This is a genomic window from Frigidibacter albus (assembly GCF_009908165.1).
Lineage (GTDB): Bacteria > Pseudomonadota > Alphaproteobacteria > Rhodobacterales > Rhodobacteraceae > Frigidibacter > Frigidibacter albus.
The window spans coordinates 1-55,345 of the sequence record NZ_JAAAUC010000001.1 but is presented as its reverse complement, the minus strand read 5'-3'; the positions used below and the strand labels follow the sequence as shown (position 1 = coordinate 55,345).

Annotated in this window: 51 protein-coding genes and 2 pseudogenes; 19 read left to right on the top strand and 34 right to left on the bottom strand. The window is 67.2% G+C overall.

Annotated features, from left to right (window positions below):
• Positions 1-106 precede the first annotated feature (106 nt).
• Positions 107-331 (bottom strand): hypothetical protein, encoded by a 225-nt coding sequence (locus GVY41_RS00260; protein WP_161342246.1) that lies wholly within the window; start codon positions 329-331, stop codon positions 107-109.
• A gap of 437 nt (positions 332-768) precedes the next feature.
• On the opposite strand from GVY41_RS00260, the gene GVY41_RS00255 reads away from it, so the two are divergent.
• On the top strand, positions 769-2,856 hold the full coding sequence (locus GVY41_RS00255) for an acetate--CoA ligase family protein (RefSeq protein WP_161342245.1): 2,088 nt from the start codon (positions 769-771) through the stop codon (positions 2,854-2,856).
• Positions 2,857-3,039: 183 nt separating this feature from the next.
• On the opposite strand, the gene GVY41_RS00250 is transcribed toward GVY41_RS00255, so the two are convergent.
• From GVY41_RS00250 to GVY41_RS00235, 4 genes are all read right to left on the bottom strand, one after another.
• Entirely contained in the window at positions 3,040-3,855 is an 816-nt protein-coding gene (locus GVY41_RS00250) for an enoyl-CoA hydratase/isomerase family protein (protein WP_161342244.1), read from the bottom strand.
• A gap of 30 nt (positions 3,856-3,885) precedes the next feature.
• Positions 3,886-5,253, bottom strand: a complete 1,368-nt coding sequence (locus GVY41_RS00245) for an MmgE/PrpD family protein (RefSeq protein WP_161342243.1) — start codon at positions 5,251-5,253, stop codon at positions 3,886-3,888.
• A 10-nt stretch (positions 5,254-5,263) separates the two neighbouring features.
• The gene (locus tag GVY41_RS00240; protein ID WP_161342242.1) at positions 5,264-6,055 is read right to left on the bottom strand and encodes an SDR family NAD(P)-dependent oxidoreductase; all 792 of its coding nucleotides are present in this window, start codon (positions 6,053-6,055) and stop codon (positions 5,264-5,266) included.
• Positions 6,056-6,135: 80 nt separating this feature from the next.
• Complete coding sequence (locus GVY41_RS00235) at positions 6,136-7,098, bottom strand: LysR substrate-binding domain-containing protein (RefSeq protein ID WP_161342241.1); 963 nt, start codon at positions 7,096-7,098, stop codon at positions 6,136-6,138.
• Between the two features lie 228 nt (positions 7,099-7,326).
• Between GVY41_RS00235 and GVY41_RS00230 the strand changes: the two genes are divergently transcribed.
• Together GVY41_RS00230 and GVY41_RS00225 are read left to right on the top strand one after the other, a co-directional pair.
• Positions 7,327-8,436, top strand: a complete 1,110-nt coding sequence (locus tag GVY41_RS00230) for an AbrB family transcriptional regulator (RefSeq protein ID WP_161342240.1) — start codon at positions 7,327-7,329, stop codon at positions 8,434-8,436.
• On the top strand, positions 8,433-9,437 hold the full coding sequence (locus GVY41_RS00225; RefSeq protein WP_161342238.1) for a D-2-hydroxyacid dehydrogenase family protein: 1,005 nt from the start codon (positions 8,433-8,435) through the stop codon (positions 9,435-9,437). The genes GVY41_RS00230 and GVY41_RS00225 overlap by 4 nt, the downstream gene beginning before the upstream one ends.
• Before the next feature lie 99 nt (positions 9,438-9,536).
• Here GVY41_RS00225 and GVY41_RS00220 read toward each other — a convergent pair whose 3' ends face one another.
• From GVY41_RS00220 to GVY41_RS00210, 3 genes are all read right to left on the bottom strand, one after another.
• Entirely contained in the window at positions 9,537-10,496 is a 960-nt protein-coding gene (locus GVY41_RS00220; RefSeq protein ID WP_161342236.1) for a Bug family tripartite tricarboxylate transporter substrate binding protein, read from the bottom strand.
• Positions 10,497-10,597: 101 nt separating this feature from the next.
• Complete coding sequence (locus GVY41_RS00215; protein WP_161342234.1) at positions 10,598-12,130, bottom strand: tripartite tricarboxylate transporter permease; 1,533 nt, start codon at positions 12,128-12,130, stop codon at positions 10,598-10,600.
• Positions 12,130-12,579 (bottom strand): tripartite tricarboxylate transporter TctB family protein, encoded by a 450-nt coding sequence (locus GVY41_RS00210; protein WP_161342232.1) that lies wholly within the window; start codon positions 12,577-12,579, stop codon positions 12,130-12,132. The genes GVY41_RS00215 and GVY41_RS00210 overlap by 1 nt, the downstream gene beginning before the upstream one ends.
• A gap of 171 nt (positions 12,580-12,750) precedes the next feature.
• Here GVY41_RS00210 and GVY41_RS00205 point away from each other — a divergent pair, with 171 nt between their 5' ends.
• Positions 12,751-13,170: a PaaI family thioesterase gene (locus GVY41_RS00205; protein ID WP_161342230.1), complete on the top strand. Its 420-nt coding sequence runs from the start codon at positions 12,751-12,753 to the stop codon at positions 13,168-13,170.
• Positions 13,171-13,182: 12 nt separating this feature from the next.
• Here the strand turns inward: GVY41_RS00205 and GVY41_RS00200 are convergent, their stop codons facing one another.
• The 3 genes from GVY41_RS00200 to GVY41_RS00190 are packed head-to-tail and all read right to left on the bottom strand — an operon-like array spanning position 13,183 to position 18,457.
• Positions 13,183-15,228, bottom strand: coding sequence for a 3-hydroxyacyl-CoA dehydrogenase NAD-binding domain-containing protein (locus GVY41_RS00200; protein ID WP_161342228.1), 2,046 nt, complete (start codon positions 15,226-15,228; stop codon positions 13,183-13,185).
• Positions 15,225-17,303, bottom strand: a complete 2,079-nt coding sequence (locus GVY41_RS00195; protein WP_211374365.1) for an acetate--CoA ligase family protein — start codon at positions 17,301-17,303, stop codon at positions 15,225-15,227. Before GVY41_RS00195 ends, GVY41_RS00200 begins: the two co-directional genes overlap by 4 nt.
• 2 nt (positions 17,304-17,305) lie before the next feature.
• A complete protein-coding gene (locus GVY41_RS00190; RefSeq protein WP_161342224.1) occupies positions 17,306-18,457 on the bottom strand; it encodes an acyl-CoA dehydrogenase family protein in 1,152 nt (383 codons plus the stop codon).
• A gap of 261 nt (positions 18,458-18,718) precedes the next feature.
• On the opposite strand from GVY41_RS00190, the gene GVY41_RS00185 reads away from it, so the two are divergent.
• From GVY41_RS00185 to GVY41_RS00145, 9 genes are all read left to right on the top strand, one after another.
• Positions 18,719-19,657 carry a LysR family transcriptional regulator gene (locus tag GVY41_RS00185; RefSeq protein WP_161342222.1) on the top strand — a complete coding sequence of 313 codons (939 nt, stop codon included), beginning with the start codon at positions 18,719-18,721 and terminating at the stop codon, positions 19,655-19,657.
• Positions 19,658-19,766: 109 nt separating this feature from the next.
• The gene (gene dctP, locus GVY41_RS00180) at positions 19,767-20,774 is read left to right on the top strand and encodes a TRAP transporter substrate-binding protein DctP (protein WP_161342220.1); all 1,008 of its coding nucleotides are present in this window, start codon (positions 19,767-19,769) and stop codon (positions 20,772-20,774) included.
• A 61-nt stretch (positions 20,775-20,835) separates the two neighbouring features.
• Positions 20,836-21,360, top strand: coding sequence for a TRAP transporter small permease subunit (locus tag GVY41_RS00175; RefSeq protein ID WP_161342219.1), 525 nt, complete (start codon positions 20,836-20,838; stop codon positions 21,358-21,360).
• Positions 21,357-22,664 carry a TRAP transporter large permease gene (locus GVY41_RS00170; protein WP_161342217.1) on the top strand — a complete coding sequence of 436 codons (1,308 nt, stop codon included), beginning with the start codon at positions 21,357-21,359 and terminating at the stop codon, positions 22,662-22,664. Before GVY41_RS00175 ends, GVY41_RS00170 begins: the two co-directional genes overlap by 4 nt.
• A gap of 3 nt (positions 22,665-22,667) precedes the next feature.
• Positions 22,668-23,318 (top strand): glutathione S-transferase family protein, encoded by a 651-nt coding sequence (locus tag GVY41_RS00165; protein ID WP_188816002.1) that lies wholly within the window; start codon positions 22,668-22,670, stop codon positions 23,316-23,318.
• Complete coding sequence (locus tag GVY41_RS00160; protein ID WP_161342215.1) at positions 23,315-23,881, top strand: carboxymuconolactone decarboxylase family protein; 567 nt, start codon at positions 23,315-23,317, stop codon at positions 23,879-23,881. Before GVY41_RS00165 ends, GVY41_RS00160 begins: the two co-directional genes overlap by 4 nt.
• Entirely contained in the window at positions 23,874-24,755 is an 882-nt protein-coding gene (locus GVY41_RS00155; RefSeq protein WP_161342213.1) for an amidohydrolase family protein, read from the top strand. Before GVY41_RS00160 ends, GVY41_RS00155 begins: the two co-directional genes overlap by 8 nt.
• On the top strand, positions 24,752-25,552 hold the full coding sequence (locus GVY41_RS00150; RefSeq protein ID WP_161342211.1) for an SDR family NAD(P)-dependent oxidoreductase: 801 nt from the start codon (positions 24,752-24,754) through the stop codon (positions 25,550-25,552). The genes GVY41_RS00155 and GVY41_RS00150 overlap by 4 nt, the downstream gene beginning before the upstream one ends.
• A gap of 15 nt (positions 25,553-25,567) precedes the next feature.
• Positions 25,568-26,758 (top strand): CaiB/BaiF CoA transferase family protein, encoded by a 1,191-nt coding sequence (locus GVY41_RS00145; protein ID WP_161342209.1) that lies wholly within the window; start codon positions 25,568-25,570, stop codon positions 26,756-26,758.
• Between the two features lie 45 nt (positions 26,759-26,803).
• On the opposite strand, the gene pcaF is transcribed toward GVY41_RS00145, so the two are convergent.
• Genes pcaF through GVY41_RS00130 form a run of 3 tightly spaced genes read right to left on the bottom strand, consistent with a single transcriptional unit; the run spans position 26,804 to position 29,417 of the window.
• A complete protein-coding gene (pcaF, locus tag GVY41_RS00140) occupies positions 26,804-28,003 on the bottom strand; it encodes a 3-oxoadipyl-CoA thiolase (protein ID WP_161342206.1) in 1,200 nt (399 codons plus the stop codon).
• 2 nt (positions 28,004-28,005) lie between these two features.
• On the bottom strand, positions 28,006-28,686 hold the full coding sequence (locus tag GVY41_RS00135; RefSeq protein WP_161342204.1) for a 3-oxoacid CoA-transferase subunit B: 681 nt from the start codon (positions 28,684-28,686) through the stop codon (positions 28,006-28,008).
• Positions 28,683-29,417 carry a 3-oxoacid CoA-transferase subunit A gene (locus tag GVY41_RS00130; RefSeq protein WP_161342202.1) on the bottom strand — a complete coding sequence of 245 codons (735 nt, stop codon included), beginning with the start codon at positions 29,415-29,417 and terminating at the stop codon, positions 28,683-28,685. The genes GVY41_RS00135 and GVY41_RS00130 overlap by 4 nt, the downstream gene beginning before the upstream one ends.
• 109 nt (positions 29,418-29,526) lie before the next feature.
• Between GVY41_RS00130 and GVY41_RS00125 the strand changes: the two genes are divergently transcribed.
• Positions 29,527-30,288 (top strand): IclR family transcriptional regulator domain-containing protein, encoded by a 762-nt coding sequence (locus GVY41_RS00125; RefSeq protein WP_161342200.1) that lies wholly within the window; start codon positions 29,527-29,529, stop codon positions 30,286-30,288.
• A gap of 526 nt (positions 30,289-30,814) precedes the next feature.
• Here GVY41_RS00125 and GVY41_RS00120 read toward each other — a convergent pair.
• The 5 genes from GVY41_RS00120 to GVY41_RS00100 are packed head-to-tail and all read right to left on the bottom strand — an operon-like array spanning position 30,815 to position 35,760.
• Complete coding sequence (locus GVY41_RS00120) at positions 30,815-32,104, bottom strand: TRAP transporter large permease (RefSeq protein ID WP_161342198.1); 1,290 nt, start codon at positions 32,102-32,104, stop codon at positions 30,815-30,817.
• Positions 32,101-32,637 (bottom strand): TRAP transporter small permease, encoded by a 537-nt coding sequence (locus tag GVY41_RS00115; protein ID WP_161342197.1) that lies wholly within the window; start codon positions 32,635-32,637, stop codon positions 32,101-32,103. The genes GVY41_RS00120 and GVY41_RS00115 overlap by 4 nt, the downstream gene beginning before the upstream one ends.
• A 3-nt stretch (positions 32,638-32,640) precedes the next feature.
• Positions 32,641-33,627, bottom strand: coding sequence for a TRAP transporter substrate-binding protein DctP (dctP, locus tag GVY41_RS00110; protein ID WP_161342195.1), 987 nt, complete (start codon positions 33,625-33,627; stop codon positions 32,641-32,643).
• A 25-nt stretch (positions 33,628-33,652) separates the two neighbouring features.
• Positions 33,653-34,588, bottom strand: a complete 936-nt coding sequence (locus GVY41_RS00105; RefSeq protein ID WP_161342193.1) for a hydroxymethylglutaryl-CoA lyase — start codon at positions 34,586-34,588, stop codon at positions 33,653-33,655.
• On the bottom strand, positions 34,585-35,760 hold the full coding sequence (locus GVY41_RS00100; RefSeq protein WP_161342190.1) for a CaiB/BaiF CoA transferase family protein: 1,176 nt from the start codon (positions 35,758-35,760) through the stop codon (positions 34,585-34,587). Before GVY41_RS00100 ends, GVY41_RS00105 begins: the two co-directional genes overlap by 4 nt.
• A gap of 88 nt (positions 35,761-35,848) precedes the next feature.
• Between GVY41_RS00100 and GVY41_RS00095 the strand changes: the two genes are divergently transcribed.
• Positions 35,849-36,772: a LysR family transcriptional regulator gene (locus GVY41_RS00095; RefSeq protein WP_161342188.1), complete on the top strand. Its 924-nt coding sequence runs from the start codon at positions 35,849-35,851 to the stop codon at positions 36,770-36,772.
• A gap of 129 nt (positions 36,773-36,901) precedes the next feature.
• Positions 36,902-37,942, top strand: coding sequence for a recombinase zinc beta ribbon domain-containing protein (locus GVY41_RS00090; protein WP_229725904.1), 1,041 nt, complete (start codon positions 36,902-36,904; stop codon positions 37,940-37,942).
• A 586-nt stretch (positions 37,943-38,528) separates the two neighbouring features.
• Here GVY41_RS00090 and GVY41_RS00085 read toward each other — a convergent pair.
• The 4 genes from GVY41_RS00085 to GVY41_RS00070 are packed head-to-tail and all read right to left on the bottom strand — an operon-like array spanning position 38,529 to position 42,678.
• Positions 38,529-39,914: an aldehyde dehydrogenase family protein gene (locus GVY41_RS00085; protein ID WP_161342184.1), complete on the bottom strand. Its 1,386-nt coding sequence runs from the start codon at positions 39,912-39,914 to the stop codon at positions 38,529-38,531.
• Between the two features lie 22 nt (positions 39,915-39,936).
• Positions 39,937-40,128, bottom strand: a complete 192-nt coding sequence (locus tag GVY41_RS00080) for a DUF2783 domain-containing protein (RefSeq protein ID WP_161342182.1) — start codon at positions 40,126-40,128, stop codon at positions 39,937-39,939.
• Complete coding sequence (locus tag GVY41_RS00075) at positions 40,116-41,696, bottom strand: FAD-dependent oxidoreductase (protein ID WP_161342180.1); 1,581 nt, start codon at positions 41,694-41,696, stop codon at positions 40,116-40,118. Before GVY41_RS00075 ends, GVY41_RS00080 begins: the two co-directional genes overlap by 13 nt.
• A gap of 22 nt (positions 41,697-41,718) precedes the next feature.
• Positions 41,719-42,678, bottom strand: coding sequence for an MBL fold metallo-hydrolase (locus GVY41_RS00070; protein ID WP_188816004.1), 960 nt, complete (start codon positions 42,676-42,678; stop codon positions 41,719-41,721).
• Positions 42,679-42,774: 96 nt separating this feature from the next.
• On the opposite strand from GVY41_RS00070, the gene GVY41_RS00065 reads away from it, so the two are divergent.
• Positions 42,775-43,506, top strand: a complete 732-nt coding sequence (locus GVY41_RS00065) for a helix-turn-helix domain-containing protein (RefSeq protein WP_229725905.1) — start codon at positions 42,775-42,777, stop codon at positions 43,504-43,506.
• Here GVY41_RS00065 and GVY41_RS00060 read toward each other — a convergent pair whose 3' ends face one another.
• The 7 genes from GVY41_RS00060 to hmgA form a co-directional block, all read right to left on the bottom strand.
• Positions 43,507-43,959, bottom strand: coding sequence for a MarR family winged helix-turn-helix transcriptional regulator (locus tag GVY41_RS00060; RefSeq protein ID WP_161342176.1), 453 nt, complete (start codon positions 43,957-43,959; stop codon positions 43,507-43,509). It abuts the gene before it with no gap.
• Between the two features lie 108 nt (positions 43,960-44,067).
• Positions 44,068-45,378: a TRAP transporter large permease gene (locus GVY41_RS00055; RefSeq protein ID WP_161342174.1), complete on the bottom strand. Its 1,311-nt coding sequence runs from the start codon at positions 45,376-45,378 to the stop codon at positions 44,068-44,070.
• Positions 45,375-45,878 carry a TRAP transporter small permease gene (locus GVY41_RS00050; RefSeq protein ID WP_161342172.1) on the bottom strand — a complete coding sequence of 168 codons (504 nt, stop codon included), beginning with the start codon at positions 45,876-45,878 and terminating at the stop codon, positions 45,375-45,377. The genes GVY41_RS00055 and GVY41_RS00050 overlap by 4 nt, the downstream gene beginning before the upstream one ends.
• Positions 45,875-46,876: a TRAP transporter substrate-binding protein gene (locus GVY41_RS00045; protein ID WP_161342170.1), complete on the bottom strand. Its 1,002-nt coding sequence runs from the start codon at positions 46,874-46,876 to the stop codon at positions 45,875-45,877. The genes GVY41_RS00050 and GVY41_RS00045 overlap by 4 nt, the downstream gene beginning before the upstream one ends.
• Entirely contained in the window at positions 46,873-47,532 is a 660-nt protein-coding gene (gene maiA / locus GVY41_RS00040) for a maleylacetoacetate isomerase (protein ID WP_161342167.1), read from the bottom strand. The genes GVY41_RS00045 and maiA overlap by 4 nt, the downstream gene beginning before the upstream one ends.
• Before the next feature lie 10 nt (positions 47,533-47,542).
• Positions 47,543-48,754 carry a fumarylacetoacetase gene (gene fahA / locus GVY41_RS00035; RefSeq protein WP_161342166.1) on the bottom strand — a complete coding sequence of 404 codons (1,212 nt, stop codon included), beginning with the start codon at positions 48,752-48,754 and terminating at the stop codon, positions 47,543-47,545.
• A gap of 115 nt (positions 48,755-48,869) precedes the next feature.
• Positions 48,870-50,201: a homogentisate 1,2-dioxygenase gene (gene hmgA / locus GVY41_RS00030; protein ID WP_170301079.1), complete on the bottom strand. Its 1,332-nt coding sequence runs from the start codon at positions 50,199-50,201 to the stop codon at positions 48,870-48,872.
• Positions 50,202-50,344: 143 nt separating this feature from the next.
• Here hmgA and GVY41_RS00025 point away from each other — a divergent pair, with 143 nt between their 5' ends.
• Complete coding sequence (locus tag GVY41_RS00025; RefSeq protein ID WP_161342162.1) at positions 50,345-50,776, top strand: MarR family winged helix-turn-helix transcriptional regulator; 432 nt, start codon at positions 50,345-50,347, stop codon at positions 50,774-50,776.
• Positions 50,777-50,793: 17 nt separating this feature from the next.
• Here the strand turns inward: GVY41_RS00025 and GVY41_RS00020 are convergent, their stop codons facing one another.
• Together GVY41_RS00020 and GVY41_RS00015 are read right to left on the bottom strand one after the other, a co-directional pair.
• Complete coding sequence (locus GVY41_RS00020) at positions 50,794-51,504, bottom strand: prephenate dehydrogenase (protein WP_202456053.1); 711 nt, start codon at positions 51,502-51,504, stop codon at positions 50,794-50,796.
• Positions 51,505-51,687: 183 nt separating this feature from the next.
• Positions 51,688-52,725 (bottom strand): AraC family transcriptional regulator, encoded by a 1,038-nt coding sequence (locus GVY41_RS00015; RefSeq protein WP_161342158.1) that lies wholly within the window; start codon positions 52,723-52,725, stop codon positions 51,688-51,690.
• 105 nt (positions 52,726-52,830) lie between these two features.
• Here GVY41_RS00015 and GVY41_RS00010 point away from each other — a divergent pair, with 105 nt between their 5' ends.
• A complete protein-coding gene (locus GVY41_RS00010) occupies positions 52,831-54,279 on the top strand; it encodes an APC family permease (RefSeq protein ID WP_161342156.1) in 1,449 nt (482 codons plus the stop codon).
• A 207-nt stretch (positions 54,280-54,486) separates the two neighbouring features.
• Here the strand turns inward: GVY41_RS00010 and GVY41_RS20650 are convergent.
• A pseudogene (locus GVY41_RS20650) lies at positions 54,487-54,825 on the bottom strand (efflux RND transporter periplasmic adaptor subunit); the annotation flags it as partial.
• Positions 54,826-55,133: 308 nt separating this feature from the next.
• Positions 55,134-55,345, bottom strand: a pseudogene (locus GVY41_RS20155) (hypothetical protein); the annotation flags it as partial.

Here is a 55,345-nt window from a genome sequence, read left to right as displayed (position 1 = left end):
CGAAGAGGGCAAAGCCCCCGGCGCCGAGGCCGAAGTAAAGGACATCAAGCATCGCAGTCTCCTCATGTCAGATGGCGCGACACTGGAGCCGGGACGCGTAAAGGCGCTATGTCGGATCGGCCTCGGGCGCGTAAAGGACGCGTAAATGGTCCGCGAATGCCGAAGCGGAGGCGAGCGTCGCCAGCCTTCGGCTTAGATCACTTGCGTCGCCAAGCGGCTGAAACACGGCAGCTGACGATGCCTGCCAGACAGGTGCGGCGAGGGGCATGAACTGCCGGTGTTCGATTTCCGCTTGGAGGTTGGACAACGCTTCTGGTCCGAAACCTGACATGCCCCCTCCTCTGGCTCCTCCCCAGCCCCGAACGTATGCGGGGCGCAGCGAAGCATTTCGCTAGCGACAGGCACTTTCACCGGGGACTCCACTTGGGACACCAAGCCGCGACAGGCAAAAAATCGACTTGTTATCAAATATTTGTGGAAACACGATCTTGGCCGCTGGATTCCTTCGCGGAATCCACGGAAGCCACTTTGCGGAATCCACCTCGCGGGAATCCATCCACGGAAGCCACCTGTCAGAAGAACCGGGTGGCGCGTTCGCGCATCAGCTTGCCGCAGCACATCGTCGGACGGTCTCTTGGCAAAGGCATTGTCAGGCTCGGCATGTTGAATGGTCAGTTGCAGCAGCCCCCCCCCAACCCGAAAAGGGCTTAGGCCCGCCCTGCGGGTTCTTGCATGACCCGGCGGCCTGCCGGAGGGGAGGAGAATTCCATGACTGGAACGAAAGTCGAGACCGCAGTGGCACTGGGCGCCCTCTTCGCGCCAAGGACGGTCGCTGTGGTTGGCGCCTCGGCCGATGCCACCAAGACCGGGGGCCGCCCGGTCGCCTATCTGCAAAAACATGGGTTCGGCGGGGCGATCTGGCCGATCAACCCCAAAGCGTCCGAGATCGGCGGGTTGCCCTGCTATCCGTCCGTATCGGCGCTGCCCGAGGCGCCCGATGCGGCCATCGTGCTTTTGGGCGCCGACCGGGCCCATATCGCGGTGCGCGAGTTGGCCGAGCGGGGCACCAAGCTGGCGATCGTGCTGGCAAGCGGCTTTGGCGAGGCGGGCGAGGCCGGGCTGGAGCGCCAGCGGCTGCTGCGTGAGGCGGCGGGCGACATGCGCATCCTGGGGCCCAACACCATTGGCGCAATGGATCTTCACAGCCGGATCGTGCTGTCGGCCAGCGGCGCGCTGGAGGGCGAGGATTTGCCTGCGGGTGGCATTTCGCTCGCGTCGCAGAGCGGCGGCATCCTGGGCGCGCTGCTGTCGCGGGCGGCGGCGCGGGGCATCGGCTTTGCCAAGCTCGCCTCGACCGGGAACGAAACCGATATCGACCTGGCCGATCTGATCGAGTTCTACGCCCAGGATGCGGCGACGCGGGTGATCACCGTCTATGTCGAGGGCATCCGGTCCGTCGAGAAGTTCCGGGCCGCGACCCAGATAGCCCGCGCGGCGGGCAAGCCGGTGGTGGTGTTCAAGGTGGGCCGGTCCGAGTTCGGTGCCCGCGCGGCCGTGTCCCATACCGGCGCCATGGCGGGCGAGGACCGGGTGTATGACGCGCTCTTCCGGCAGTGCGGCGTGATCCGGGCCGAGACCTTCGGCGATCTGCTGGACATTCCGGCGATGCTGGTCACCGGGCGCCAGATGGCGGGCAAACGGGTGGCGATCCTGACCTCGACCGGCGGGGCCGGCAGTCTGGTGGCCGATTCCTGTGGCATGGGCGGCCTCGAGGTGCCCCTGCTCGACGATGCCACTGCAGCCCGGCTGACAGATCTTCTGAAGGCCGATGAGCCGATGACGGGCAACCCGGTCGACGTGACACTGGCCGGGGTCAAGCCCGAGATCATGACCGCCTCGACCGAAGCCCTTCTGGCCTCGGACGAGGTCGACGGGGTCGTGGTGATCGTCGGTTCCTCGGCGCTGGCGCAACCGGAAATCGCCGTGCAGGCGATCAAGTCCGGTGCTGCGCAAAGCGGCAAGCCGATCATCGCCTATGTCAGCCCGCATGCACCGCATATCGTGCGCGAACTGAACCTGCAGGGTATTCCGGCCTATGCCGCGCCTGAGACCTGCATGGTGGCATTCAGTGCGGCGATGCCGGTGAAGGCAGCTGTTGCCGATGCGCCTGTTGCGCCGCATGTGGCCCCGGCCGGCCTGCGCAAGGGCACGTTGAACGAGGTCGAAGCGCGCGAGCTGTTTGCCCATTACGGGCTGAAGGGCGCCGATCAGCGCCTTGTGCAGACCGCTGCCGAGGCCGAGGAGGTCGCGCGCACCTTTGGCGGCAAGGTCGTGCTGAAGGTCGTGTCGCAGGCTATTCCGCACAAATCGGATGTCGGCGGCGTCAAGGTCGGTTTGGTCGCGGATACCGTGGGCAAGGCGCTGGACGACATGGCAGAGCATCTAGCCGCGCAGGACCTGCCCCGGCCCGAGGGCTTTCTAGTTCAGAAGATGTTGACGGGTGGGCTGGAGTTCATCCTGGGCCTGCGCCGCGATCCGCAGCTGGGTCCGCTGATCCTGCTGGGGGCTGGCGGCGTGATGGCCGAGATCATGGACGACAGCGCGATCCGGCTGCTGCCGGTCACGGAAGAGGATGCGCGCGAGATGGTTGGTGAGCTGCGCCTGTCACGGCTTCTGACCGGCTATCGCGGCGGCGCGGCCTATGACGTGGAGGCGCTGGTGGCCGCGATCCTCGCGATGGCCCGCATGGGCGAGTCGCTGGGCGAGCGGCTGTCCGAGGCCGAGATCAATCCGCTGTTCGTGATGCCGGCCGGCGAGGGAGTTGCGGCGGCGGATGGGCTTGCCGTGATCGACTGAGTCAGGCTGAATATTGGACTGGGCAAAAGGGCCGGGGGAAACTCCGGCCCTTCTTGCCTGGCCGCCACGGGCGCATAGTCAGGCGGTGGCCCGCACAAAGTGGCGGCGCACAGAAAAAAGCCGCGCCCCACAAGCGCGGCTCTTCATGTTGTGGTGTTGCCGGGCAAGAGAGCGCCCGGGGTCTCAGCTGCTGGACTTGTTCAGGAAGGCCTCGACCGAGGCCCGGTGCTCTGCCGAGGTGTAGCAGATCGCCTGTGCCTCGCGGCCCAGCTTGAAGATGTCGGCAGCACTGCTTTCGAAGGTCTGGTTCAGGATCGACAGCGTCAGGGCGACGGCGGCGGGCGAGCCCTGGCTCAGCTCTTCGGCCCAGGCCTGGGCATCTTCGCGCAGCGTGTCCGGCGTCGACACGCGGTCGATCATCCCCATCGCCAGCGCCTCGGCCGGCTCCACGATGCGGCCGGTCAGGATCAGCTCCTTTGCCCGCGCCAGTCCGACGCGGCGGGGCAGGAAATACATGCCGCCGCCATCCGACACGAGCCCGCGCTTGATGAAGCTCATCGACATCTTGGCGCCCTCGGCGGCAATGATGAAGTCGCAGGCCAGCGCCATGTCGAGGCCAAGGCCGAAGGCGGCGCCGTTGACGGCGGCGATGACGGGCTTGGTCATGTCATAGATCACGCCGACGCCGCGGTGGGTCTGCTTCTGCCGCTTCCAGCCGTTGAAGGCGACCGAGCCGGCGGGCGCGTCCAGCCGGGCGCGCATGCCGCCGACATCGCCGCCCGAGCAAAAGCCCTTGCCCTCGCCCGTCAGGATGACCGCCCGCACGTCGCGGCTGCCATCGGCCCAGTCGAAGGCGTCGATCAGTTCGGCGCGCATGTCATCATTGATGGCGTTGCGCACGTCGGGACGGGCCAGCATGATCGTGGCGACGCCGTTCTGCACGCTGACGCGGATATACTGTGCCTCGGCAAGGGCGGCGGGCGGGGTGACTTGGTCCATGGGTCTCTTTCCTTGAGGGTCTGGGCAGCGTCAGCGGGGCGCTGGCAAGCTTCTGTCGAACGGCAGCACACCGGGCAGTGCGCCCCCGTCCAGCACCAGCGCCTTGAGCGCGGCGCGGGCGTCGGCATCCAGCACTGTCGAGGCGAGTTCGTCGAATTTCTCGATCAGTTCGGCATCGGTCAGCGGATCGTCGGGGTCGCCCTTGCGGGTCTGCTGGTAGTGGTCGAATACCCGGCCGTCGGTCAGTTCCACCCGCAGGCGGGCTTGGCGCCGCGAGGGGTAGAGCGCCGCGATCTCGGGGTCTTCGGCGATGGTGACACGGGGCATGAACGCGCGGATGCCCGGATCGGCCAGAGCTTCGGGGGTGAAGGCTGCCAGACGCACGCCGCCAAGGGTCAGCAGGGCGGCGGCACAATATTGCAGGCTGAAGCGCGCATCCCGCGGGCTGTTCACCTGCATCCGGTCACAGATCGACTTGGTGGGGCCATAGCCACGCACATGAATGGAGGCGATGTCGTCGCGGGTGAAGCCGTGCTCGGCCTGCAGCACGCGCAGCCCGTCCAGCGTCGGGAAGATATGCCCGCAGCAGCCGTGGTTCTTGAAGGTCATCTTGGTGATCGGGGTCCACTCCCCCAGACCTTCCAGCCCCTTCTCCCAGTCGCCGGTAGTATCACTGGTCGCCGCGGCATAGCCATGCGGCGCGTGCAGGCTGTTCGGCGACCCGGTGACGCCCGCCGCCGCCGCCAGCCCGGCCAGCACGCCCGCATCGGCGGCATGGCCCGCATGCATCGGCTTGGTCACGCCTTCGCCCTGCAGGTTTTCCTGATGCCCACCGGCAAAGCTGCTGGCGATGGCGATGGCATGGGCGATGGTCTCGGCCTTGCCCCCACGCAGCATGGCGGTCGAGACGGCCGCGCCGAAGGTGCCCACTGTCGCAGTGATGTGCCAGTTGCGGTAATGGCTGGGCTGCAGCGCCATGGCGATGCGGCAGCCCACCTCGAACCCGCCGATCACGGCGCGCAGGAACTGCTCCTGCGTGGCGCCGACATCCTGCGCCACGGCCAGTGCTGCCGAGATCGTCGGGCTGCCGGGGTGGTAGCCACCGTCGCGGAAGATGTCGTCGAATTCGGCAGTGTGGCTGGCTGTGCCGTTCAGCATTGACGCATGACGCGGCGCGCCAAGCCCGCCATCCACATAGCTCACGGCCCGGCCGCTGCCGCGTTCGCTGGCAAGCGCCGGGGCCAGCAGCAGGGCGGGGCCGTCGACGCAGCCGGGCAGCAGGGCGGCGAACCAGTCCAGCACGGCGCGGCGGGCATGGTGCTCCACCTCTGGAGTCAGCGGGCGCGAGATCCAGTCGGCGGCGGCCTCGGCCAGCGTGGTCAGCGGGTTCCGGGTCATCTGCATCTCCTCAACCGCGTTTCAGCAGCAGGCCGCCATCGACCGGCAGCAGCACGCCCGTGACATAGGCCGCCTCGTCCGAAGCGAGGTAGACCGCGGCATGGGCCACGTCCCAGGCGCTGCCCATCCGGCCCATCGGAACCAGCGCGTCACGCTCGGCCTTGATCTCGTCATGGCTGCGCCCCGTCTCGCGAACCCGCCGCTCGATCGCCATCGGCGTGTCGATCAGCCCCGGCACGATGACATTGGCGCGCACGCCAAAGGCCGCATTCTCGGCGGCGATGTGCTGGGTCATTGTGTTGATCGCACCCTTGGACGTCTTGTAGGCCAGCGTCGGGCGCTTCGACAGCGAGGAGGTGGACGAGATGTTGAGGATCACGCCCGACCCCTGGGCGCGCATCACCGGCAGGGCATGCTTGCACAGCATGAACATGCTTTTGAGGTTCAGGTCCATGATCCGGTCCCAGTCCTCGACCGGCAGGTCGAAGGTGGGCCGGTCGCCGGTCGAGGTGCCGATATTGTTGTGCAGGATGTCGATGCGACCGTAGCGGGCAACGGCGGCCGCGATCACCGCGCGGCAGGCGTCTTCGTCCGTGACATCGACAGCAAAGACCTCATGCTCCGCGCCGGACATCAACGCGCGGGTTTCTTCGGCCCAGGCGGGGTTTCGGTCGACCAGCAGGCAGCTCGCGCCCTCCTCCGCAAAGCGGATCGCGGTTGCCCTGCCATTGCCCATGGACTGACCGTGCTGCTGACCTGCACCGACGATGATCGCGATCTTGCCGTCAAGTCTTCCGGTCACAGCATCCCTCCCGTCGCTGGCTAGCCAAGGAGAGACTATCAGGCGGGCCGCGGCAGACAGACTGACAAAAAGTCAGTCCCCTATGCCGTGCGCTTTGCGCGCGGCGTGCGCAGGCCCGGCATCGCGGCGTCGCCCGCTTTGAAGAATTCCGGCGCTTCGCCGACCTGTTCCAGTAGCCAGTCGATAAACCGCTTGGTCTTTACGTTGACAGAAATGGCGGTGGGCCAGGCAACGTAGAAGGAGGATCCGGTCGGGACTGCATGGTTCAGCGGGCGCACGAGGCGGCCGGCGCGGATCGTATCCTCCAACAGGCCAAGCTGGCCGATCGCCATGCCGAAGCCCTGTTCGGCCGCCGAGAAGGTCAGGAGCGAAGTGTCGAACTCTGTCCGGTTGTGATGCGAGATGTCCACCCCCCTTGCCTCGGCCCAGTTGTCCCAGGCCCGGCGGCGGTAGCGGGCATGCAGCAATTCGCACCCTGTCACTTCCTCGGGCCTCGAGACGGGCCCTGCCCGCTCCAGATAGGCGGTGCTGCAGACGACATCCACTTCCTCGTCGAACAGCTTGCGCGACTTGGCCTCGCGCCAGGTGCCATTGCCCAGCTGGATCGCCACGTCCAGATGTGTGCCGCGGAAGTCCAGCGGCTCGACCCGCGTGTCGAAGCGCACGCGAATGTCGGGATAGCGGGCGGTGAAGTCTGCCAGCCGCGGCATCAGCCAGTAATGCGCGAAGGTCGGATAGACCCGCAGGTTCACCGTACTCTGCGTCTCCTGGTTGATGATCCGCTGCGTCGCCTCCTCGATATCGTCGAACAGGCCCACGATCTCTCCGCCAAAGGCGCGGCCAATCTCGGTCAGCTTTGCGGACCGCGTTCCGCGCTCGAACAGATTCACATTGAGAAAGTTTTCGAGGATGGCAATCTGACGGCTGATCGCAACCTGGCTGACCCCCAACTCACGCGCGGCGGCCGTGAACGTCTTGTGACGCGAGGCCACCGCAAAGGCGCGCAGCGGGTTCAGCGGCAGGTTCAGGCGGCGGGTTTCCATAATCTCCAGTCTCCCTAGGGCAACATTTCGGCGGTCTGGCTGCGCCAGAGTTAGGCTAGAGTGTGACTTGGAGGAGAAGGTCCGGCAATGCAAACCTTTGGCCATCGGGTCAGGGGCTTGATGCGCTGATCTTTCCATGAGGGCAGATGAGGTATTCATGGCAGGTCTCACCCGGCGGGTTGCGGGCATCGCGCGATCCGGCAAGGGCGCGCAGGGATGCGGGGCCTCATGACTGACGGGCCCCCAACTGGCAGGGCCGGTTTGCGCCTTCGGCTGATGGCATGGGCGCGGCTCGGTCTGTTTCTGGCCGCGGGCGCCTTGGGGGGATGGGCCGCGCAAGCAATCGGCACGCCCCTGCCCTGGATGATCGGGCCGCTGGTGGTCACCGCGGCGCTGTGCCTGACCGGTCTGCTACCGATGAAGGTGCCAGACCGGCTGCGACCCTTCGGTCAGATCGTCGTGGCCTGCCAAGTTGGGCTGACCTTCACACCGCAGACGCTGGACCGGCTGATTGCGCTGGCCCCGGTGATCGTGGCGACAGCGCTTTTAACGATGGGCTGCATCCTCGTGGTGTCTGTGGTGGTGGCGCGTGCCGGCGGGATGACGTTGACGCAGTCCTTTCTTGCGGCCGTTCCCACAAGCCCGATCGAGGCCGCCGCGATGGCCATCGAGAAGGGCGTCGACCCGGTGCCGGTGATCATCTCGCAGACGTTGCGGCTGTCGGCGGTGGTGCTGGTGCTGCCGCTGGCGATCTACACCATCGACGGCTGGCCAGCGATACGGTCGCAACCGGGTGCCGGCACGCCCTTCGATCCGGTGAACATTCTGCTGCTTCTGGCCTGCGGCTTTGCCGCGATGTGCCTGTTCCGCCTGTTGCGGATCCCCAACCCCAATTTCCTCGGCCCGCTCACGGCCACCGCCGCGCTGTCGGTGACGGGCCATGGCCTGCCACCCTTTCCGCTGCTGGTGCTGGCGCTCGCCCAGATCGTGCTGGGGTCGTGGCTCGGCTCGACCTTCCGGCGCGAGCTTCTGGGCTCTGCCGGGCGCCTTGCCGTGGTCTCGCTGGCCTCGATCCTGTCGCTGCTGCTGCTCTGTTCGCTGGCGGCGGCAGGGATTGCCTGGGGGTTCGGGCTTGACTGGCGACTTCTGGTGCTGGGTGCAGCGCCGGGCGGCGTGTCGGAAATGGTGCTGACTGCGAAATATCTCGATCAGGATGCGGCGCTGGTGACGGCGTTCCACCTGACGCGGATCTTCCTGTTCATGCCGAACATCCCGTGGATCGTGGCGCTGCTGGTCCGATACGAGCGGCGCCAGGCCGCAAGGAGAGATACCCGATGACCCAAGCCTATCGCCCTTTGCCCAAGGGCCGCCCCGCCCGGATTGCGGTCCTGGATGACTACATGGCCGTCGCGCCGAAGCTTGCCGACTGGCAAAGGTTGGCTGTCCGTGCAGAGGTGACGTTTCTGACGGACGCAATTCCGGCGGAGGATCTGGCGCAGCGGCTGTCCGGGTTCGACGTGATCTGCCTGCTGCGCGAGCGCACGGCGATCCCGGCCGAGCTGCTGCGCGCGCTGCCGGGCCTGCGCGCCATTATCGCCACCGGGCGCGTCAACCGCACGCTGGACTACGCTGCCGCCGCAGATCTGGGTATTGCGGTGATGACGACCTCGGGCAGCGGCCGCGGGGTGTTTGCGACGGTGGAGCTGGCCTGGGGGCTGATCCTGTCGCTGATGCGGCACATCCCGCTGGAAAGCGCGGCGATGGCGCAGGGGCAGTGGCAGACCCGACTGGGCAATGCGCTTTATGGCCGGACGCTGGGACTGGCGGGCCTTGGCAAGCTTGGCAGCCGGATGGCGGGCGTCGGCCGCGCCTTCGGCATGGAGGTGCTGGCCTGGAGCCCAAACCTGACGCCCGAGCGCGCGGCGGCGGGTGGGGCCGTGCTGGCGGACAAGGAAACGCTGCTGCGCCAATCGGATGTGGTCAGCCTTCATCTGGTGCTGGGGCCCACCACCCGCGGGGTCATCGACCGGCACGCCCTGTCCCTGATGCGGCCTGATGCGTTGCTCATCAACACCGCGCGGGGGCCACTGGTGGACGAGCCCGCGCTGGTTGAAGCGCTGCGGACCGGGCGGCTACGTGGCGCCGGGATCGACGTCTATGATACAGAGCCGCTGCCCGCAGCCCATCCGCTGCGGCAGTTGCCCAATGCGCTGCTGACCCCGCACCTTGGCTATTCGGTGGCCGAGACCTTCGAGACCTTCTACCGCGAAACCGTGGAAAACCTGGAAAGCTGGCTGGACGGCGCGCCGATCCGGTTGGCAGAGCACGATCAGCGCTGAGCGAGGGCTCCCGCCGCAACGAGAAAGGCCACCCCGGAGCTGATCCGGGGTGGCCTCTTTCTTGGGAACGCTACGGCCGGGCCGCAACAGACCGGCATCTTACTGGGCGACGATGCCGCGCTCCGCCGCAAGATCCGACCACAGCTGCATCTCGGTCTCGACCTGCGCCTTGAAGTCGGCGGCACTGCCCACGCCCGGCTGCACGAAGTTGTCGGCCAGCACCTGCTTGAAGGTCTCGGTGCCGACAGCTGCGCGCATGTCGGCATTCAGCTTCTCGACCAGCGCCGGATCCATGCCGCCGGGGCCGAAGAGGCCGACCCAGCTGTTGATCTCGATGCCATCGGCACCGGCCTCGCCGCTCGACTGCACGTCGGGCAGCGCGTCATAGCGGGTGGGCCCGAGGATCACCAGCGGCTTGACCTGGCCGTTGTTGACATAGGGCATCACGCTGGCGGTGTTCGAGATGTAGACATCGGCATGTCCGCCCATCAGGTTGGTCTGCGCCTCGCCGCCGCCCGCAAAGTGGACGACATCGCCTTCGATCCCGGCCTGCTGGATCAGCAGTTCAGCCGCGAAATGGCTGGAGGTGCCGACCCCGGCGGTGGCGAAGAACATCGGGCGGTCCTGGGACTCGGCGGCAAAGGCAGTCAGGTCGTCGGACTGCACCGCGGCACCGGCCACGGCCATGTAGGGGCTGGTGGCGACCATCCCGATCGGGGTGATGTCGGTCTTCGGATCGAAGGGCAGGTCCTTCTGCACGGCGGGCGCGGTGGCATGGGCGGGGGTGTTGACCAGCAGCGTGTAGCCATCGGGCTCGGCCTGAGCCAGCGAGGCGGTGCCGATCATCGAGCCCGCGCCGGGGCGGTTCTCGACGATGACCGCCTCGTCCCACATCCGGCCAAGCTCGTTGGCCAGGGCGCGCGCGATCAGGTCGGTCGAGCCGCCGCCACCATAGGGGATGATGAGGGTGACAGTGCCATCCGGAAAGTCCTGGGCCTGCACAGCGGCAGCGCCGGACATCATCAGGGCGGCGGTGGCCGCGAGTTTCAGCAGTTTCATGTGGTCTCCTCCCGAGAGTTGTTGATCGCTACGTCGCACGCGGGGTCCGCCCCGCGCCGATGGGTGGGCGGCAGGCCCAAAGGCGGGCCTGCCGGAAAGGGTCAATCCTCGTCCTCGATATGCGGGGCAGGGGGTGCGGCCGGGTCGGCCGGGCGGCGGCGCATCGAGGCGTAGATGCTCAGCACCAGAATCAGCAGGGTGATGACCAGCACCGTCCCACTGATCGGGCGGCCGATGATCGCGGTGAAATCGCCCCGGGCCAGAACCATGGCGCGGCGGAAATGCTGCTCGATCATCGGGCCGAGCACGAAGCCAAGCAGCAAGGGCGCAGCCGGCATCGAGAAGATGCGCATGGCGTAGCCAAGGATGCCGAAGCCAAGCACAACCATCACGTCGAAGGCCTTGAAATGCACGCTGTAGGCGCCGATGCAGACCATCACCAGAATGGCGGGGTACAGCATCTTGTAGGGCACCGTCAGCAGCCGCACCCAAAGCCCGATCAGCGGCAGGTTCAGCACCACCAGCATCAGGTTGCCGACCCAGAAGCTCATCACCAGACCCCAGAACAGGTCTGGGTGGTCGGTCACAAGGTTGGGGCCAGGATGGATGCCATGCACCATCATCGCCCCGATCATCAGTGCCATGGTGGCGCTGCCGGGCACACCCAGCGACAGGGTGGGGATGAAGGCGGTCTGGTCGGCGGCATTGTTGGCGGCCTCGGGGGCGACGACGCCCTCGACCGCGCCCTTGCCAAAGCGGCTGGGGTCGGTGGCCACGCGCTTTTCCACGCCGTAGGACACGAAGGCGGCGACGGTCGGCCCGGTGCCCGGCAGCGCGCCGAAGAAGGACCCGATGGTCGAGGCGCGCAGCGCCGGCATCCAGAACCGGCGCCAGTCATCGCGCGTCGGCATCAAGGAGCGCAGGCTGACATCGCGCGCCTTGATGCTGTCGTTGCTGGAACTGCGCACCGAGGTGATGATCTCGGCCACGCCGAACAGGCCCATGGCCAGCGCCCCGATGCTGATGCCGTCGAGCAGGCTGAGCGAGCCGAAGGTGAAGCGGGCGGTGCCGCTTTGCGGGTCCATGCCGATGGTGGCGACCAGCATCCCCAGCACGACCATCGCAAGGCCCTTGATGGGCGATCCGTCCGATACGGTCGAGGCGGCGACGAGCCCCAGCACCATCAGCGCGAAATAGTCCGCCGATCCGAAGGACAGCGCCCAGCTGGCGACCACGGGGGTAAACACGCTCAGCACCAAGATGCCGAAGACGCCGCCGAAGAACGAGGCTATGGCGGTCATCGCCAGCGCCACCCCGGCCCGGCCCTGCTGGGCCATGGGATAGCCGTCAAGGCAGGTAACGGCGCTGGAGGTGGTGCCCGGAATGTTCAGCAGGATCGAGGCCGTGCTGCCGCCATAGGCGGTGCCGTAATAGATCCCGGCCAGCATGATGAGCGCCGTGGTCGGCTCCAGGTGATAGGTGAAGGGGAACAGCATCGAGATCGCGGCCAGCGCGCCGATGCCGGGCAGCACGCCGATCAGCGTGCCGACAAAGACCCCCAGCAGGCAGTAGGCCAGGTTGATCGGCGACAGCGCCGTTTCGAGGCCAAGATACAGGTTTGCGACGAGATCCATCAGAACGGCCAATCGATCAGAGGAACGGCAAGTTGCAGCGCAACCACGAAGACCAGCCAGGCCAGCACGCACAGCACGCCGGCCAGCACCAGGCTGAAGCGGGGCCGGACCTTGCCTTCGGCGAGCGTGGCCACGAGCACGCAGCCGATGATCGCCGGGAACAGCCCGAAGGGCGCGATCAGCAGGCCAAAGACCAGCACGCTGCCAAGGATGATGAGCGGCACCGCGACCCGGATCTCGGAGGTGTTGCGGCCCTTGGTCAGGGCGCCTACCGCCACGACAATGCCGAAGACCACCAGCAACGCACCAAGCGCGACAGGCACCATTCCTGGCCCCATCTTGGTCACGGTTCCGATTGAATACTTGGCCAGGGCATAACCTGAGAACAGGCCCCCGGTGGCGATCAGGAACAGGCCACCGGCCAGTTCCCTTGTGTCCAATGTGGACATGATATTCCTCCCGATTGCGCGAACTGCCCCTCCACAGGCGAGTGACAGACTCATTGATATTGGCTTGCGTATCAACAGGCCCAAAAATGCACCCGCCCATAACCAAAGGTTAGGCAGTCCCCGCAGGACGAAGCCATTGCCTGCCCCTCTGCGGCCGGGGATACTGCGACCATGATGACCATAGATGACCTGATCGCCGACGGCTGGACCCATGACCCTTCCGAGGGGCTGATCGCCCATCTGGGCGGCCTCTGGCGCCGCGAGGTGGGCGGCAGGCACCAGCTCGGGCTGTGGCCCGAGCCGATGCACGCCAATCGCAACGGCGTGGTGCATGGCGGAATGTTGATGACCTTTGTCGACCGGGCCTTCGGAATGACGGCGCGGCTGGTCGCAGGCGCGCCGCGCGGCGCAACCATCAGCCTGTCGCACCAGTTCGTGGCGCCATTGCAGATCGGCAGCTTTGCATCGGTGGAACCGAAGATCGTGAAGCTGACGACGCGGATGGCCTTTGTCGAGGGCACCGTGTTTGCGGGCGACGAGCCCATCGTGCAGGCGCAGGGGGTCTGGCGGCTGGCGGCCTCACGCGAGTGAGGCCGCCCCCGGTCACGACGTCAGGATAGCTGCCAGATCGGCCAGTTCCCGACCCGCACCTGCCGCCGCCACGAAGGCGGCGCAATCGGCGGCCAGGTGCGCCTGGTCCTGCGTCCCGGCCCAGTGCAGCGGCCCGCCGGTCCAGCGCGGGAACCCATAGCCGTTGACCATCACCACATCCACGTCGCCCGGCCGCAGCGCAACGCCCTGCTGCACGACCAGCGCCGCCTCGTTGACGATGGCGGCGAGGGCGCGGCGCTGAATCTCCTCGGCGGCCAGGCTGCGGCGCGGGGTGCCCTTCTCGGCAGAGGCGGCAAGGATGATCGCCTCCACCGCCGGGTCCGGCTGCGGCTTGCCCGCGGCGTCATAGCTGTAATAGCCCGCGCCGGTCTTGCGGCCGAGGCGGCCCGCTTCGCAGAGCCGGTCTGGGATATGCACATAGCGGGCCGCGGGATCGCGGCTGGCGGCCTGCTGCTGGCGCATCCGCCAGGCGATATCCAGCCCCGAGAGGTCGGCCACCGCAAAGGGGCCCATCGCAAAGCCGAAGCCGGTCAGCGCAGAATCCACCTCTTGCGGCAGGGCCCCGTCTTCCAGCATGAACTCGCAGGCGGCGCGATAGGCGGCATAGATGCGGTTGCCGATGAAGCCGAACGCGTTGCCCGCCTGCACCGGCTGCTTGCCAAGCGCCCGCGCCACGGCAAGGCCGGTGGCAATCGCCTCGGGCGTGCTGCGGGCGCCGCCGACGACCTCCAGCAGTTTCATGATGTTGGCAGGGCTGAAGAAATGCAGCCCGATGAAGCGGCCGGGATCGGCCACGGCCGAGGCGATGGCATCCACGTCGAGATAGGAGGTGTTGGTGGCCAGCAGCGCATCCGGGCGCGCCACCTTGTCGATGGCGGCAAAGACCTGTTGCTTGACGGCCAGATCCTCGATCACCGCCTCGACGATCACGTCGCTGCCCGCCAGCAGCGCCATGTCGCTGCCAAGGGTCAGGTTGGCGCGGGCGGCATCCGCCTCGGCCGCGGTCAGGCGACCCGCGGCGGTGGACTTGCTGATCTCATCCTCGATCCTTGTGCGGGCCCGCTCGATGGCGGCGGGGTCGGTATCGACAACGGTGGTGGCAAAGCCGCGCTGAAGGCAGGCGAGCGCGATGCCCGCGCCCATGGTGCCCGCTCCAAGGATGCCGAAGCTGGCGAAGGGGCCCGCAGTCACGCCCGCCGGCGCAGCCCCGCGGGCGGCCTCGCGTTCGGCAAAGAAGATGTGGCGCAGGGCCTTGGCCTCGGCCGAGATGCGCAGATCCTGGAAGTCCTCCCGTTCGGCGGCGAGACCCTCGCCGGCGGGAACGCTGCCGACGGCGCGGATATGGCGGATCGCCGAGAGGATATGCGGGCGGCTGCGGCCCGAGGCGGCAGCCTTGCGCGCCGCGGCCTCGATGGTGGCCTCGTCCTCCGCGGGCGGATCGCGCTCGATCACCCCCGCCTTCCGGCCGACCAGAGACAGCGCCAGCGCCGCCGCTTCGGCCCGCAGGTCGCCGCTTGCCAGCGCATCGACCATGCCCAGCTTCAACGCGTCTTCGGCGCCAACCCGGCGACCGCTGGTGATGAGCGCGATGGCTGCCGCCTTGCCGACCAGACGCGGCAGCTTCTGCGTGCCGCCCGCGCCCGGAATGATGCCAAGCCCGCATTCCGGCAGGCCGACGACCGTTCCCGGCGCGGCGATGCGCGCGTCGCAGCCAAGCGCCAACTCATAGCCGCCGCCAAGAGCGGCGCCCTGCAGCGCCGCGACCCAGGGCTTGGCCGAGCCCTCGATCGCCGCGATCACCGCGGGCAGTTGCGGCGGGGCCAGCGGCAGGTCGAACTCGCGCAGGTCAGATCCGGCGATGAAGGTCTTTCCCGCGCCGATCAGCACGCCCGCGGTCAGCCCGGCATCGGCCTCGACCTCGGCAATGCAGGTCAGCAGCGCCTTGCGAATGTCCGACGAGCCGGCGTTGACCGGCGGGTTGTCGATGACGAGGACGCCGACCGCACCCTCGCGTTGCAGATGGACCGTTCCGCTCATGTCTTGCTCACCCTTGCCAGACCATCGATTGCCAGAACGCCTTGCCCTTCGGCAAGCACCAGCAACGGATTGATTTCTGCTTCCTCGACGCGCACATCCTGCGCGTCAGCCAGTTTCGACACTGCGACGATGGCATCTGCCAGCGCCGCCAGATCTCCCTTCGGACCGCCGCGGAACCCGTCAAGGATACGCGACGACTTCAGGTCCGCAATCATTTCGATGGCGCCCTCGCGGCTGACCGGGGCCAGCCGCATGGTGCTGTCGCGGTAGATCTCGGTATAGATTCCGCCCGCGGCCAGCACGACGATGGGGCCCACCTGCGGATCGCGGCGGAAGCCCAGAAGCACCTCGCCCAGACCCTTGGTCATCTGCTGCACAAGGATGCGGGTGACGCGGTGACCCGCCATCCGCTCTGCCACTCGGGCCGTGATCCTGGCGATGGCCGCGGCAAGCTCCTCGGCGCTGCGGATGTTCAGCACCACGCCGCCGGCGTCGGTCTTGTGCGGGATCTCCGCGTCGAGAACCTTGGCCACCACCGGAAACGGAAAGGGCAGATCCGGCACCGGCTGGCCCGGGTCCAGCACCACGTGCGGCGCCGAGGCAAGGCCGGAGGCGGCGAAGAGGGCGTAGGATGCAGCCTCGTCCAGCACCAACGAGGGTTGCTCCGCTGCGCCAATGTCCAGCGGGCGCAGCCGCCGCGGCAGGCGGCGGTGCAGCGCCGCGGCAATCGCATCGCCGCAGGTCTCGGGGAACTGGAAGGCCGGCACGCCCGAGGCCGCCAGCAGCCGCGTCGCATCGGGCGCGTCGGGCACCAGAAACACCGCCAGCGGCGTGCCGGGGCCCTGCGCCGCGTCGATGGCGGGTTGCACCGCCAGTTCCGGGTTGAACCGCGCGGACGAGCCGACCGAGGCCAGCACCAGATCGAATTCCGGCGCGGCGCGCAGGATGTCGAGTGCGGATTTCATCACGTCATAGCGGGTGCCGGCCAGCGTCAGGTCGAGGATCCGGCCGTGGCCGGCGTCGATGCCCGCCGCGCGCAGCTTCTCGCGCGTCGCCTCTGATGCGGGCACCACGTCGACGCCGCGCAGCGCCATGGTCTCGACCGCCATCGCCGCGCCGCCGCCGGTGGTGGTGACCACGCCCACCCGGCCCTTGCGGCGTGTGGGGCTCGCGGGCACCCGCTCCAGCAGCGGCAGCACCTCGATCAGCCCCTCGAAGCTCTCCACCCGCGCGATCCCGCATTCGGACAGGAAGATGTCGGCCACCTCATCCGCCCCGGCCAGCGAGCCGGTATGCGACACGGCGAGTTCCGCCGCCTCATCCGACCGGCCCAGCTTGTAGGCCGCGACCGGCTTGCCCCGTTCGGCGGCGGCGATGGCAAAGGCGCGCAGCGCCTCGGCATCGCGCAGGGTCTCCAGGAACAGCATGTAGCTGGTAACCTTTGGGTCATCGAACGTGGCGTGGCAGATCTGCCCGATCGACAGGTCGCACTCCGCCCCGACCGAGACCAGCCCGGCAAAGCCGATGCCCTTGCGCTTGCCGCGCGACACCAGCGCGCCGATCAGGCTGCCGGAATGCGAGCCGACGAAGATGCCGCCGCGCGGCAGGTCCGGCTCGGCAAAGGCGGCATTGGCGGTCAGCATCAGCCCGGTGTGCAGGTTGACGATGCCGATGCTGGAGGGGCCGATCAGCCGCGTGCCGCCGCGCGCCAGGATCGCGTCGAGCCGCGCCTGATTGGCACGGCCGCGCTCACCGGCCTCGGAAAAGCCTGCCGACAGCATGGTCGCCACCGGCACGCCAAGGCGCTGGCATTCCTCCAGCGCGTCCAGCGCCTTTTCGGCGTCGGTCAGGATGAAGACATGGTCCGGGCGCTCCGGAAGATTGGTCAGGCTGGGGAAGGCGCGCTCGCCCTGCACCGTCTCGCGGCGCGGGTTCACGATCTGGATGTCGCCCGCAAAACCGGCCTGGCGCAGGAATTGCAGCGGCCGCCCCGCGGTCTTCGACGGATCGTCCGACACGCCCACAAGGGCCACGCGCTGTGGGTTCAGCAGCGATCTTGTCCAATCGGCAGCCATGGTCATGCCCCCGCCCGCTGGTCGAAGCGGCGGTCGAACACATGCTCGGCGATGCGGTTCTTCAGCATCTCGATCGAGCCGCCGGCGATCATCCAGCCGCGGGTACGCTTGACGCAATACTCCACCAGGCTCTCGGTCGAGTAGCCATAGCCACCCATCACCTGCAACGCCTCGTTAGACACTTCCCAGCCGGCCATGTTGCAGGCCAGCTTTGCCATCGCCGTGTCATTGGCCGAGGGCAGGGTGCCGTTGGGCACATTTGCGGCGCGGGCCAGGAACATCTCGGCGGCCTCGAGCTTCATCAGCATCTCGGCGAATTTCCACTGGAGGCCCTGAAACTCGCAGAGCGGGCGGCCGAACTGCTTGCGGTCCAGCGCGTGCTGCCGCGCCACCGTATAGGCATATCGGCCAAGCGCCAGCGCCCGCGCAGAATTGCCCAGACGTTCGACGTTGAAGCCCGAGATCTGCTTCTTGAACCCGCCCGGCCCCAGAAGGACATTGGCCTTCGGGATGCGGCAGTCCTCGAAATAGAGCGGGCACCATTCCTCGCCGCTCATGAACCCGGCCCGCTGGCCGATCGTGAAGCCGGGGGTGCCGCGTTCCACCAGCACCGATCCGATGCCGTTCAGGCCCGGCCCGAAGCGGCAATAGATCAGGAACAGTTCCGCCTCGGGGCTGTGGGTCGAGAACACCTTGGAGCCGCTGAGGATGAAGTGATCGCCGTCTTCGCGGGCACTCGTCTTCAGCTCGGTTACCGCCGAGCCCGCATCCGGCTCGCTCATCCCCAGCGAGATCAGCATCTTGCCGGCCAGCAGCCGGCCCAGCCAACGCTCTTTCTGATCGGGCGTGGCATATTCCACGAAAGTGCGGATCGGCCCGAAATTGCCCGCCTGCACCACGTCTGCGCTTTTGGGGCAGTATTTTGCCACCGTCTGGATCGCCAGAACGGCATCCATCAGCGTGCCGCCCAGACCGCCATCCGCCTCGGGCATCGTGATGCCCAAAAGGCCCATATCGGCCAGCTTCTCCGCCACCTCCCACGGGTATTCGCGCGAGTGGGCCCGTTCCAGCGCGCCGGGTGCCAGCTCGGCTTCGGCAAAACGCGCCACGGAGTCCACGAGGCTCCGTTGATCCTCGGTCAGGTCAGCAAACATGTCAGGTGATCCTTATCCAACTCCCGGGTTTCTTCTGCCACAAGCGGGCAGTCAGGAAACGTCGCTGGAGGTTGGTCTGGACTGACCTTTGGTTATGCAATGGCACATAACCGGCGGCAATCAAACAGTCCATTAGCTTAGCGCCCCGATTGCGTCAAGCGCAGTGCACAGGCCCTTGCCCGCGGTGGCCTCGCACACTACCACTCGAAAGCCTCGGCTCGGCAGGGGGCCGGACGGGAAGCATCGGCCCGAGGGGGAGATATGTCGCAGAAGTTCGGCGACCACGAGTGGCACCCTGAAACCCGCGCCCTGCGCTATTTCGTGGCGGTGGCGGAAGAGAAGAGCGTGACCAAGGCCGCCGCGCGGCTGCGGATCGCGCAACCGGCGATCAGCCGGCAGATCGCGGCGCTGGAGCAGGATCTGGCCACCACGCTGTTCCTGCGGCTGCCCAGGGGCGTAGAGCTGACCGAGGCCGGAGAGATCCTGCTGGAACGCTGCTACGCGACCTTCTCGATCCTTGCCCAGGGATACCGCGATGTCACGGCGCATTCCTCGGCGCCAAAGGGGGTCGTGGTCCTCGGCCTGCCGCCCACACCGGGCGAGTTCATCCTGCCGCCGCTGCTGTCGCGCATCAAGGCGCAGTATCCCGACATCGAGCTGCGCCTTGTCGAAGGGTTCAGCCGCGAGCTGGAAAAGGCGCTGCTGCGCGGCGACATCGCGCTGGCGGTGATGCACGAGCCGCCCGAGCGCAGCGACATCCTGCGCCGCGAGTTGCTGGTGGAGCATCTGAACATCGTCGGCCCGCCCGGCAGCCTGAGCAAGCCGAGCTTCACCCTGGCCGAGGCAGCGCAGCTGCCGCTGGTCATGCCGTCGCGGCCGAACTTCCTGCGCATCATGTTCGACCGCGCCTGCGACGCGCATGGATACGAGCCGAACGTGGTGCAGCGGGTGGATGGCATGTGGCACCTGAAGGCGCTTGTCCGCTCGGGCCACGGCTTCACGGCGCTGACCTATGGCGGCGTGCTGACGGAAATCAACGCGGGCACGCTGGAATGCCGTCCCATTGTCGCGCCGCAGATCGGTTGGCAGTTGTCCATCGCCACACGGGCCGAACAGCGGCCCAAGGTCGCTGTGTCGGTGGTAGAGGACGCGATCTTCGACATCGTCGCCGATCTTGTCCATCGCGGGGTCTGGCAATGATCCATGCCGCAGCGGCATGGGGTGATAGAAAGTTGATATTTGCCATATGCCTCGTGGCGCGGCACCTTGCGCTCTGTCCGTGGGAGCGGACCAGTGGAGGAGACTTTCAATGACCTGGACGACCCTGACGGCCGTGGCCCTCGCCACGAGCCTTACCTTCGGCGCAGCCGAGGCCAAGACCTACACATATATCACCTACAAGCCGCAGGGCGCGAATGACGCCCATTCGCGCAGCCTTCAGTGGTTCGTGGAGGAATTCGCCAAGCGCACCGGCGGCAAGCATGACATCGAGGTGTTCTGGGGCGGCTCTGTCGCCGCGGTGGGCGAGACCCCCGAGGCGCTGGCTTATGGCGTGGGCGACATGGGCGACATCGTCACCCCCTACTTCCCCGACCAGTTCCCGCTGAACAACGCCATAGGCTTCTTCATTCCGCAGCCGCTAAGCAGTGACGCGGTCGCCGAGGCGATGGTGGAATGGCACAGGGATTACCCGCAATTCGCCGACGAACTGACCAGCCAGAACCTGCACGCCATCTCGTTCCGCTCGCTTGAAGGCTATGGGCTGCTGTGCAAGCAGCCTATCGCCTCGATGACCGATCTGGCGGGCAAGCGCATCCGGTCCTATGGCTTTGCCTATCCGGCGCTGATCGAGGCGATGAAGGCAATTCCGGTATCGCTGACCACCTCCGACACCTATGAGGCGCTGGAGCGCTCCATCGTCGATTGCGCGCCGATCGGCCCGGCGCTGGCCCGCGGCTTCAAGTATGACGAAGTGGCGAAATATTACATCGAGATGCCCTTCGGTGCCTCGTTCGGCCATATCCTGGCCATGAACCTCGACAGCTATCAGGGCATGGATGACGAGACCCGCGCCGTGCTGGACCAACTGGGCATCGACTACATGGTCGAATACGCCGCGATGCTGGAAGCCGAAGAGGTCAAGGTGCGCGAGCTGTGGCAGGGCGAACTGGGTGTGACGGTGCTGCCGTTCCCGGGCGAAGAGCTGACCGCGCTGATCGATGACACAGGCGTTCAGGCAGTGCGTGCAGAATGGGAATCCAAGGCGACGGATGCCGGTGTCTCGTTCGACGACATCGTCGCAAAGCTGCGCTTCTGACCCCTTGCAGGTGCCGCGGCCCCGGCCCGGCGCCTGCACCCCTTCAAGCTGGGAAAATGTCATGAACAGTCTCCTCACGGTGCGGCTCGCCTACGGGCAGCTGCTGACCTATTGCGGCTGGTTTGCCGGCGCCGCGACCTTTGCGATGATGACCATCGTGGTGGCGAACGTCGTGGCCAGATATGCCTTCAACAGCTCTGTCCCGGGTGCGATGGAGCTGACGGAAGGCGCGCTGCCGCTTATCATCTTCCTGTCGCTGGCGCTGACCCAGTTTCACGGCGGCCATATCCGCGTGTCGATGCTGACCGACCGGCTGCCGCGGACGCTGTCGCAGGCGCTGCTGGTGCTGGCGCTGCTGGCCGGGGCGGTGCTGTTCGGCTGGGCCGCCTGGGCGGGCTGGCTGTCGGCCGAGAAATCCCTGGCCATCGGCGAGATGAAGCGCGGCTCGATCCGCTATCCGGTCTGGCCGATCAAGTTCGCCGTCAGCTTCGGCATGGCCCTGCTGACCGTGCAATTCCTGATTGATGCGCTGTGCGTCGCGGTGGGCATGCCGCTGCAAGACGCCGACCCGGAGGAAGTGGAATGAGCAATCTTGTCATCGGCCTGATCGGCACGGGCTGCCTGTTCGGCGGCATCCTTCTGGGGGTCAACGTCATGGTCGTTCTCGGCCTCGTCGGCGCCTTCGGCCTGGCGGCGCTGGTCGGCTTTCAGGGGGCAACCGCCCTGCTGTCGACGGTGTTCTTCGAGACCACCCACTCCTTCCACTTCTCGGTCATCCCGCTGTTCCTGCTGATGGGCTTCTTTGCCATGCGCGCAGGCCTCGGCGAGGATCTGTTCGAGGCGACCAGCCGCTGGATGGGCAACCTGCGCGGCGGACTGGCGATCTCCACCACCATCGGCGCTGCGGCCTTCGGCGCGGCCTCAGGCTCGTCGGTCGGCACCGCCACGGTCTTCACCAAGCTGGCGCTGCCGCAGATGCTGGACCGCGGCTATGACAAGAGCCTCGCCTCGGCCTCGATCGCCATTGCCGGCACCCTGGCGGTGATGATCCCGCCCTCGGCGCTGATGGTGGTCTATGGCATCCTCACCGACAGCTCGATCGGCGCGCTGCTGATAGCGGGGTTCATCCCGGGCATCATCTTTGCGGTGCTGCTGTGCCTTGCCATCTGGCTGACCGTGCTGCGCCGGCCGGAATTGGCGCCGATCGATTCCACGAAATACACGCTTCGTGAAAAGCTGGCCTCGCTGCGGCTGGCCGGGCCGCTGGTGCTGATTATTTTCTGCATCGTGTCAGGCCTTTACGTCGGGATCTTCACCCCGACCGAGGCAGGCGCGGTGGGCGCTGCCCTGACTCTGCTGCTGGCGGTGATCCGGCATCGCGGCATCAAGGGCGTGCAGATCAATGCCACGCTGCTGGAGACGATCCGCACCTCGGCAATGATCTTCGGCATCCTGATCTCGGCGCTGCTGTTCTCCAAGTTCCTGGCGCTGTCGGGGCTGGCCAACGCGGTGGGCGGCTACCTCACCGGGCTTGACGTCGATCCCTGGGTGATCGTGGTGCTGGTGTCGATCATCTACCTGCTGCTGGGGATGATGATGGACGCGCCGGCGCTGCTGGCCATCACCTTGCCGATCACCCATCCGGTCATGATGGATCTGGGCTTCGATCCGGTCTGGTTCGGTGTCTTCGTGGTGCTGCTGGTCGAGATCGGCGCGGTGACGCCGCCGGTGGGCATCAACTGCTTCGTGGTGCAGGCGGCCTCAGGCGGGCGCGTCAAGCTGGAAGAGGTGTTCAAGGGGCTGGTCCCCTTCGTGCTGGCCGGTTTCGTGATGCTGGTGCTGCTCTACATCTTCCCGCAGATCGCGCTTTTCCTGCCCTCCAGGATGTAGCGGATGCAAGGGCTTCACCACCTCTGGCAGGATCCGGCGACAACGCTGGTCCTGCGCAGCACCTACACCTCGCCCTTCGGGCGCAAGGCGCGGATCGCGGCCCGGGTGCTGGGGGTCGATGACCGGATCGTCATCAGCCCCGCCGACCCGCGCGACCCTGCCGACCCGCTGCACGGGCAGAACCCGCTGGGGAAGATGCCCTGCCTGCTGATAAACGGCGAGCCGTTCTTCGACAGCGGCGTGATCCTGGAGCTGCTGGACCTGCTGGCCGGGGGCGGGAGGCTTCTGCCGCCCGCTTCAAGAGCCCTGCCCCGGCTGCGGGCGCTGACCCGCGCCCGGCTGGCCGACGGTATCACCGAGGCGGCACTGCTGATGGTCTATGAAGGGCGCTACCGCACGCCGCAGCAAGCCTCGGACATCTGGCTGGACCATCTGCGCGGCAAGGTTCTGCGCGGACTGTCCGCCTTTGAACAGGCCCCGCCCGACGCAGGGAGGGCCGATCTCGTCAGCATCGGGCTTGCCTGCGCGCTTGGCTATCTGGACTGGCGCGCCCCCGTGGACTGGCGCGCCGGCCATCCCGGGCTGGCAGACTGGCTCGGCCAATTCGCGGCGGCCGTGCCCGCCTTTCAAACCACCGAAAGAGACCTGACATGACCTGGCCCCTGCAGCGCCTGACCGCGCCCGACCCTGCCACCTATTCGCCGCGCCAGCAGGCGATCCATGACCAGATCGCCAGCGGCCCGCGCGGCGGCGTGCGCGGCCCGCTGGCCGTCTGGCTGCACCGCCCCGAGCTTGCCGCCCGCGCGCAGGATCTGGGCCGCTATTGCCGCTATGACAGCAGCCTCGACCAGCGGCTCTCGGAACTGGCGATCCTCGTCACCGGCCGGGTGTTCGGGTCGGAATATGAATGGCAGATCCACAAGGGCCATGCGCTGAAAGCGGGGCTGGAGCCCGCGATCATCGAGGCGATCCGCTGCAACCGCCGCCCCGATTTCGCCGATGTCGAGACCGAGGTGGTGCATGACGTGGCCTTCGCCGCGCACCGCACCCGCGATCTGGACGATGCGCTCTATGCCCGTGCGCGAGAGGTGCTGGGGGAACAGCGCCTGGTCGATCTGGTGGGGCTGCTTGGCTATTACACGCTGATTTCGCTAACCATCAACATCTTCCGGGTGCCCCCCTTGGACGGCGGCGCGGCGGAGCTGTCCGATGTCTGACGGGCCGCTTACTTGGCACCAGCACCCGCATCGCAGCGCCGTCGCGCTGCCCGCGGGGTCCACAGATGCCCATTGCCATGTCTTCGGGCCGCAAGCCATTTATCCCTACGCGCCCACCAGCGGCTTCAAGCCTGCCGACGCGCCGAAAGAGGCGCTGTTCGCGCTGCATGACCTGATGGGGATCGAACGTTGCGTGATCGTGCAGTCGGGCTGCCACGGATATGACAACCGGGTGGTGGCCGATGCCATCGCCGCGCGGCCGGGCCGCTATCGGGGAGTCGCGCTGGCCCCGCATGACACGCCCACCGCCCATCTGAAGGCGCTGGACGCGCAGGGCTTCCGCGGCTTGCGCTTCAACTACATGAGCCACCTTGCCCCCGGCGCGGATGAGGCTGCGCTGCGCGCGCTGGCGCCGCGGCTGGCCGATCTGGGCTGGCACCTGCAGGTCCATATGGAAGACAGCCTGATCGCACCGATGTCGGCATGCCTGTCAGAGCTGCCGGTTCCGGTGGTCATCGACCATTTCGGGCGGATCGACGCCTCGCGCGGGCGCAACCAGCCGGAGTTCGAGGCGCTGCTGCGACTGCTGGAGAACGATCACGTGTGGTGCAAGGTGTCAGGCACCGAGCGCGCCTCGCGTCAGGAGCCGCCCTATGCCGATGCGATGCCCTTCGCGCTCGAGATCGTGCAGACCTACCCCGACCGCGTGCTGTGGGGCACCGACTGGCCGCACCCGAACTACCGCGCCGCGCCGCCCGATGACGGCGATCTGTTCGACCTTCTGGCGCAGATCGCGCCGACACCGGCGCTGCTGCACGCGCTGATGGTCGACAACCCGGCCCGGCTTTATCAATTCATGGAGGTGGAACAATGACTGGACGTTTGGACGGGAAGATTGCGATCATCACCGGCGCGGGCTGCGTCGGCACCGGCTGGGGCAATGGCCGCGCCGCCTGCGTGCGCTTTGCGCAGGAGGGCGCGCGCGTCTTCGCCGTCGACCTGCGCGCCGAGACGATGGAGGAGACGCTGCGCCTTGTCCGCGAGGCGGGCGGCGAGATCGAACCCTATTTGTGCGACGTGACCGATGCCGCCGCGGTCGAGGCGATGGTGGCGGCCTGCATCGCGCGCTTTGGCCGGGTCGACGTGCTGGTGAACAATGTCGGCGGCTCTGCCAAGGGCGGCGCCGTGGACCTGTCCGAGGCCGACTGGGACCGCCAGCTGGACTTCAACCTCAAGTCGGTGTTCCTAACCTGCAAATCCGTGCTGCCGCATATGGTGGCGCAGGGCGGCGGGGCGATCGTCAACACCTCCTCGACCTCGGGCCTGCGCTGGACCGGCGCGGCGCAGGTGGCCTATGCCGCGGCAAAATCCGCGATCATCCAGTTCTCGAAGGTGACGGCGGTCGAGTTCGCGCCCAAGGGTGTGCGCGTCAACACAGTGGTGCCGGGCCAGCTGCATACCCCGATGGTCGAGACCCGGCTGGCCGGGCAGCGGGCGGGCGGCGATGTCGAGGCGCTGCTGGCCGCGCGCCTGCGCCGCATTCCGCTAGGCTGGATGGGCGATGGGCGTGACACCGCCAATGCCGCGCTGTTCCTGGCCTCGGACGAGGCGCGCTTCGTGACCGGCACCGAGATCGTCGTCGATGGCGGTATGAGCGCGCGCTGCGACTGACGCGGAGGGCCAGGCATGGCGAGACCGTTCGTGGGGCTGCGGGTGATCGACGCCACCCATGTGCTGGCGGGGCCGTTCGCGGCCTACCAGCTGGGGGTTCTGGGCGCAGATGTGATCCGCATCGACCGGCCCGATGACCCCGACCAGTCGCGCAGCCAGGGGCCGGACCGGGCGCTGAACGCGGCGCAGATGGGCAGCGCCTATCTGGCGCAGGGGGCCAACAAGCGCTCGGTGGCGCTGGACCTGAAACAGCCGCAGGGGCGCGATACGCTGCTGCGGCTGCTGGCCGGCGCCGATGTGTTCGTGCAGAACTTCCGCCCCGGAGCGCTCTCCGCCCTTGGGCTTGGCTATGAGGACGTGGCGCGGATCAACCCCCAGCTGGTCTATTGCTCGATTTCCGCGTTCGGGCAGCATGGCCCACGGGCGGAGGAGACGGGATATGACAATGTCTTTCAGGCCATGTCGGGCCTGATGGCGATGACCGGAACCGCGGGGACCGGGCCGCTGCGGGCCGGTGCGCCCGTGGTCGACTATGCCACCGGCTACATGGCCGCCTTCGCCATCGCCTCCGCCCTGTTCCGGCGCGAGCGCAGCGGAGAAGGCGCGCATGTGGATCTGGCGATGTTCGATGCGGCCCTGATGCTGATGTCGGCCCCCATTGCCGGGCTGACCGCGGGCGGGGTGGCGCCGGGTCCGCAGGGCAACCGCTTCCCCTCTGCCGGGCTGGGGGCCTATCCGACGGCGGATGGGCTGCTGATGCTGGGCGCCGGCAACCAGCGTCAGCAACGGCGGCTTTGGGCGGCGCTTGGCCATCCGGACATGGCCAAGCCAAGCCATGACGAAAGCCGCGACGATTTCACCAATGAGGCGGAGATGCTGCGCCGGATCCTGCTGACCCGCACCGCCGCGGAGTGGGAGGTTTTCCTGCGCGCCCACCGCGTGCCGGCGGCGCGGGTGCGGACCTTGCCAGAGGCCCTGGCCGATCCCCAGCTTGCCGCGCGGGGTGTCCTGCAAGCCGCCGGTCCGGTGCCGGGGAGGCCGGAGGGGTTCGACGTGCCGGTGGCGCCCTTCCTGCTGTCGGGCGGCGATCCGGCGCTGGACCGTCCGGCCCCGCGCATCGGCCAGCACACGGCGGAGGTTTTGCGTGAGGCTGGCTTCGACGCTGCCGAGATCGAGGCGCTGCGGCTCACCGGCGCGGCGCTGTAGCGGGACCGCCATCCACGCTTGCAGATGGCGGCTGAAAAGATGCGCTCAGACCCGCTCCAGCGCGATGGCGATGCCCTGCCCCACGCCGATGCACATGGTCGAGAGCGAGCGCCGCCCGCCATTGAGTTGCAGTTCCAGCGCCGCAGTGCCGGTGATGCGTGCGCCCGACATGCCAAGCGGATGGCCAAGGGCGATGGCACCGCCATTGGGGTTCACGCGGGCGTCGTCCTCCGCCACGCCAAGCTGGCGCAGCGTGGCGATGCCTTGGGCGGCGAAGGCCTCGTTCAGCTCGATCACGTCGAAATCGGCAGGGGTCAGGCCCAGCCGGTCCAGAAGCTTCTGGCTGGCCGGGGCCGGGCCGATACCCATGATCCGCGGCGGCACGCCGGCCGTGGCCCCGCCGAGGATGCGGGCGATCGGGGTCAGCCCGTATTTCGCAGCCGTGGCCGCATCGGCCAGGATCAGCGCCGCCGCGCCATCATTCACGCCGCTGGCATTGCCGGCAGTGACCGACCCGTTCGGGAACAGCGCCTTGAGCTTGGCCAGCGCATCGGGCGTGGTGGCGCGGGGGTGCTCATCGCGGTCCACCACCAGCGCATCACCCTTGCGCTGCGGGATCGTCACCGGGGTGATCTCGCGCGCCAGACGGCCATTTTCCTGCGCCGCGGCGGCCTTGGCCTGCGAGGCCAGCGCCATGGCATCCTGCGCCGCCCGGTCCACGCCATAGTCATCGGCGACGTTCTGGCCGGTCTGCGGCATCGAGTCGGTGCCATAGGCCTTGTGCATCGCCGGGTTGATGAAGCGCCAGCCGATGGTGGTGTCATGGATCGCCACGTCGCGGCTGAAGGCGCTGCCGGACTTCGGCATCACGAAGGGCGCGCGGCTCATGCTCTCGACCCCGCCCGCGATCATCAGGCCCGCCTCGCCCGCCGCAATCGCGCGGGCGGCGGTCAGCACCGCATCCATGCCCGACCCGCAGAGCCGGTTGATCGTGGTGCCGGTCACGCCCACCGGCAGCCCCGCCAGCAGCAGCGACATCCGCGCCACGTTGCGGTTGTCCTCGCCCGCCTGGTTGGCGCAGCCGAAGACCACGTCGTCCACCGCCTCCCAATCGACGCCGGTGTTGCGCGCCATCAGCGCGCGCAGCGGGACGGCGCCCAGATCATCAGGCCGGACCGAGGACAGCGCCCCGGCATAGCGGCCGATGGGGGTGCGGATATAGTCGCAGATGAAGGCGTCGGTCATGGTCAAAGCTCCGGTACGATGAGATCGGCCACAGGGCCATCAAGATGCAGGGTGGCGCCGGTCAGCGCCTGAAGATCGTCAAGGCTCAGCCCTGCCAGCTTTTCACGCAGCACGAAGCGGCCGCCGGACACGTCGATCACGGCAAGGCTGGAATAGATCCGCGTCACGCAGGCAACCCCGGTCAGCGGCAGGGTGCAGCGCTGCACCAGCTTGGGCTTGCCGTCCTTGGTCACATGGTCGGTCAACACGGCGACCTGCTTGGCGCCGTGCACCAGGTCCATCGCGCCGCCCACGGCCGGCACGCCCTTGGGCCCCGTCGACCAGTTCGCCAGATCGCCTGTTTCGGCCACCTCATAGGCGCCGAGGATCGCCACATCCAGATGCCCGCCGCGCACCATGGCGAAGCTGTCGGCATGATGGAAGAAGGCCGTGCCGGGCTTCAGCGTCACCGCCTTCTTGCCGGCATTGATCAGGTCCCAGTCTTCTTCTCCCGGCGCGGGCGCCGCGCCAAAGCCGAGGATGCCGTTCTCGGTGTGGAAGATCGCCTCGCGCCCCGGCGGCTGGAACTTGGCCACCATCTCGGGAAAGCCGATGCCGAGGTTCACATAGGCGCCGTCGGCAATGTCCTGCGCCGCGCGCCAGGCCATCTGGCTGGGGTTCAGTTTGATGGGGGTCAGTTTCATGCTGCGGCCTCCGGATAGACCGCGCCGGCGAGGTTCAGGTCTTCTTCCTGCGCGGGGTTCGGGACTTCGACCACGCCCTGCACGAAGATGCCGGGGGTCACGACCGCCTCGGGGTCGATCCCGCCCGGCTCCACGATCTGGCTGACCTGCACGATGGTCCGCGCCGCCGCCATGCACATCAACGGGTTGAAGTTGCGCCCAGCCATCCGGTAGCTGAGGTTCCCCAGCCGGTCGCCCAGATGCGCCTTCACCAGCGCGACATCGGCCTTGAGCCAGCGTTCCTGCACATAGGGCCGCCCCTCGAACTCCGCCACCGGCTTGCCCTGCGCCAGATCGGTGCCAAAGCTGGTGGGGGTGTAGAAGGCAGGGATGCCCGCCCCGCCCGCCCGGATGCGCTCGGCCAGCGTGCCTTGCGGCACCAGCTCCAGCTCGATGGCCCCGGCGCGGTAGGCCTCGGTGAACACCACCGGATCGGCCGAGCGCGGGAAGGAGCAGATCAGCTTGCGCACCATCCCCGCCTCGATCAGCGCGGCAAGGCCGACATGGCCGTTGCCGGCGTTATTGTTGACCACCGTCAGATCCTTGGGATGGCCGGTAGCCAGAAAGCGGTCGATCAGCGCGTGGATCAGCTCGATGGGTGCGCCAGAGCCGCCAAAGCCGCCGATCATCACGGTCATTCCGTCGTCGATCCCGGCCACGGCGGTGGCGAGATCGGGAAGCGCCTTGTCCATGTCTGCACTCTCCTCAGGGGGCTGAGGAAGGGATAGGGGCAGCCCTGCACTTCCGTCCAGCGGGTTTGTGCGATATGCTGCATTTGTTGACATATCGCACGGAGCGAGCATGACGATCAGCGAGCGCGACACGATGGGCGGGCTGGCCAAGGGGCTGCTGGTGATCGAGACCTTCACGGCTGACCGCCCGCGCCAGTCGATTGCCGAGGTTTCGGCAGCCTCTGGCCTCGACCGGGCCACCGCCCGGCGCTGCCTGCTGACGCTGGCCCATCACGGCTATGCCGATTGGGACGGCAAGTTCTTCACGCTGACGCCGCGGGTGCTGCGGCTTGGCACCGCCTGCCTTGCCACCATGCCGCTGCCGCAGATCGTGCAGCCGCTGCTCGATGACCTGTCGGACCGGATCGGGCAAAGCTCCTCCGTCTCGATCCTCGACGGGGCCGAGATCGTCTATGTGGCGCGCGCGGCGCAGCGCAAGGTGATGTCCATCGCGCTGATGCCGGGCTCACGCCTGCCCGCCTTCTGCACCTCGATGGGCCGGGTGCTGCTGGCCGCGCTCCCCGAGGCCGAGGTGCGCGAGATGCTGGCCGCCCACCCGCCGGTCGCCCGCACCTCGTTCACCCGGACCGAGCCCGAGGCGATCCTGGCCGAACTGGCGCAGGTGCGGGCGCAGGGCTTCGCCCTCATCGATCAGGAGGTGGAGCTGGGGCTGCAGTCGGTCGCAGTGCCATTGCTGAACATGCATGGGCGGGCGGTAGCGGCGCTGAACGTGGGGCTTGCGGCGGGGCCTACGCCGCTGGAAACAACTGCCGAGGGCCTGCTGCCGGCGCTGCGCGCCGTCGCCGCCGAAACGCGGGCCGTTTTGCGCTGAAAGGATCGAGGCGACATCCTGACCGGCTGCCAGCCGCGCGAGACCTCGGACAGGCTCTTCTTAGGTGTTTGATCCCATGTGATGTTGCAATCGGGTCAGGCCCCAACTGCAACCTCACTGCTCGTCTAGGGGAAACCCCCGGAACCCCTCCTCGTCTTCACTCCACGGCGGAGCCGTTGCGCGAAGGCTGCGGCCAGCAGTTTGCTGAACCCCTCTCTTGCTTCTTGTCGATGAGCTTGGTCTACGAGCTCCGGCGACTTGATCGCCTCAACCTCGCCGCGGCTCTGCGCATCATCCACATGTTCGGGCACCAGAGTCTGCTCTCGGATCGCGGGCTGACTGCCGGCCCCAACGGCGAAACTCTGCTGACGGGCGCCGAGGTGAAGAGGCTCCTGAACGCTATCCAATGGGTCCGGGAGGGGGAGGTGCCTGGACCGTGAGGGGATGTATGGTGCGCAGGAGCCCCCAGCCCGCAAGCCCCCACCAGTGCGGCAGCTTGCGAGGGCCTTGTGCGGGCGGGATTCGGTCAGAACCGCCCGAACCCCGCCACCGTGGGCAACCACAGCGACAGCGCCGGGAACAGCCAGATCAGCGCGAGGCTGAGCATCAGCAGCACGACATAGGGCATCGAACCGCGGATGACATCGGCCAGCGGCGCGCCGGTGATACCCTTGATGACGAACAGGTTCATCCCGACCGGCGGCGTGATCAGCGCCAGTTCCAGGTTGATCATCAGCATGATGCCATACCAGACCGGGTTGATGTCCAGCACCAGCAGCGAGGGCAGGATGATCGGGGTGGTGATCAAGATGATGGCGATGGTTTCAAGGAACATCCCCATCACGAAGATCGCCGCCATCACCAGCAGCAGGAACGCGGTCTGCCCCAGCCCCAGCGCCGTCACCGCCTCGACGATCTGCGCGGGCAGCCGGATCAGGGTAATGGCATGGCCAAAGATCGCGGCGGCGGCGATGATCATGAACAACATCGCCGTGGTGCGCATGGTTTCCCACAGGCACTCCCACAGATCGCGCAGCGACAGGTTGCGGTAGACGAAGACGGCGACCAGCAGGGCATAGAGCGCGCCGATGCCCGCCGCCTCGGTCGCGGTGAAGACGCCAAGGTAGATGCCGCCCATGATCACCGGCGGCATCAGCACCGCCCAGATCGAGCGGCGCAGCGCCCGCAGCACCTCTGGCGCGCCGACCCAGTCCTGCTTTTGCGTCTCGCCATGTGCATTGGCCTGCACCCAGCTGAACACCGCGAAGATGGCGGCGACAATCAGCCCGGGGATCAGCCCGGCGAGGAACAGCGCCCCGATCGAGGCATCCGACACGATGGCGTAAAGGATCATCGGCCCCGAGGGCGGGATCAGGATGCCAAGCGTGCCACCCGCCGCGATGATCCCGTAGGTATCGCGCGGCCGGTAGCCGTATTTCTGCATCTGCGGGATGGCGGTGGACCCGATGGTCAGTGCGGTGGCGACCGACGAGCCCGAGATCGAGGCAAAGACGGTGCAGGACAGGATGGTGGCAAAGCCGAGCCCGCCCTTGACGTGGCCGACCAGCTTGTTGGCCATGTCGAACAAGTCATCAACCACACGGGTGCGGATCATCACATGCGCCATGAAGGCGAACATCGGGATCGCCGCCAGCAAGGGGGTGTTGAGGCTGGCAAACACCGTATCCGCCATCGCGTCGATCCTGCCCTCCATCACCCACAGCACGCCGAGGGAGGCGAGCCCGAGCGCGGCGAAGATCGGCATCCCGGTCAGCAGCAGCGCGATCAGCGCGCCAAAGATCAGCAAGGCGGTCATAAGTGCCGCTCCTTCCGGGTAAAGGACAAGATGCAGTCGATCAGCCGCAGCGCCGCCATCGCCAGCAGCAGCGCGCCGCCCACCACCAGCGCCGATTGCGGAAGCCACATCGGGATTTGCAGATAACCGGGGGAATAGGCCCCGAACATCCGCGAGAACTCGACCGTGTGCAGCCCGGTGCGCAGCAGGTTTGCGGCAAAGATGCCGACCGCGACATGCGACAGCAGGTCGATCCAGCGGGCGCCGCGCGGTCCCAGCCGTTCGGTCAGGATGTCGATGCGGATGTGATCGCCGCGGCGGTAGGCCTCGGCCGCGCCGAACATCACCATCACCACCACGAGGAAGCCGGTGGCTTCCTCGGTGCCGCGGAGCGGCGCGCTGAACAGGTATCGCCCGGCGACATTGACCGCCGTCAGCACCAGCACCGCCAGAATGGCAAGCGCGGCCACGGCGCCCGACAGGACGCCGATGACCTTTGCCAGTCTGCCGACGACACCTTTCGGTGCCGCCGTCTCGTTTGCGTCATGTGCCATCGGTCACTGGATCTTGGCGATCAGGTCCAGCAGTTCCTTGCCGTCGGCACCGCTTTCAGCCTCGAACCCGGCGGCGAAGGCCGGCTGCATGACCGCCTTGAACGCCTCGTTCTCGGCATCCGTGGCCACATGCACCTGCGCGCCGGTGGAGCGCAGCTGATCGGGCGCCGAGGCCGAGGCTTCGACCGAGGCGTCGATTGCCCAGCCTGCCGCCATTTCCCCCGCGACCTGCAGCGCCTGCTTTTCGGCATCGGTCAGGCCGTCATAGAAACCGGGCGTGACATAGCCGTGCAGATAGGCTGCAAGCACCGGCACCACGACGAAATGGTCCTGCACCTCGTAATACTTGCGCGACCATGCGGCGGCGACATCGGTCACGGCAGCGTCGATCACGCCGGTGGCCAGCGCCTGATAGACCTCGGAGCCCGGCAGCGACACGGTCGTCGCGCCCATCGCTTCCAGCCCGCGGTCGAAGGCCGGGCCAAGGCCGCGCATCTTCACGCCCTTGAAGTCATCGGGGGTCTGCATGAACTTGCCGTTCGAGGTGAAGACCGACACGTTGGTCTGGAACATCCAGGCGACGTTCTTGACGCCCTTTTCGAGCAGCTTGGCCTCCAGATAGCCAGCCGCCTCGGAGGTCGGCCATTTCTTCCAGGCGTCGATCGAGGACATGGTGTAGGGGCCGACGGTCACGTTCATGATCGGCAGCGTCTTGCCCCACTGGAAGTTCAGCGAGAAGGCGCATTCGATCTCGCCCTTGGCAACGGCGAGGATGTTGTCATTGGCCTTGACCAGGCTGTCGGCGCCGAACACCTGCACGTCGATGCTACCCTCCGACTGCGCCTCGACCTCGGCCGCCCATTTGTCGACCACCAGCGCGATATGGTGCGCCGGCGGCAGCTGGTGGCTGCAGCGCATGACGGTCTGCGCCTGCGCAGCGCCGGCGCTGGCGGCGGTGACAAGAATTGCGGCGATGATGCTCGGTTTCATTGGTCTCTCCTCCCAGAGATAGCAGTTATGCCCGCCATGCCAGATTGGCAGGGGGGCCGGTCCGGGCCAGGGCGCCATACAGCGCCTCGTCCGGCATTTCGGTCGTCAGGATCTCGCGGATCCCGGTCAGGGCCGCAGGGTCGATCCCGGTGGCAAATCCCATGCGCTCACACAGATAGGCCAGATCCTCGAACACCACGTTGCCGGTGGCGCCCGGCGCGAAGGGGCATCCCCCCAGCCCGGCCAGCGCGCCGTCCAGCACCCGTGCGCCGTGGTCCAGCGCCGCGGCAGCGTTGGCAATGCCCGTGCCGCGGGTGTCATGCAGGTGCACGATGAACGGCCGGTCGCCGCACAGCCGCACCATACCGTCGCACAGCGCCGCCACCTCGCGCGGGCCGGCATAGCCTACGGTGTCGGCGATGCCGACGATATCGGCGCCGGCGGCCAGGCAAGCCTCGGCCAGCCGCAGCACCTCTGCCGGGTCCACGGCGCCAGTGATCGAGCAGCCCAGGGCCATCGCAATCCCCGCATTCACCAGCGTGCCCGGCGCCTGCGCATCGCGGAGCCCCGCGGCTCGGGCGACCAGCGCGACGGACTCGGCGCGGCTGCGGCGGATATTGGCGAGGCTGTGCTCTTCGGTGGCCGAGACCACGCAGACCACCTCGTCTATCGCGCTGGCAAAGGCCGCCTCCATCCCCTTTTCGTTGAGCGTGAGGGCGGCAGCGTGCAGGCTCGGCAACTCGCGGGCAGCGCCGATCAGCTCGGGCAGGTCGGAAAATTGCGGGAAGCGGGCGGCGGGAAGGAATGACCCAAGCTCGAAATGCCGGACCCCGGCGGCATGTTCGCGGGCCAGCCAGTCGCGCTTGGCCGCGGTCGAGGGGAAGGCCTTGACCAGTTGCAGCCCGTCGCGCAACCCGACCTCGCGCAGCGTCACCCGGTCATTGGGATAGGGTTGGGTCATGCGGCCTTCCCCATCGCGACGGCAATCTCATCCCCGGTCATGCCCAACTCGGCGAGAACCTCCGCAGAATGGGCGCCGACGTCATCGACATCGCCGCCGCCGGTCAGCATGGTGCCGTCCACCTCGAACGGCAAGGCGGGGGCACGAAAGGTCTCGCCCGTCCACAGGGTCGATGTGGCAAGCCCACCGGGGCGCATCACATGCGGATCGTCATACATGTCCGCGGGTTTCGAAATCGGCGAGAACGGCAGGCCGATCCGCTCCAGATCCGCCACCAGCGCCTCGCGGCCCCGCAGGCGGATAGCGGCTGCAAAGACCGGGATGGTGCGGGCGCGGGCGTTGATCTGGTCCATGCGGATCTGCAGGCCAGGGTCGGCCAGCAGGCCGGTCAGTCCCAGATAGGTGCAGAGTGTGACCCACTGGCTTTCCGACACCGCACCGACAAAGACCTGCTCGCCATCGGCCGTGTCGAAGATGTCGTAGACCGGCCAGCTGAAATCGCGTTCCGGCATCGGCGGCGGGCTGCGCCCCTCCAGCTCGAACTGCACCATGTGCTGCGCGACCAGCAGCAGGCAATTCTCGAACAGCCCGATGCGGATCGACCGGCCTTGCCCGGTCGCATCCCGCTCGCGCAGGGCCGCCACCACCGACAGCGCGCCGAACAGCCCGCCCATGATGTCATTGGCCGACGAGCCCACCCGCAGCGGCCGCCCGGTGGGGCCGGTCATGTAGGCAAGGCCGGTCATCATCTGCACCACCTCGTCCAGCGCGGTGCGGTTTTCATAGGGGCCGGACAGGAAGCCCTTGTGGCTGGCCAGGATCAGCCGCGGAAAGCGTGCGCGCAGATCCTGCGGATCGGCGCCCATCCGGCCAAGCGCGGCATCGCGGAAATTCTCGACGAAGATGTCGGCCGTGGCCAGCAGCCGGTCCAGCGCGGCGCGCCCGGCATCCGACTTCAGGTCCAGCTGCACCGATTTCTTGCCGCGGTTGAACAGCGGAAAGAACGGCCGCCCCATCCCGGTCAGCGCGCGGGTCTTGTCGCCCTCCGGTGGCTCTACCTTGATGACCTCGGCGCCGAGAAAGCCAAGGAACATCCCGCAGGACGGTCCCATGATCATGTGGCTCATCTCGACGACCCGAACCCCCGCGAGGGGGGCAAACGCATCATCCATTCCATCCTCCATTTGCGCCACCCTAGGCTTGCCGGGGCTTCTGGAAAATCATATTGTTTGGAAGGTTTCTTTCTAGGAATTAGAACGCATGGACTCGCGCCAGCTGCGCTACTTCGCGGCGATCTACGACCGGCGCAGCCTGACCGGCGCGGCGGAAAGCGAGCGGGTGGCCGTTTCGGCGCTGAGCTATCACCTTGCGAACCTCGAGGCGGAACTGGGCTCGGCCCTGTTCGAGCGCAAGCCGCGCGGCCTGCATCCCACCGCGGCGGGCGAGCGGCTCAACACCCACGCGCGGGCGATCTTGCGGGCGATGGACGCGGCGGCGCGCGACCTGTCCTCGATCCGCGACACCGTGTCGGGCGAAGTAACGGTAGGCCTGGCCTATTCCGCGGTGAAGGCAATCGGAGTCGATCTGGCGCGACGGGTTCTGGCCGAATATCCGGACCTGACGCTGATCCTGTCGGAAAGCCTGTCGGGGACCACGCTGCTGCACCTCAAATCCGCGGATGTGGATCTGGCGCTGGTCTACAACCCGCCGCCCACAGCCACGCTGCGCGCCACGCCGCTGCTGGAAGAGACGATGGTGCTGGTCGGGCGGCGCGACATGATCGGCGACACCGATGCGCCGATCACCGTGGATGAACTGCTGACGCTGCCGATCATCCTGCTGCGGCAAGGCGTGTCGGCGCGGGCGCTGCTGGAGGATGTGCAGCTGCTGCGCAAGCTGGAGGCACGGGCCCGGTTGCAGATGAACTCGGTCCAGGCCATTGCCGGGTCGCTGGTAGCGGGCCTCGGCTGCGCCATCGGCACCAAGCTGTTCATGCGCGAACAGATCGAGTCAGGCGCGCTGCACTGGCGCCCGATCATCGACCCGGTGCTGACCCGGACGCTGTTCCTGTGCGAGATCGCGGACCGGCCGCCGACCATCGCACTGGAAACCACCCGCGCACTGATCCTGGGCCTGATCGCGCAGGCGGTCGCCAGCGGCGACTGGGAAGCGCGACTTCTGTGACCTTCCTCGGCCGCGGGAGGTCCGGCTGCCGGCCGAGTTGCCGAAGCTGCCGTGCGCAGCAGCCGTGGCGCGGCCCCTCGGAGGCTGACCTCGTCGCTGCGGGGAGATTAGGCTCATGGTCCGTTGAAGGTGCGGCAGCTCGATCTTCTCGTTCTCCGTGAATTCGAACATCTCTGTCCCGGGGAGATGCCGGTCGCCGTGGCGGCAGCCATGGTCTGCCGGATGTATGCTGACCGGCATGACACCCGGCACGGCCTTGCACTTACTGGTATCGACGGCGGAGGACGCCCCGCAGTTCACGGCAGCGGGTCTTGCCGAGCCGACACCCCGACGCAAGAGATCGCACTGGGTGCCGACTATCTGGCCGGCACGTCGGCCCGACGGTTCTGCGCCACACAGCAGGCCTTTGAGTGGCGATGTCTCATTATTCGGTTGCTGGTCTGCGGCTGCTGTGGCGGGAGCTACACGTTGGTCAACAAGACGCGCTACGGCTGCGCGTCGGTCCGGAACAAAGGTGAAGCAGTGTGCGGCAATCGCGCCAGCATCCAGCGCGAAGAGGTAGAAGACCGGGTCCTCGGCGGGCTGAAGCAGAAGCTTCTGCTCCTGGAACTCATCGAGGAATACCGCAAGGCCTGGAACGCGGCCCAGGCCGGGATCAGCGCCGGCCGCGAGAAGCAGGAGCGCGAGCTGGCGCAGTTGGAGAAGAAGATCGCGGCCATCCTGGCCGCAATCGAGGACGGTTTCTATCACGCGTCGATGAAGGCGAAGATGGCGGAACTGGAGGCAACGAAGGCCCAACTGACGGCCAGCCTGGCCGCAAGCCCCGAGCCCCCTGCCCTGCGGCTGCACCCGAGCCTCACCGGTCTCTACCAGCAGAAGATCGCGGATCTGGCGGCGGCTCTGTCGGACCCGGCGGTAACGGTCGAGGCGGCAGAGACGCTGCGCGGGCTGGTTTCGGAGATCCGGATGAACCCGGATCCGGATGCGCCTGGCGGCCATCATATTGAACTGGCTGGAAAACTTGCCGGGATCCTGGCGCTTGGGGGCCCGGATACGACAAAGCCCCCGCGGATGGCGAGGGCTGGGTCGGATTCGATGGTTGCGGGAGGGCGATCACAGAAATACTGCAACTTGCACTCCGCGGAGCGGCTCCCTCCGCTTGCTGCGTGAATCTTTAGGCCAGTTTGGCGATACCCGAGAAACTCGCTCCGGCAAGGAGTCGCTTGGCCGCTGTGGGAGGCAGAGCTGACTGTCAGCGCTGCGGCGCAGCGCCTGCAAACAATCCTCGGAGACAGATCATTCGCATGTGGCGTGGCGCCTGCCCCGGCCGAGCAGACAAATGCAGGCGCAGCAGACACCTGATGCAGCACTCGCGCAAGTGCCGATGCGACGATATACTTCTGCAAGAACGGACGCCGCCACAACGCGGGCCTGAACCGCGCCGGGTTTACCGGAGGCTCCAACTCCTGAGCAGGATGAAGCACCACGAGAAAGACCATGAACTAAGGCGAAGTGGCGGTGTCGTTCATCGCAGCGCACTGCGGGCGTATCGCGCCGTGCCGATCTGTGACGCGCTGCCGACCACCCTATCGCGCATCATGGACATCCGGCGAAGCGGGCCGGCCCCACATGTCTATCATCCCGCGCGCGCGACGGCAGGATCGTTCCGGTCCCGCGCGTGAGCCTCCGGCGCGGGGACAACACGACCCGGCCATGCCTCGCGGCGGCGTCCCTAACGCCGCCGCAGGGGCGGCTCTCAACCGAAGACGACCTGTGCTACCGTGTTCTCGGCCAGGCCCTCCTCGGCGAATTGGACGCCCATGCCCGATGATTTGACCCCGCCGAAGGGTGCATTGGGCTGAACCGCGCCGTGCTTGTTGATCCAGACCGACCCGCATTCGAGCTGCAGGGCCAGCGCCCGTGCCGCATCGGGGTCAGAGCTCCAGACCGACCCCCCGAGGCCGTTGGGGTTGTCGTTCGCAGCAGCCACCGCACCCGCGATGTCGGTGTAGCGGATGATAGGCAGAGCGGGACCAAATTGCTCGCGATCGACAAGCGGATCGCCGTTGGCAAGACCTGCGATGAGGGTCGGCGGGAAGAACAGCCCCTCGCCTGGCTTGCCGCCCAACAGAACCTGCCCGCGGTTCGCCGCGCTGGCCACAAGGCCGGACACGACATCGAACTGCATCCGGTTCTGGAGCGGGCCCAGGATCGACGCCTCGTCCATTCCGTCACCCACCGGGATGTTGCGGGTATATTCGACCAGCGCCTCGCACACCTGATCGTGGATGTCGTCATGGACATAGAGCCGCTTGAGCGCGGCACAGGTCTGGCCGTTGTTGATGAACGCGCCCCAGAACAGGCCCTCGGCGATCAGGCCCGGATCGGCGTCGGGCAGCACGATGCCTGCGTCATTGCCCCCCAGTTCGAGCGTCAGCCGCTTGAGCGTTCCTGCGGCCGAACGCATGACCTGCCGGCCCGTGGCGATGGACCCGGTGAAGACGATCTTGTCGATGCCGGGATGGCTGGACATCTCGGCCCCCAGATTGACGGCGCGGTCATCGCCGGTGACGATGGTCAGCACGCCCGCAGGGAGAACCGCCGAAGCCAGCTCCACAAATCGCAAGGCCGCCAGCGGTGTCAGCGGCGAGGGTTTCATGACGACCGTATTGCCGACGCGGAGCGCGGGGACGATGTGCCAGATGGCAATCAGCACCGGGAAATTCCACGGCGTGATCGACCCGACGACGCCCACGGGCTTGCGGTGCAACTCGACACGGCCGGCCGCATCATCCTGCAAGACCTTTGGGGGCAAGGAGAGCCCGGCGGTATAGCCCGCCCATGCGGCGGCCCCGCCGATTTCCCACCGCGAGCCGAGGCCGTTCAGCGGCTTGCCCTGCTCTTGCGTCAGAAGGCGCGCCAATTCTTCGGAGTGATCGGTCAGCAGCGCCGCGAGAGCGCGGCATACCTCGGCGCGCTGGTCATCGGAGGCCGCCGCCCAGCCAGGCTGCGCTGCGCGGGCCCGTGCCACCGCGCGGTCCAGATCGGCAGCGGTCATGTTGGGGGCTTCCCCGATTACGGCTCCGGTAGCGGGGTTGTGGACGGCGAAGCCTGCGGGTCTCCCGGTCGTCGAAATGGTCATCTTGTCCTCCCAGACGTTTGATTCAGAGCGGCCGTGCAGCGGCGATTGCCTCCTCGGTCACCTGCCGGTCGCCGATATGATTGATCAGGATCAGCGCCAGCCGCGACCACAGGCGCAGGCTTTCGGCATCGCTGAGTCCCTCGTGCATCCGGACCAACTGATCATAAAGATCGTCATGCTGGCTGAGGTTCAGCGTCAGGTTCAGTGCAGGCATGGCGCGGCCCCCTTCGCGCGTGACAGGGCGGATTGCACGGCAGCAGTCGTCGGCTGATGCCAGCGCGCGGCCACATATTGATCGGGGCGCACCAGACAAGCCGATCCTGGCGGCATCGCCAGCCGCGAGGCCGCTGCCTCGTCCAGCTGCAGCACACGCAACCCGGCGGGGGGATCGCCGTCCCAAGCATGGGTCAGCAGCGCGAAGTCATCGCCCAGAGTTTCAAGCAGCCAACCAGCCTGATACGGGGCGTCCAGCATCGGGCTGCCGGGTGGCACCCCGCCCGACCACGAAGCTTGATCCGGCGTGGAGAGGCTGCTGACGGGATAGCTGACCGGCGTGGACAGCCGGCCCGAGTTCACGAATGGCCGGGCAAAGGCGTGGTCGCGCGCCAGTTCCAGCACCGCGTCGCGCAGGGCCTGACTGGCTGTCGACTTGGGCGTCAGGAAATCGGTGGAGCGGGTCGAGTTCAGGATGTTCTCATCCGCCGTGACAATTGCCTCGTCATTATAGGTCTCGATCAGCGCGGCATCCGCCTGCCCGGTCAGGACAAGGTCCAGCTTCCATCCCAGATTGTCGATATCGGCGAAGCCGCCATTGCAGCCGCGCGCCCCGAAGGGCGAGACCAGATGCGCGGCATCGCCGGCAAAGACCACGCGCCCATGCACGAACCGCGCCATGCGGCGGCACTGGAAGGTGTAGACGGAATACCATTCGCGTTCGTATCGGACATCCTCGCCCAGCATGGCGCGGATGAAGGGATCGACGTTTTCAGGGCGCACCGCGGCCTCGCGGTCGACATTCCAGCCCAACTGGAAATCCAGCCGCCAGACGTTGTCGGGTTGTTTGTGCATCAGCGCCGAGCGGCCGGGGTTGAAGGGCGGGTCGAACCAGAACCAGCGCTCGGACGGCATCTCATGCGTCATGCGGATATCGGCGATGAGGAAGTTGTCCTCGAATACCCGCCCCTCAAAATCCAGCCCCATCTGGTCGCGCACGGTGGACCGCGCCCCGTCGCAGGCGATCAGCCAGTCGGCGTGCAGGGTGTAGCTGCCCGCATCCGTCTGCACCTCAACCTCCACCCCGCCCTGCAGCGGCGTGAGCGAGGTCAGGCGGTGGCCCCAGCGGATGTCGACATTGGGATGGGCGCGGCATCCCTCCAGCAGGTAATCCTCGATGTAATATTGCTGGATGTTGATGAAGCCGGGATTCTTCTGGCCCTTCACCGGCAGCATGTCGAACTGGTAGACGGGCTCCGGCTCCGCCCCCCAGAACACCTTGCCGAGGTTCCAGGTCACGCCCTTCCCGACCGCGGGGTCGCGCACGCCCAGCCGGTCCAGAATGTCCAGCGAGCGCTTGGAAAAGCAGATCGCCTTGGAGCAATGCGCGACGAAATCCAGCCGGTTCAGCACGGTGACAGCATGTCCGCGCCGCCCCAGATCCAGCGCCATGGCAAGGCCCACCGGTCCTGCGCCGATCACCACCACCGGCGCCCGGTCCTGCGCCGTCACGGGCGCTGGCGTGGCCCCGATCTCCTTGTAGACGGGAATGCCCGCGATATTTGCCATGATCTCCTCCCCTTTTCCCCGATCAGTCCTGCAGCTTGGCCCAGACCTCGCGGTCCCGCTCGGCCGTCCAGATGCGGGGATGCTCGATGCCGTCAAATTCATCCCACAGGCGCTGCACGTCGAAGGGCAGGCAATGCTCGAAGATCGGCCAGGCGCCGAACTCGGGGGCCAGCGCATCGCGTGTCGCCTCGAAGGCCGCGCGCAGAGTGCCGCCCGCCTTGTGGACGCGGCCGACATTCTCGATCATGCCGTTCAGGAACTTGCGGGTCTGTTCGACAGCGGCATCCGTCTCGGCCACGCCGCGCGAGACGGCGCCGCGCCCGCCGACCAGATTGTCGGCGCGGTAGGCCTTGACGTTGTCGAGCGTCTTTCCCGCCCAGTCGAAGTGATAGGCGTCGCCAGTATAAAGCGCGGCCTTGGACTCGACCAGATCGCCGGCGAACAGCGTGCGCGTCTTGTCGTGCCAGACGGCGACATCGCCGCCGGTATGGCCGCGGCCCACAAAGCGCAGCTCAAGCCGGCCGCGATCACCGCCGAGATCAATGTCGTAGCTGTCCTTGAAGGTGATGGTCGGCCAGGTCAGGCCGGGCACCTCTTCGGCGTTCTTGGCCAGGCGCGGCATCCGGCCGAACTCGCTCTTCCAGTCCTGCTCGCCCCGCTCTGCCACCAGATCGCGGCTGGCCTCAGACATCAGGATATCGACGGCGTCAAAGGCGCTGGCCCCCAGCACACGGACGGCGTGGTAATGGGTCAGCACCAGATAGCGCACCGGCTTGTCGGTCTGCTCGCGCAGGATCTTCAGCCACTCGCGCGAGGCGGCGGGGGTGGCGCGGCTTTCGATGGCGACGACGAAATCCTCGCCCTCGACGGCGCCGACATTGGGATCGCCCTCGGCGGTCAGCGCATAGACGCCCTCGCCCAGGGTTTCCAAGGTGTCGGTCTTGATGTCGGTATCGGCTGCGGATGCGAAGGGTTTCGCCATGATCTCTCTCCCGGTGAACATCAGGTCGAAATCATTTCTATTGCAACGATCTGCTCCTGTATGTCATCAGATCAGGGGACAGAGGGAGGAATCGTGATGCTGTCCGGCCTGATCGACCCAGACCGTGCCGGGGCGCTGCTGGAGGCGCGCGACGGCGGGCTGTTTGCCGAGCGCCTGCTGGATCTGGCGCAATCGGTCGCGGGCGTGGATGAGTTGTTCGCCTGCCGCGTCGTGGGGGATGTGCCGCAGACTCTGGCCTCGGGCAGCGATCTTGACGATGCATCGGACCGCGCCCATGCCTACTCCAGCCGCTTTCACCGGAGCGACCCGGCGCAGGACGCCCGGCGCGCGGCGCATCCGGGCAGCGGCTTTGCCTGCCGCATCCCGGCGGATGCCATCGTGCTGTCGCCCTATCGCAAGCTGTGTTTCGAGAAGCCGCGCTTTGCCGAGAAGATCTGCTTTGGCTGGCGGTTCCGGGAGGACTGCCTGATGGTCACCTTCTACCACCGCCGGTCGGGCGAGCATGTCGACATGGCCCAACTGGGCGGGCTGGCGCAGCTGGCGATCACCGGGCTGCGGCAAATCACGGCGGCGCCGTCCGATGCTGATATCGTCCCGCGGATCGAGCGGCGGCTGGCTGATGCGCATCCGGTGCTGACCCCGCGCGAACGCGCCGTCTGCGCCCGCTCCATGGCCGGCCACCCGGCGCGGACGATTGCCGAGGATCTGCAGATCGCGCAATCCTCGGTGCTGACCTATCGCCAGCGCGCCTATCTGAAGCTGGGCGTGTCTCGTTCGGCCGATCTGCTGGCGGCGGTGATGGGCTAGTCAGGACGCCGGATCCGGGGTCTTGGCCGTCTCTTCGATGGCCCGGCCAAGTGCGGCTATGCCTTGCAGCAGCGCGGCGTGATCCTCGGGCGACAGCGCCCCCAGAATTTCGGCCGCCCGCTTCTCGACCCCGGCAAAGGCCAGCGCGAACAGGCTGCGGCCTTCGGGCGTCACAGCATAGTTGCGCAGCCGCCGGTCGCTTCCCGACACCTCGCGCGTGATCAGGCCCTTCTCCTCCAGCCGGGTTGCGGCGCGGCTGACCTGCACCTTGTCCAGCGAGGTGCGCTGCGCGATCTGCAGCGAGTCGAGCCCGCCCGCATCCGCCAGCAGGAACAGCAGCCGCCACTCCTCACGCGAGAGGCCGTGATCGCGGCCATAGACCTTGACGAGCTGCCGCGAGAAGGCCGCGGCGGTGATGGCAAGCTGATAGGGGAAAAACGTCTCGATATGCATGTTCGCACCTTCGGCGGGCGGGCGGGGGGCGGGCGGCCTGATGGGTGTTATCGCGCGAAAGGCGCGAGGGGAACAGGGCGGAGGCCGCAGGGGGCCCCCGCCCTTTGGTCATCCGACCAGATACAGGGACAGGACCGGCAGCGCGATGATGATCGCCAGCCGGACGATATCGGCGATCCAGAACGGCACGACGCCGCGAAAGATCGTCCCCAGCGGCACGTCGGGCAGAACCGTGCGCAGCACGAAGACGTTCATGCCCACCGGCGGCGTGATCAGGCTGATCTCGGTCACCACCACCACGATGATGGCGAACCAGATCAGCACCGCCTCGGGGTCCTGCAGGCTGACCAGCCCGAAGTCGAGGTTCATCACCAGCGGGTAGAAGACCGGCACCGTCAGCAAGATCATCGACAGGCTTTCGAGGAAGCAGCCCAGAACCATGTAGACCAGCACGATCAGGATCAGCACCAGCCAGGGCGACAGGCCCATGTCTCCGATGACAGAGGCCAGCGTGTCGGGCAGGCCGGCGAAGGTGATGAAATTGCCGAAGATCTCGGCCCCGATGATGATGACGAAGATCATTGCCGAGGCCGTGGCACTGTCCAGAAACGCCCTCCACAGTTTGAGCCGCGAGAGGCCGCCGGTTGCGGCGGCGATCAGCAGGGCGAAGGCGGCGCCCATACCGGCAGCCTCGATGGGGGTGAAGAAGCCGCCATAGATGCCGATCATGATGAAGGCAAACAGCGCCAGCACCGCCGCCACGCTGACGGCATCGCTCCGGGTCAGCGGCGCGGCGGCAACGCCTTGCGGCGCAAGGCCGGGATTCAGGCGGACGGCAACCAGCACCGCCACCAGATAGCCGACGATCCCCAGCATCCCCGGCAAGATGCCGGCCAGGAACAGCTTGCCGATATCGGCCTCGGTCAGCAGGCCGAAGATGATCAGCACGACCGAAGGCGGGATCAGGATGCCAAGCGTGCCGCCCGCCGCGATCGACCCCGCCGCCAGGCTGTCGGCATAGCCGAAGGCCCGCATCGAGGGCATGGCGACCTTGGCCATGGTCGCCGCGGTGGCGAGGGACGAGCCGCTGACGGCCGAGAACCCGCCGCAAGACAGCACGCTGGCCATGGCCAGCCCGCCCCGCATCTTGCCGAACACCCGGTTGGCGGCGGCGAACAGCCCTTGCGCGATGCCCGATCCGGCCAGCACATTGCCCATGAAGATGAACAGCGGCACCACCGACAGCGAATAGTTCAGCCCGGTCTCGAACACCGCATTGCCGACCATCGAACCGGCAGGGCCCCATCCGCGCATGATGGCGAAGCCGACGCCCCCCACCAGCGCCATGGCAAAGGCGATGGGCACGCGGGCCAGCATCAAAAGCAGCAGGACGGCGATGGCGATCAAGGACAGGGTCATGTGCGGCCCCTCCGCATCAGCACGGCGATGGCAGAGACGGCACAGCTTGCGGCCGCCAGGAAGGCCAGCGGTGCCATCGGCAGCGCGAGGGACGCGCTGCGCGTGCCTTCATGCAGCTGCGCCGCGCCGATCAGCACCAGCCGCCAGGCAAACACCCCCAGCACCACTGCCGAGACCAGCCCGGCAAACCAGCCCAAGGCCGCCTGCGCCGCGGGCGGCAGCAGGTGCAGCGCCAGGTCGACCTCGACATGGCCGCCATCCGCCGTGGTCAGCGGCAGCGCCACGAAGACCAGCGCCGCCAACAGCATCTGCGTCAGCTCGAACGCGCCCCCGAAGGGGCGGTTCATCAGGTAGCGGCCCACCACGTCGATGCAGGTCACCGCAATCAGTGACAGGATCAGCAGGGCCGCCATCGCCGCCAGAAGGCGATACCATGTGGCCTGAACATGCGGGGTGCGCCCGGGGATCATGTCCGGGGGTGGGGCGTCGGGGTGCGTCATTCGATGCCGACCCCGGTGCGCTTGCGGAACTCGGCCAGTGCGGCGAGGCCGTCATACTCGCCCAGACCCTCGGCCCATTGCGCTTCCAGCGCGGATGCGGCCTCGCGCAGGGCGGTCACGACCTCGGGGCTGGCCTCGTGGAACTCGACCTTGTCGCCGACCTCTTCCTTGGCGGCAATGTCGGCGTCGTTCCAGGCCTTGCCCACCCGCTCGGCAAAAGCCGGGCCCGAGATGGCGTCGATGGCGGCACGGTCGGCCTCGGACAGGCCCTCCCACTTGCCCTCGTTCATCACCAGGAACCAGGTGGTGTTGTAGATCCCGCCCGGAACCGTCATCGAATACTTGATGTGGTCGGTCAGGTTGAAGGCGGTCATCGCCTCATAGGTGAAGGCCACGCCGTCGATCACGCCGCGCGAGAGCCGCTCATAGACCTCGGGCGAGGACATGAACAAGGGCGCCGCGCCAAGGGCCGCGACCAGGTCCCCGGCATAGCCGCCCGGCACGCGGATCTTCATGCCGGCCATGTCGGCAGGCGTCTCGATCTTGCGCTGGTTGTTGTGCAAGAGCCCGGGGCCGTGCATGAACAGGCCCAGCAGACGGGTGCCCGCATGTTCGGCGGAGGCGTCCAGCTGGCCGGTATAGATGTCCCAGTAGGCTTGCGAGTTGGTCACGGCGTCATCGCCGAGGAAGCTGAACTGCCCCAGTTTCGCGCGCTCGAAGCGGTCATCCTCGGTGAAGGAGTGCAGGCCATAGGTGATGTCGGCCACGCCGTCGCGGGCCATGTCGAAATGCGCGGGCGGCGTTCCCAGCGGGCGCGCCATGATCCGCACGGTGACGCGGCCTTCGGTGACCTCGGCCACCTCTTCGGCCCAGGGCTCGATGGCGTTCACCACTATGGGATGGCGCGGCGGCAGCCAGGACGACAGGATCAGTTCTTCGGCCAATGCAGGCGCTGCGCCCAGCAGCAGGGTGGCCAGCGAAAGTGTCAGGGTCTTCATCTTTGGTCCTCCATGACCCTCGCCTCCCGCGAGGGATTGAAATTGTCCGCATGTGCCGCCGCGAAGGCGGGGTGGTTGGCACAGGCTTCGGCGATGGCGGTGATGCGCGGCAGGTCAGCGGTCGCTACCCCCCACCGCGCGGCGTTGTAAAGCTGCGGGATCAGCGCGCAGTCGGCCATGCTGGGCGCGCCCCCGTGGCAGAAGGGGCCGGGGGTGGCCGCCAGCATCGCCTCGACCGTGGTGAGGCCACTGGCGATGTTGTCGCGGTTCCAGGCGGCGCGCGCCTCGGGGCCGGCCAGCGCCTCGACCCGGGCAAGAACCGCCAGGTTCGACACCGGATGGATCTCGCAGGCGATGGCCAGCGCCACGGCACGGGCCTGCGCCCGCGCAACGGCGCCCTCTGGCAGCAGCGGCGGCAGCGGGCGCGTGTCGTCGAGATAGTCAAGGATCGCCAGCGACTGGGTCAGGCGCAGCCCGTCGATCTCCAACACCGGCACCAGCCCCTGCGGGTTGAGCGCCAGATGTCCCGCCCCCCGCTGATCGCCCGCCACCAGATCGACTGGCACCCGGTCATAGGCGATGCCCTTCAGCGCCAAAGCGATCCGCACCCGCCACGAGGCGGAGGACCGCCAGTAATCATGCAGCCGCACCGTCATGGCCATACCGTCATGGCTGGGCAGGCAGGATGCGGCCCGTGCAGGGACCGAAGCCCACGCGGAACCCCTCGCCCTGGGCAAAGCCGAACAGCCCGACCTCATCCCCGTCCTCGATGAAGGTGCGCGGGGCGCCGTTCACGGTGACCGGCACCTTGCCGCCCTGCGTCATCTCCAGGAGGGCACCAGTCTGATCTGCCGCGGGGCCGGAAATCGTGCCCGTCCCCAGCAGATCGCCCACCCGCATCGGGCAGCCAGAGACGGCATGGTGGGCCAGTTGCTGGGCGCTGGACCAATACATGACGGTGTAGTTCGTGCGGGCCATCTGCTGGTCGTTCATCGTCCACCCCAGGGTCAGGTCGTAGAACCCGGGGCGATCCTCACGCAGATAGGGCAGCAGATCGTTGTCGCGGGGGGCGCCTGCGCTTCGGAACGGCTCCAGCGCCGCCTGCGTCACGATCCAGGGGCTGATCGTGGTGCCAAGCGCCTTGGCCTGGAACGGCCCGAGCGGCTGATACTCCCACGCTTGAATATCGCGCGCCGACCAGTCGTTCAGCAGCACATAGCCAAAGATCATGTCTTCGGCCTGATCGACCCCGATACGCTGGCCCATGGTGCTGTCCGCCCCGACGATGGCGCCCAGCTCCAGCTCCAGATCCAGACGGCGGCAGGCGGTCCATTCGGGACCGGCCTCGCCCTTGACCTGCCCCATCGGGCGCCGGATGTCGGTGCCCGAGACGACAACCGACGACGCCCGCCCGTTATAGCCGATGGGCATATGCGTCCATTGCGCGGGCAGCGCGTTCTCCGGCCCGCGGAACAGCACACCTACGTTGAAAGCATGGTTCTTGGAGGCATAGAAATCGGTGAACTCGGTGACCCGGATCGGCAGATGCAAAGTCACCTCCGCCATCGCCAGCAGGGGAAGGTCGCGCGGCCCGTCCGCGGCCAGCAGTTCGGTCAGCCGGGCACGGGTGCGGTCCCATTCGGCCCGGCCCCGGGCGATGAAGTCGTTCATCTGCGGTGCTGCAAAAGTGCCGCCCGCGTCGATCAGGCCAAGCGCCTCGCAGGCGGCAAGGTCCAGCACCTTGTCCCCGATCGCGACTCCGCAGCGTGGCCCCGCACCGTCACTCGAAAACACGCCATAGGGCAGGTTCTGGATGGGAAAATCGCAGGAAGGGTCGTTCGCGGCAGTCACCTGGCTGCGCGGGATCTGATGCGTCATCGGAAGTCTCGCTTGTCTTGTGCGGAAGTGGGGCAGCAGAACGTTTCAAGTGAAACGAATAGCAGATATTGTTACGCTTGCAACGATAATCGGGTGGCGGGCGAACCCGCCCCCCTCATTTCATCCCCGGCGTGCCGTCGAACTTCTTCTGCAGCTGGTCCCAGACCTCGATATATTCCTGCTGCATCGGCGCCTCGCGGGCGGCGAATTCGGTCAGGTGCTGGGGGAACCGGGTCTCGAACATGAAGGACATGGTGTTGTCCAGCTTTTCGGGGCCCAGCTCGGCGTTGCTGGCACCTTCGAAGGCGTCGCGGTCAGGGCCGTGGGGCAGCATGCAATTGTGCAGGCTGATCCCGCCCGGCGCGAACCCTTGGGGCTTGGCGTCATAGACGCCGTAGATATTGCCCATCAGCTCGGACATGATGTTCTTGTGATACCACGGCGGCCGGAAGCTGTGCTCTGCCACCATCCAGCGCTCGCGGAACAGCACGAAGTCGATATTGGCGGTGCCCTCCTGCCCCGAGGGCGCGGTCAGCACCGTGAAGATCGACGGGTCCGGGTGGTCGAACAGGATCGCACCGACCGGCGAGTAGGTGCGCAGGTCATATTTGTAGGCGCAGTAATTGCCGTGCCAGGCGACCACATCCAACGGGCTGTGGCCGATATGGGTTTCATGGAACTGGCCGCACCATTTGATCACCACCCGGCTTGGCACCTCGCGGTCCTCGAAGGCGGCCACGGGGCATTTGAAGTCGCGCGGGTTGGCAAGGCAGTTGGCGCCGATGGGGCCGCGGCCGGGAAGGTCGAACTTCTGGCCGTAATTCTCGCAGACAAAGCCCCGGGCCGGACCCTCCAGCACCTTTACACGGTAGACGAGGCCGCGCGGAAGGATGGCGATCTCTTTCGGCTCGAGGTCGATCACGCCCAGCTCGGTGCAAAAGCGCAGGCGCCCCTCTTGCGGGACGACCAGCAACTCGCTGTCGGCGGAGAAGAAATACTCGTCCTGCATCGACTGCGTGACCAGATAGACATGGGTGGCCATGCCGACCTGGATGTTCACGTCCCCCGCCGTGGTCATCGTGCGCATGCCCGTCAGCCAGGTCAGCGGCTGGTCGGGCACCGGGATCGGGTCCCAGCGATACTGCCCCAGGCTGGTCACGCCCGGCAGCACATGCGGCGCGGTCTTCCAATGCGGCAGGTCGATGGGCGTGAAGCGGCCGGTGTGATGGACCGAGGGGCGGATGCGATAGCACCATGTCCGCTCATTCTGGCCGCGCGGCGCGGTGAAGGCCGTGCCCGACAGCTGCTCGGCATAAAGGCCGTAGTTGCACTTCTGCGGGCTGTTCTGGCCCTGCGGCAGGGCACCCGGCAGCGCTTCGGTCTCAAAGTCGTTGCCGAAGCCGGGCATGTAGCCGATATGCGGGCCGGCCGAGGCGGCGCGGGTCATGCCTTGCGGCAGGTCATCAGTCGTCACGGCAGTCCTCCGTCAGATTCGTTGCAGTTGCAATGACCGTATCGTTGCTGGCACAACGATGTCAAGGCCGTTGCATCAGCAATGATTTTGCGCAACCCTGCGCACAGGAGGCCGCGATGCCATTTCACCTCGACACCTTCCTGCCCTACCTGCTGTCCGTCGCGGCGCACCGCACCAGCGCAAGGTTCAGCGCGCTCTATGCCGCCGAGGCCGGGCTGACGATCCCGGAGTGGCGGGTGCTGGCGCATCTGGACCATTCGGGCGCGGCCAGCGTCCGCGATATCCACAACCTCGTGCATCTGGACAAATCCGTGGTCAGCCGCGCGGCCTCGCGGCTGGAGCTTGCCGGGCTGGTCCAGAAGGAAGGCGACCCGGACGATCGCCGCCTGATCGTGCTGCAGCTGACCGAGGACGGCCGCGCCTTGATGCAGCGGCTCAGCCGCGTTGCCGACAGCTTTCAGGCGCAGATCCTCAGCGAGCTTGGAGCGGATGGCCCCGCCCTCGCCCGCGCCCTGCGCCAGTTGGGACCGGGCCAGCCCGGCGACTGACCCGGCAAGGGGGCATTTCAGTCCCCAAGAAGCTGCGCCAGCCTTTGACGCAACGCGGGCATATGCGGGTTGCCGCGCGTCACCGCGTCAAAGACCTCGGGCGCATCCTGCCCGACCATGCCCAGCCCCTCCATGATCAGGTCAAAGCTGCGGGTGCGGATCTTGGGATGCGGGGCAAGCTCGCGCATCGCATGGGCCAGCAGATGCGTCAGCCCTTGGGTCAGGGCCGCGTGGCGGTCATGCTCCTCGGGCGAGGACAGCACGATCTGCAGCCGCAGACGATGGCGCAGGAACGCGGCGATCCGCCGCCAACCGGTGCCGCGTAACGGGCACAGCACCACGCGCTGGCCCGCCAGCCCCGTGCGCGCGCTTTGCGGGCCGAAGAGGGGATGGCATCCTAGCAGCTGCACTTGCGGGGGCAAAAGCTCCTGCATCAGCTGCGCCGGTTCCTGCTTGATCGAGCAGGTGTCGATGACAATCTGGCCGGGGCGCAGATGCGGCGCGATCTGGCGCAGGCACCCGACGAAGGCAGGAACCGGCACCGCCAGCACCACGATGTCGAAGGCGCCAGCGCCGGATATCTGCACGACCGGCAGATCGGTGCTGCCGTGATGCGCCGCCGGATCGCAGACCGCGACCGTCAGGTGGGGTGCCAGATGGGTGGCCATCAGCCGCCCGAAGGCACCGAAGCCGATGATGAGCACAGAGGGGGGCAAATGACGGGACATGGCGATTTCCTTGAAAGGAGGAGGCGCCAGGGTCCGGGGATGTCTCCGATATGCGACCGCTGGCGGGCGCAGCGGTGACATGGCAAGGCCGTCCGCTGCTCAGGGCAGCGGGAAATAGCAGCTTTGCAGGGGGCGGCTTGTCGATCTCATGCTGCGGGCCAGTATCGGCGCCGGGTGGACCTGTCAATCCTCCCGGTGCCGCGAGGGCGGCTTTCCGGTCCCGCGCTTGAACGCGCGCCAGAAGGCGGTGCTGTCGGCGTAGCCCAGCTGCCGCGCGATCTCGCTATGCGACGCGTTGCGGTCGCGCAGGCGGGCGCTGCCCAACTCCAGCCGCGCTTCCTGAACCAGCGCCCGAAACGACAGGCCGAGGTCCGACAGATGGCGTTGCAGGCTGCGTGGCGACATGTGCAGGACATCAGCGAGCAAGCTGATCGTCACCGGGCGCTGGCCAAGATTGAGACGGATCAGCCGCCGCACCTGCTGCGCCAGATCCGAGCCGCCCGGGTGCGGGGCCAGATCGGCCAGATGCCGGGACAGGATCGCCATGAGCCCGCTATCCTCGGCCCGCTGCACGCGCTCGGCAGCCTCGCGGTCGAACAGCAGACGGTTGGCCATCTGCCCGAAGCTGGGGGCAGTGCCTAAGACGCGGCCAAGGGCTGCAGCTTCGGGCGGCGCGTCATGCTCCAGATGCAGCGCCACCGGGCGCCCCGCCGCGCCAAACGCCCCCCGTGCCAGCGCGATGGTGGCGGAGAGCGTGTATTCCGAGTCCTGCCGGCGCGGCCACAGGGTCGGGTCCTCCAGCCGGTAGCTCCACACGAGATGCGCATCCTGCACCTCGACCCGGATCGAGGTGCCGTCCTGCCAGGCGTTCAGCACCTCGGCCAGCCGCGCCAGCCCGCGCTTGAGCGTGGCGGAACTGGCGAAGAGCAGGCCGACAGGCCCCAGATCGGTGGCGCTGAAACTGGTGCCCGCGCGCGCGCCAAAGACAGGATCGCCGGCCGTGACCGCCGCTTCCTCCAGGAACGCCACATAGTGATGCAGCGGGATCTGGGAATAGGGGTCCGACAGCTGTGCGCGGGTCAGCTTGTGCCGCGCCAGCAGAGCCGCCGCAGGAAGGGCGCTGCGATCCAGCATTCGCAGGACCGGGCTGAGCGACGAGGCGCGGATCAGCGGCGCGAGACCGCGCGGCCCCTCGGGCTCTGGCGCAAAATATCGAATCATTGGCGCAATCCGCAATTTGGTGAGGCCTTCCGATCCCATAGCATTTGTTGCAGTTGAAATGAACAGGGCGGCGCCAGATCGTCCCGCACCAACAGGGAAACGACCATGTCACAGACAGCTTCGGGGGGCGCGAGCCTTCCCGCGGGCCTTGCCCGCAATTCCGTCGGCACCACGCATATCGTCTTCTTCGTCGTCGCGGCGGCGGCACCGCTTGCCTCGGTCGTGGGGGCCTCGCCCGCGGCCTTCGCCTTCGGCAATGGCGCCGGGGTGCCGGGCGTCTACCTGCTGGCCGGCCTGATGTATCTGATCTTCGCGGTGGGCTTCACCGCCATGAGCCGCAGCGCAGGACCGGCGGGCGGTTTCTACACCTATATCGCCAAGGGGCTGGGCCGCCCGGCAGGGGTCGCGGCGGCTTCGATCGCACTTCTGACCTACAAGATGATCCAGCTGGCGGTCTACACGCTGTTTGGCATCTTCTTATCGGGCACTCTGGCGGGCCTCGGTATCGAGATCGCATGGTGGGCGCCGGTGCTGGCCGTCATGGCGCTGGTCTGGCTCTGCGGCGCCCGCAACATCTCGTTCTCGGGCCGTCTTCTGGGCCTGTGCATGTTGGCCGAGATCGCGATCCTCTTCGCGCTGAGCGTCGGCATCCTGATGGGCGGCGGCGGGCCCGAAGGGATCACCCTCACTTCCTTCGCCCCGGCAACGGTCTTCAGCCCCGGCCTCGGCGCGGCGCTGGTCTTCGTCGTCGGATCCTTCATGGGATTCGAGGCGACCGTGGTCTTCAGCGAAGAGGCCCGCCATCCCGAACGCACCATCCCGCGGGCCACTTTCGCGGCCGTGGCGCTGATTGCCGGCTTCTACGCCTTCTCGACCTGGTCGATCACCCAGTTCTATGGCCCGGCCAATGCGCAGGCCGCAGCGCAGGCGGGGCTGGAGAGCTATTTCTTCACCGCCGCTGCCGAGGTTCTGGGCCCGTGGTCGGTGACCGCCATCGAGATCTTGCTGATCGTCAGCCTGTTCGCTTCGGCGCTAGCCTTCCACAACACGGTCAACCGCTATTTCTTTGCCCTTGGCCGCGAGGGCGTGCTGCCCCGCTTTCTGGGCAACGTCCATGACCGCCACGGCTCTCCGCATGTTGCTGGGCGGGCGCAAAGCGTCATCGCGGGCCTGCTGCTGATCGCGGCGGTGGTCTCGGGGCTGGATCCCTATGCGGCGATCTTTTCCTGGACCTCGGCCATCGCCGTGATCGGCATCCTGTCTGTGCAGATCCTCGTCTGCTTTGCCATCATCGCCTGGTTCGGCCGCAACCCCCACGGCCACGGCGCCTGGACGCGGCTGGCCGCCCCGGCCCTGTCGATCCTCGGCCTCGCGACCGGGCTGGTGCTGGTCATCCTGAACCTGCCGCTGCTGGCGGGCGACAGCCCGGTGATCTGGACCTTCCCCTGGCTGGTGCTGGCCTTTGGCCTGATCGGGGCAGGTTATGCCATCTATCTCAGATCCCGCCGGCCCGCGCTCTACGATGCGCTTGGCGCCGCCGTGACGGAGGTCTGACCCATGAGCCTGATCAACCCGATCCGTATGCAGAAGCTGGACGCGCTGAACTACTACACCGCGACGCGCAAATATGACGTCAGCTTCCCCCGCCTGACCCAGGATATCGATTGCGACGTGGTGGTTATCGGCGGCGGCTTTTCTGGCGATTTCCGTCCAGGACAGCTCGGACTCTGCAATCTGCAAATCGGCCTCGGCGCTTTGCACATCGGCGCGCGCTTCGGCGACGGTCGCGCGGGCGCTGTCCACGTCGGCGGTGGTGGCGCCGGTGCCCTCCAGCCGCTCCAGCCGGGTCAAGGTGGTTTCAGCCGCGTCCAGCACGGCCTTGGCCTTGGCAAGCATCGCCTCTGCCGACGAGCGCGCTGCCTCGTAGCTGGCAGAGTCCAGACGGAAGAGCGGCGTGCCAACCTCGACCTGGCGGCCCGGCGCATACAGGATCTCGGTGACCACGCCGCCAACCCTCGGGCGGACCTGCGTTTCCTCAAACGCAACGGCGCGGCCCGGGATCGTGTAGCTGCGCGCGACAGGCTCCAGCGTCAGCTCCATCACGCCAACCTCGGTGGGTCCCGCAGGGGCACCACCGGGCGGGGGGCCGCCTTGGGCAATGGCCGGACCAGACAGAAGGGCAAGGGCGACAAGCGCCGGGACCAGGCGGTCGATGCGTAGGGGGGTCAGCATATCTTCTCTTTCCTGTCCGGTGGGGGAGGCCACGTGGCGGTCCATCACCCGGGGTCCGGGCGCGCCTGATGTCTGTGGTCACCGGCATCGTCACACGCATGTCAGGACGCGGCAAGCGGCGAGGCCTTCCGCGTCCTGGATGGACAGCTGCCGTCGCCTCTTGCGGGCGCCGGGGGTTATCTCAGCAGCGTGTCGAGCAGCCCAAGAACCGAAACAACCTTGGAGGAGCGGCTGTCGACCAGCACAAGGTGGTCGTTGACCTGTTTGATCCCATGGTTTGATGGTGCGATCCTTTCGAAGGAATGGAAGGAAGCACTATGGGACAAGTTCGTCACGGGAGCGCCACGACCACGCACGCCGTCAGAGCAGCAATACAGCGATCGCAAGC

Excerpts from the sequence above, each read along its gene's own strand:
- GVY41_RS00070 (WP_188816004.1), bottom strand. The coding sequence starts at position 42,678 with ATGGCGAAACCCTTCGCATCCGCAGCCGATACCGACATCAAGACCGAC.
- GVY41_RS00065 (WP_229725905.1), top strand. The coding sequence starts at position 42,775 with ATGCTGTCCGGCCTGATCGACCCAGACCGTGCCGGGGCGCTGCTGGAG.
- GVY41_RS00225 (WP_161342238.1), top strand. The coding sequence starts at position 8,433 with ATGACCCAAGCCTATCGCCCTTTGCCCAAGGGCCGCCCCGCCCGGATT.
- GVY41_RS00045 (WP_161342170.1), bottom strand. The coding sequence starts at position 46,876 with ATGAAGACCCTGACACTTTCGCTGGCCACCCTGCTGCTGGGCGCAGCG.
- GVY41_RS00155 (WP_161342213.1), top strand. The coding sequence starts at position 23,874 with ATGTCTGACGGGCCGCTTACTTGGCACCAGCACCCGCATCGCAGCGCC.
- GVY41_RS00075 (WP_161342180.1), bottom strand. The coding sequence starts at position 41,696 with ATGGCAAATATCGCGGGCATTCCCGTCTACAAGGAGATCGGGGCCACG.
- GVY41_RS00250 (WP_161342244.1), bottom strand. The coding sequence starts at position 3,855 with ATGGACCAAGTCACCCCGCCCGCCGCCCTTGCCGAGGCACAGTATATC.
- GVY41_RS00020 (WP_202456053.1), bottom strand. The coding sequence starts at position 51,504 with ATGTCCCGTCATTTGCCCCCCTCTGTGCTCATCATCGGCTTCGGTGCC.
- GVY41_RS00025 (WP_161342162.1), top strand. The coding sequence starts at position 50,345 with ATGCCATTTCACCTCGACACCTTCCTGCCCTACCTGCTGTCCGTCGCG.
- GVY41_RS00055 (WP_161342174.1), bottom strand. The coding sequence starts at position 45,378 with ATGACCCTGTCCTTGATCGCCATCGCCGTCCTGCTGCTTTTGATGCTG.
- pcaF (WP_161342206.1), bottom strand. The coding sequence starts at position 28,003 with ATGACCGACGCCTTCATCTGCGACTATATCCGCACCCCCATCGGCCGC.
- GVY41_RS00190 (WP_161342224.1), bottom strand. The coding sequence starts at position 18,457 with ATGTTTGCTGACCTGACCGAGGATCAACGGAGCCTCGTGGACTCCGTG.
- GVY41_RS00010 (WP_161342156.1), top strand. The coding sequence starts at position 52,831 with ATGTCACAGACAGCTTCGGGGGGCGCGAGCCTTCCCGCGGGCCTTGCC.
- fahA (WP_161342166.1), bottom strand. The coding sequence starts at position 48,754 with ATGACGCATCAGATCCCGCGCAGCCAGGTGACTGCCGCGAACGACCCT.
- GVY41_RS00050 (WP_161342172.1), bottom strand. The coding sequence starts at position 45,878 with ATGACGCACCCCGACGCCCCACCCCCGGACATGATCCCCGGGCGCACC.
- GVY41_RS00245 (WP_161342243.1), bottom strand. The coding sequence starts at position 5,253 with ATGACCCGGAACCCGCTGACCACGCTGGCCGAGGCCGCCGCCGACTGG.
- GVY41_RS00205 (WP_161342230.1), top strand. The coding sequence starts at position 12,751 with ATGATGACCATAGATGACCTGATCGCCGACGGCTGGACCCATGACCCT.
- GVY41_RS00115 (WP_161342197.1), bottom strand. The coding sequence starts at position 32,637 with ATGGCACATGACGCAAACGAGACGGCGGCACCGAAAGGTGTCGTCGGC.
- GVY41_RS00235 (WP_161342241.1), bottom strand. The coding sequence starts at position 7,098 with ATGGAAACCCGCCGCCTGAACCTGCCGCTGAACCCGCTGCGCGCCTTT.
- maiA (WP_161342167.1), bottom strand. The coding sequence starts at position 47,532 with ATGACGGTGCGGCTGCATGATTACTGGCGGTCCTCCGCCTCGTGGCGG.
- hmgA (WP_170301079.1), bottom strand. The coding sequence starts at position 50,201 with ATGACCCGCGCCGCCTCGGCCGGCCCGCATATCGGCTACATGCCCGGC.
- GVY41_RS00015 (WP_161342158.1), bottom strand. The coding sequence starts at position 52,725 with ATGATTCGATATTTTGCGCCAGAGCCCGAGGGGCCGCGCGGTCTCGCG.
- GVY41_RS00185 (WP_161342222.1), top strand. The coding sequence starts at position 18,719 with ATGTCGCAGAAGTTCGGCGACCACGAGTGGCACCCTGAAACCCGCGCC.
- GVY41_RS00160 (WP_161342215.1), top strand. The coding sequence starts at position 23,315 with ATGACCTGGCCCCTGCAGCGCCTGACCGCGCCCGACCCTGCCACCTAT.
- GVY41_RS00230 (WP_161342240.1), top strand. The coding sequence starts at position 7,327 with ATGACTGACGGGCCCCCAACTGGCAGGGCCGGTTTGCGCCTTCGGCTG.
- GVY41_RS00255 (WP_161342245.1), top strand. The coding sequence starts at position 769 with ATGACTGGAACGAAAGTCGAGACCGCAGTGGCACTGGGCGCCCTCTTC.
- GVY41_RS00175 (WP_161342219.1), top strand. The coding sequence starts at position 20,836 with ATGAACAGTCTCCTCACGGTGCGGCTCGCCTACGGGCAGCTGCTGACC.
- GVY41_RS00220 (WP_161342236.1), bottom strand. The coding sequence starts at position 10,496 with ATGAAACTGCTGAAACTCGCGGCCACCGCCGCCCTGATGATGTCCGGC.
- GVY41_RS00080 (WP_161342182.1), bottom strand. The coding sequence starts at position 40,128 with ATGCCTGCACTGAACCTGACGCTGAACCTCAGCCAGCATGACGATCTT.
- GVY41_RS00120 (WP_161342198.1), bottom strand. The coding sequence starts at position 32,104 with ATGACCGCCTTGCTGATCTTTGGCGCGCTGATCGCGCTGCTGCTGACC.
- GVY41_RS00170 (WP_161342217.1), top strand. The coding sequence starts at position 21,357 with ATGAGCAATCTTGTCATCGGCCTGATCGGCACGGGCTGCCTGTTCGGC.
- GVY41_RS00100 (WP_161342190.1), bottom strand. The coding sequence starts at position 35,760 with ATGGATGATGCGTTTGCCCCCCTCGCGGGGGTTCGGGTCGTCGAGATG.
- GVY41_RS00105 (WP_161342193.1), bottom strand. The coding sequence starts at position 34,588 with ATGACCCAACCCTATCCCAATGACCGGGTGACGCTGCGCGAGGTCGGG.
- GVY41_RS00195 (WP_211374365.1), bottom strand. The coding sequence starts at position 17,303 with ATGGCTGCCGATTGGACAAGATCGCTGCTGAACCCACAGCGCGTGGCC.
- GVY41_RS00085 (WP_161342184.1), bottom strand. The coding sequence starts at position 39,914 with ATGACCATTTCGACGACCGGGAGACCCGCAGGCTTCGCCGTCCACAAC.
- GVY41_RS00130 (WP_161342202.1), bottom strand. The coding sequence starts at position 29,417 with ATGGACAAGGCGCTTCCCGATCTCGCCACCGCCGTGGCCGGGATCGAC.
- GVY41_RS00135 (WP_161342204.1), bottom strand. The coding sequence starts at position 28,686 with ATGAAACTGACCCCCATCAAACTGAACCCCAGCCAGATGGCCTGGCGC.
- GVY41_RS00200 (WP_161342228.1), bottom strand. The coding sequence starts at position 15,228 with ATGAGCGGAACGGTCCATCTGCAACGCGAGGGTGCGGTCGGCGTCCTC.
- dctP (WP_161342195.1), bottom strand. The coding sequence starts at position 33,627 with ATGAAACCGAGCATCATCGCCGCAATTCTTGTCACCGCCGCCAGCGCC.
- GVY41_RS00125 (WP_161342200.1), top strand. The coding sequence starts at position 29,527 with ATGACGATCAGCGAGCGCGACACGATGGGCGGGCTGGCCAAGGGGCTG.
- GVY41_RS00165 (WP_188816002.1), top strand. The coding sequence starts at position 22,668 with ATGCAAGGGCTTCACCACCTCTGGCAGGATCCGGCGACAACGCTGGTC.
- GVY41_RS00210 (WP_161342232.1), bottom strand. The coding sequence starts at position 12,579 with ATGTCCACATTGGACACAAGGGAACTGGCCGGTGGCCTGTTCCTGATC.
- GVY41_RS00150 (WP_161342211.1), top strand. The coding sequence starts at position 24,752 with ATGACTGGACGTTTGGACGGGAAGATTGCGATCATCACCGGCGCGGGC.
- GVY41_RS00260 (WP_161342246.1), bottom strand. The coding sequence starts at position 331 with ATGTCAGGTTTCGGACCAGAAGCGTTGTCCAACCTCCAAGCGGAAATC.
- GVY41_RS00215 (WP_161342234.1), bottom strand. The coding sequence starts at position 12,130 with ATGGATCTCGTCGCAAACCTGTATCTTGGCCTCGAAACGGCGCTGTCG.
- GVY41_RS00145 (WP_161342209.1), top strand. The coding sequence starts at position 25,568 with ATGGCGAGACCGTTCGTGGGGCTGCGGGTGATCGACGCCACCCATGTG.
- dctP (WP_161342220.1), top strand. The coding sequence starts at position 19,767 with ATGACCTGGACGACCCTGACGGCCGTGGCCCTCGCCACGAGCCTTACC.
- GVY41_RS00095 (WP_161342188.1), top strand. The coding sequence starts at position 35,849 with ATGGACTCGCGCCAGCTGCGCTACTTCGCGGCGATCTACGACCGGCGC.
- GVY41_RS00060 (WP_161342176.1), bottom strand. The coding sequence starts at position 43,959 with ATGCATATCGAGACGTTTTTCCCCTATCAGCTTGCCATCACCGCCGCG.